We start from the raw sequence: 55,045 nt of genomic DNA, 5'->3' as shown, positions 1-55,045 counted from the left end.
GAGACCTGCGGGGGCCATCCCCTCCGGAAGGCACTGGTGTAGGTGTCCCCGGTCAGCACGATGCTGGCGTGGCCCAGCATCGCCTCCAACCCGTGCTCAGAGATCGAGGGCGACGACTGCTCGGTTCATGAGAGTGACGAGAGGCGATCCCGACACACGCCATCGCTCCTGCGAGTTCGAGGCTTGGGCGAACACGGTGGACAAGCGCATACTAATCACGACGTCACCTAAGGGTCGGACGATGGTGCAACTCAGATCCAACCCCCGGTAGGGCTCTTGTCAACATGCGCCCGCTGTCGCGTTCTGGCTTGGAGCTACGCGCAGGACTTCAGGAAAGGCGCTCAGCCACATGGGAACAACATCATGAGCAGTTCGAGCAAGGGCACAGGGCGTCAGCCCTGGGGCTGCCTACTCCTTGCCCTTGTCGCCGTGCTTCTACTCTTCGGAGTATTTCAGTGCTCAACGACCGACGACATCGATGACGGGCCATCACCAGAGCCCACGTCAAGGTCTGACGCGCCGTCACCAGAGCCCTCACCGAGCCCTACCGCAACGATCGATCCCGTTGCTCCACCCGACTTTCCGGAGGAAGAGGAGGAAGAAGCGAAGGAAGACGACACCGACGAGACGGGCGACCAGGATTCCGAGGTCCAGATGGGCATCCAGTTCGGGAGCGCCTGCTCTCCCATCGGCGCTCTCGGCATCGCTGAGGATGGGCGTCCCGCCAAGTGCTTCATGGGCCACGACGGTCAAGCTCGGTGGGGCTACGACTCGAACCGTGGCTGAGAGCTCATCTCATTTGGATTCTCGACAACCTGACCGCGTGTCGATGGTGGACGGCTCGTGCCGGACGAGCCATGGGAACTGTTCCAGTCTGATCTCCCAAGCAAATACTGAAATCCTGACAGCTCCTCCATTACGTTGGCGATATCTTTGCGCTGCCGAGGGTCATTGATGGCGGAAATCTCGAACAAGTGCTGGGTAGATAGAGGCACCAAGGCGCGGCCCTGCTGAGTGGCTTTTCGTGCCGCATCGAAGAGCTCTCGATAACCACGCGGGGTCTTGACGTCACCAGTATTTGCTCTGGCCATGCCAATGAAGTGGTTCATGTCGATGTAAATAATTGGAACGCGCGGCCGCATCACTCGCGCCCACACGAGGGTGTCTGCCATCGGAACCCTGTTCGCGTTCTTGTTTGCCAAGCTCTCTAATACCTTTCTGGACCTCGAAAATCCATCCACTAGCCAACCGATCTGGCACTGGTCACGATTAATTCACAGACGCTCGACGCCTGCACAGAGTAATCCTAGGTCAGCCACTCGTCCGGGGTTGCGGGACTGCGGTTGACCCCAGGACGGACCATCACGGCCCGGGCCTGCGATCAACGAGAACCTCGCAAGGTGCCATCGGATGCCACCAGCCACTGTTGTGTGCTCCGATTATCTTCTAATCCGATGTCCGCAGGTTCGAATCCTGCCGGGCGCACCACAAAACCCCAGATCAGAAGGAGTGCGCTGCCTCACCTCAGGCGAGAGGGCGCGCTGATGGGTCCAGTGGGCCCAAGCTGGGTCCAGGCCCCCAAGGCCCACTCCGTACCCGCGCACACCAACGAATCCCCCTGGAGTCCCGAAGCACCAGCCATACGGTCCGCTCAGCTGCCTCCCGCGCAACCTCCGGCAACATGCTGGCTTCGGTGCCCGCGGTCAGCACGACGCCAACCGGAATCAGAGCCGCCTGCACCAGCCTCGATGTGCACCTCGTGATCGAGATCGACGACTTCTCAGTTCATAGGGTGAACGGGAGGCGATCCCGGCACACAACCAGAGCTTCCAGCGCACTCAATTACGAGACGCTCCGGGTCCCTGACGGCCCCGTGTAGGCCTCTATGCTCGGCCCATGCCCCCCACCACAGCGCTCCAGCGGTTCACGCACTTCTTGGCCAAGGTCGTCAAGGAAACCGCCGCACGTGCCCCTGACTGGAAGTACGAGGCGTTCGAGGAACTCGCCCAGCCGTTCCTCGACAACCCGGAGACCCAGGAAATCATGACCAGCCTCAGCGTCACACGAGCCGACATGGTGGCGGAACTGCTGGACAAAGAAGAAGAGATCCTGACAGCAAGATCATCCCAGGCCCTCGTGCGACTGGACCCCCAAGGCTGGTTATGGAATCTGGGCAGCTCCCTCTCTGAGAACGTCGGAAACGTCGATGAGATATCCGGCAGGGAGTTCCTCTACGGGCTCGGAGTGATCACCTTGGTCGTCTTGTCTGTATCTCTCTCACCCTCTTTGATTCTCCTGTACCTACTGCTGGCCGCAGTCGGTCTGGCTACTCTCTTCGCCGCTTCGGGCACCGACTACCGGGGCATGCGATTCGTTGAGCCCTTCCTGGGAGATCTACGCGGGAACGTGGTTGTGCCCCTGCTACGTTCACACCTGAACGACCTGCTGCGGCGGGCTGGGTTGGATGAACCATTCCAAATCACCGACGCCTCCTCCCTGACCGACCTCTCCGAGCGGAAGCAGATCGTTGCCACCAGCGCGATGGGGGTGATCGATAGGACCAGCTCGTCAGTCGGTTCGGGCAGCATCGGCGTCTCGGGCCCTCGGGGAGCGGGAAAGACCACCCTGTTGAGGAATTTCTGCGAGAACAGGTTCGCCCAGGCCAGCCAACCCGACCTTCGCATCCTGATTCCTGCACCTGTGCACTACGAGGCACGGGACTTCGTGATCCACGTCTTCGGGCACTTGTGCGAATCGGTCATCGCCAACACGAAAAAGAAGCAACGAAGCAATCCGATAAAATTTCTGTTGATTCCACTCGAAAACGTTCTCTTCCTGCTTGGGTTACTCTTCCTTCTCTACGCCTTCTTCAGCAGCTTCTTGGCACCCGAAGAGGACCTCCCAACCGTGGATGAGGTTCTGTCCATGAGACACCTGTTCACTCCGAAAAACCTCCTGTTGTGGGGTGAACACCTGGCGATCTACTTCACTGTTCCGATTGTGATTGTGTTCGCCACAGCGCTCTTTTCCGGCATGCAGGCGATTCGTTTTCTACGGGAAAGGTTCCCTGGCACCGAAAGCGTGCAACGTATCGACCTCTGGGAGACCATTGTTCCGATGGCATTCGCCGCCATCGTGACCGTAGCCACCATTCTGGTGATCGCCCGGTGGGTGGGATCCCCCGAGGAACGGTTCGACTATTCGGTACTGTGGACGCCTTACACTCCTGGTGTGCTCCTGTTGGCCACTAGCCTTCTGGTCAGCTTCTGCGGGGCCAGACTGGCCGCCTGGCACAAGAGGAAACGCGCCGACCCTCCGAAGGATCTCGCCTCTCTGGCCCGGGAGCGATTGCGTCAACTGCGCTACCTGGAGACCACAACGATCGGGGTCACTGGTTCAGTCCAGGTGGCCCGCCCCGCCCAGCTGTCCGGAAGCCGCACCCGGGCCCTGGCCGAGCAACAGATGGGGCTTCCCCAGTTGGTGGCGGAGTACCGCAATTTCGCCACGATGACCGCCGAGTGGTGGAGTGAACTCCACAAAGGCCGAGGTCGGCTGGTGATCGGGATCGACGAGATCGACAAGATGTCCGCGCAGGAGGCGGAGCAGTTCATCAACCAGGTCAAAGCCCTGTTCGGCACCCCGAACTGCCTGACCCTGGTGTCTGTCTCCGACGATGCCCTGGCCAACTTCGAGCAGCGCTCGTTCTCAGTGCGCGACTCCTTCGACACCGCCTTCGACGACATCGTCCGGGTGGAGCCCCTGAGCTACGAGGACGTCCGCCAGCTCCTGATCCGACGAATCAGCGGCATCCCCGACTCCCTGGTCGCCCTCTGCTACGTGCTCTCCGGTGGACTTCCACGGGAGTGTCTGCGCGCAGCCAGGAGACTGGTCCAGCTACGGGCGGAACGCCAGAACGCAGAGGCAGAGAAAGCCACGAGTCCTATCAAGACCGTCGATTTCGCCGAGGAACTCGTCCGGCAGGAGGTTGAGGTCCTAAAGAACGCTCTGCTCGCCCAAGGGTTCCCCATGAAGGCTACGGAGGAAGGAGAGAACACCGGATCGGAGATTGACCGTGACATCCGGGGAATCTTCCGGGCCGACTGGCCGGAGATCACCGGGAAGAAGCTGCTGGAGATCGGCTCCCGCTTCTGGGAGGAGGATAACGCGTTGGCCGTCTACGCCACGCAGTTCCTGTTCCTCGGTGCTGTTCTGCTGCTCTACACCGATGCTGATCAGCATCAGACGGTTGGCGTGCTGCTTCGGGAACAGGAAGCGGCCGCGGTCACGCTCCTGACCACCCTAGCCAGAGCCCGAGCGGTGGGAGCTCAAAGCAGCAACGCACAGAGGTTACTAGTCGAGGAGTTCCTGAAGGACTGGGAGCAGGTGGTGTGACGGAGCTTTTGTGGTCAGCATGGGAGATCGGGCTGGGGTTATCCACAGGTTTGCCAAGCGGAAGGCGCAGCCCAGCACCAGCCGGGTCGTCTCGCTCCCGACACCCTTAGCCCGGGACTACCCAGAGCTACGCGGTGAAGCGTGTTGACGGCCAGGCGGACCGTGTCCGGCGATGCGGGTGGACGCGGCCTGGAGGTGCCGACGGCGGCGAGCTTGAGCAAATTCTAATCCGATGGCCGCAGGTTCGAATCCTGCCGGGGATGCCCGGAGACGAAACCCAAGAACGCGCGGGTCTGCTCCACCGTCCACACCGCCACCGCCGACCGCATCCCGCCATGGGTCCACTCGGCCACCGCCTGCTCGGTCCACACCACCGGCCGCGTACCCACCCCCGGCTCCAACCGCAGGCCTCGAGCGGGATTGGAGGGCAGCAACCGCTCACGCACCGCGGTGTTCAACGCCGCCCGCAACGTGGCGCGCACCCGCTGCACCGTCGCCGGGGAAAGTCGATCCCCCATCGATGTGGTACGGCCCGAAATCGCATCGAACGCCTCCTGCACCTGGGCAGGTGTCAACTCCTCCAACAACACCCCGCCCAGGTAAGGGTTGAGGTAGCGGTCGATGTGCTCGCCGTAGCCGACCCTGGTGCGCGGCCGCAACCGGGTCCGAGTGTCCAACCAGTGCTGGAGCCACTCCCCTACTGTCCACACCACCGGACCTGTCGCATCTGTCTCCACGCTCTGGGTCCTGCGCAGCGCCGTGCGGGCGGCCTCCCGGGAAGCGAATCCACCACGACGCATCCGGCATCGCCGGCCCGGAACATGCTCTAACTCGGCCGAGAAGTACCAGCTCCCATGCCCGCGAGAACGCAACCGCGGACAACTGCCCCCGACCTTCCTCGAGGTACCAGGCAAACGACACCCACACCGCTTGAACACCGAACCAGACCCGGACACGGCCACCACCTCCGAGCCCAGTCTCACCCCGGACAGCGGCACTCGGAAAAGACGAGTGACGGAAGACGATCCCGAGACACGCCGCAGCCTCTAAAGAACCCGGAACGAGACAGCGGCAGCTGCGGCAAGGAAGGAAGCAGCTGCAACGATGACTGCCCACCACGCGGGGTCACTCCAGGATGACGTTCACAGCGTTACTCCTTGAGGAACTGGGCCAGGTCGAGCGGCTCAAGCTCCCGATAGGAGAACGGTCTCGCCTCATCGACGTGGATGCGCTCGGGCCACTCGGTGGCCTCGAACCGGGCGTACAGGTCGAGGTCCCCGGACGCGACCACGCGGGGGCTGTCACCCGCGAACAGGGTGACCATGTGGACCTGCTGGCAGTCGCAGGGGCGACAGAACGCCAGGTCGGTTCCGGCGTTGGCGACGGCGTCGAGCGCCGCCGGGTACTCGACGGTGTGGCCCTGCTGGCAGACGACGAGGGAGGAAGGCTGGTCCATGTCGGGACGGTAGCAGGCCAGCGACCCGACATGGGCGGCTTTGCCCTACTGCTGTTTGACAGGCGGGACCGGGTCGACCGGCCCCGCGTAAAGCCCGTTGGGTCACCGACCCAAACGGTGCGCGCCCAGCCGGTCGCCGAACTGGGCCGACATAATGGTCTGCGCACAGACCACCCCTCTCTCGGAGGATTCCATGACGGCCCCATCCCCCACCCCACCCGCTTCCAAGTTCCCGGCCGGATGGGCGTTCGGCTGCGGGTGTGGAGGCATGGTCCTCGGCGCCCTGGCCATGTTCATCTTCGTGCTGGCCACGTACCCGATGCCCGAGGAAACCCCGACCACCGCACAGGCCGAGGTGGAAGAGCAACAGGTTGGGCGTGACGAGGTGTTCGAGTTCAACCAGTTCAGCGTCACTGTCGAAGACATCAAGATGGACGCCACACACTTCGACGGCGACATGATCACCTCGGCGGGCACCTACGTGGTCGTGACGGTGCGGGTCGAGAACACCTCCCAGGAACCTCAGGAGGCGGACCGGCGGTGGTTCCGCCTGGCGGACGCCGAGGGGGCCGTCTACGAGTACGACAGCAACCTGGCCATCCGGACGCGACAGGACGTGAACCCGGGCAACGCGCTGGTCGCCCCGAACCCCTACAGCGTTCCGGCCGATGCGGAGATCACCCATCTTGTCGTCGGGGACGAAGAAGACGGGGCAGTGGTCAGAGTCGAGCTGTAAGCCACCAGCGACCCAGCTCCGCGGCTAACGAGTGGGCATTGCTTCACAACGACGAGTGCAGCCGGCCACGGGCCGCTCTCCTTTGACCTGGCGGGGTCGGGTGGGCCGGCACCCGCCCCCGCCCCGCCAGATCAAGGAAGGCCCCTAGAATCCGCCGACCGACCGGGACCGACGTGTGTCCAACTCGTCGCATGAACGTTCTGCGGCAAGTGACGGGAGGCGATCCCGGCTCACACCACAGCCTCCGCCAAGCCCGGTACGAGGCAGCGCCGACCAAGCCCACCGGCAGGAACAAAAACACCGCGCAGGCATGAACTGGCCACCACATAAGCGTTATGGCATGATGCGGGGCATGTTCATCGACAGAAAGGCCCATGCCGCGTAGACGGCCGGGACGCATGCGCGCAGAGAACCACCCCCGAGCGCGCAGAGGACAAAGAAAAGCACCAGCGATCAAAGGCCTGTCGTCCAAGACGATGGCCGAGATCCGACGAGCCGAACACCGCCACCCGCAGCTGTGGCCAGGGATCATCAACGAGGCACTCCCCAGGTGGGAGAGGTACGCCCGCGACCCCGGGCACCCCCCGTGGAACGACCACCTCTATCCCCGCTCGTGGTACTGCTGCTGGGAATGCTGCGGCAGCCCACTGATGGCCAAGGACTTCCTCGACATACTGGTCCACGCCATGCGGGGCAGTTCAGCGCGTGAAATACGTGCCCGTCTCAGACACCTGGATGAACTCCACGGCCTCCCGTTCCCCTGACAGCACGAAGCCCAAGGAGTCCAGCGCTCCTTGGGCCCAGTCGGAATACCGCGAAGATCAAGGAGGTCTGCGCAGATCAGTGGCCTGGCATTTCGAGGCCCCGGCTGAGCAGCCGTCGTACCTGTCATGCCCCCACCTGGGATGACTCGCCCACTGGTCATCTGAGCGACCACGATGGATTGCTCACTCTCAGCCACACGACGAGAACCTCGCGAGGTGCCATCGGACGCCGCCAGGGGCCGGTGTGTGCTCCGATTATGCTCCGCAGTTCCGGACTGGCACGACAGCGGACGACACCTCTTGACACGAAACGATGGCGATGATCGGATGGATAGGGACGAAACGGCACCCTATGGCACGTAGAGACACGAAAGCGCCGGACTTCTAATCCGATGGCCGCAGGTTCGAATCCTGCCGGGTGCGCCACAAAATCCCAGGTCATAGCCTTGTCTAGTTAGAGCTCATCTCATTTGGGTTTTCGGTAGCCTGCCTCTGTGTCGATGGTGGAACGGCTGGTGCCGGACGAGCTGTGGGAACTGTTCCAGCGGGTGGTGCCCGAGGCGCCCACCCGCCCGCAAGGCGGCGGGCGGCGCAGACACGGCGACCGCCAGGTGCTGGCCGCGATCATCTTCGTGGCCACCAGCGGCTGCACCTGGGCACAGCTCCCGCCGGTGTTCGGCCCCTCCGGACCCACCGCGCACCGGCGCTTTGCCGAGTGGACCCAAGCGCGAGTCTGGGCCAAGCTCCACCGGCTCGTGTTGGACGAGCTCGGTTCCCGCGGTGAGCTGGACTGGTCGCGGTGCGCGATCGACTCGGTGAACATGCGGGCCCTCAAAGGGGGGACCTGACAGGTCCGAATCCTGTCGATCGGGGCAAGAAGGGGTCGAAGATCCACTTGATCACCGACCGGTCTGGCCTGCCCCTGTCCATGGCGATCTCGGGGGCCAACACCCACGACAGCCAGGCCCTGCAACCCCTGGTGGAGGGGATCCCACCGATCCGCTCCCGCCGCGGCCCCCGACGGCGCAAACCGGCCAAGCTGCACGGCGACAAGGGCTACGACTACACCCACCTGCGCCGATGGCTCCGCAAGCGGGGGATCGTCCACCGCCTGGCCCGCAAGGGCGTGGAGTCCTCACAGCGGCTGGGCAGGCACCGCTGGCAGGTGGAGCGCACCATGGCCTGGCTGGCCGGATGCCGTCGCCTGCACCGCCGCTACGAGCGCAAGGCCGACCACTTCCTGGCCTTCGCGGGCATCGCCTGCACACTCATTTGCTACCGCAGACTCACCAAATGAGATGAGCTCTTAGAACCTGAGGGGGTCGTCCTGCCGGTGGGTCCAGGGTGGGACCCAGGTGGGACCAGAACCAGGCCCCGGCGACCACCCCGTCCCCGTCTCCTCGTATGCCGACCGATCTTCCCGGCGTCCCGCAGCACCAGCCAGGCGGTTCGCTCCGCCGCCTCCCGCGCCACCTCCGGCAACACACTGGCGTAGGTGTCCGCGGTCAGCACGATGCTCGCGTGCCCCAGCATCGCCTGTACCACCTTCAGCTCCACACCCGCCGCCAACGCCAACGTCGCCGCCCCGTGGCGCAGATCGTGCAACCGCACCGGCGGCAAGGCGCTCTCGTCGTTCAGCTTCCGGAACAGGCGCGACAAACGCTCCGGGGCCATCGGGCCACCGCGCAGGGCGGTGAATACGTACCCTTGCGGATTCCAGTTGTGTCTCCGCTCGGCTGCTTCGTGCTGTTGACGCCACTGGTGGCGGCGCAACACCCCGACCGTGGCATGGTCCAGCGTCAGCATGCGGCGACTCGCCGCGCTCTTGGGCACCAACTCCACCAACCCGCCCCGGCCCGTCTGGAGCTGACGCGCGATGCGCACCGTGTCCCGAGCCAGGTCGAGGTCCTCCCACCTCAACCCCACCACCTCGCCCCGCCGCAACCCGGTCATCACCAGCAGGTGGAACAACGCATACAGCCGGTGCCCGGAGACGAAACCCAGGAACGCGCGGGTCTGCTCGACCGTCCACACCGCCACCGCCGGCCGCATACCGCTATGGGCTCACTCGGCCACCGCCTGCTCGGTCCACACCACCGGCCGCGCACCCACCCCGAACTCCAACCGCAGCCCTCGAGCGGGGTTGGAGGGCAGCAACCGCTCACGCACCGCGGTGTTCAACGCCGCCCCGCAAGAAGGCTGAGGAGATACGTAGAACGACCCCTGCAGCCGCAGTCCGGCGAACAACGTTGTCCGAGACATTTCCACCGTCGTGAACACGGATCCCTACAACGCCCCAATGCTCGTAAGTCGTGTCAGCAGTAAAGGCGGAGACCACGTCAGAATGGTGGAGCAGGACTGCGGCTGGCCCAGGACAGGACACCACCGCCGGTCCATGGACGAGGAGAACACCGAGGCGGCGAGCACACCGCAAATCGTGCGAGCGTATTCGACGTTCCCATGCAGTTTACTGAGAAATTCTCAGAGACCCGAAACGATGCATGGGCGACCCATGAGCCTAGCCACTAACCATAATTCCATCCTGCTGATACGCAAAAGCAAAGTCTTCAAATATATCAACGCATATATTTCTATGCCTAACATTACGAACAAGCCCATGCAGGAACTCCTTTTTTGTCAAAAAAATAAAATTCTGCGCAACCGGAGCAAAGCCAGTCGGCTCTCCGTCAGTGTCCAACTGGAAGTTAGAATTCTCCGCCGCCTCAGATAGGGAAGAAATTAAAACTCCAAGGAAATCGGCCTCCTGAATAAGTTCAGAGTTATCAATCAAGAACACCATATCCCTACCGCCATGCCAGCTCCCATGGACCCTAGAAAGACAGTCGGCCAAGGCATCCCAGTTACACCCAAAGTAGGAAGGAAAAATCAACCTACTTGAAAATTCGCGAAATACGTCCCCAGGCGACCGAAATTTTGCGGCATCCATCCGAAAGACCAAGCCACCTCGATCAGAAAATGATTTCACATTTCGCCCAAGGAAACCCTCTGCATCTGCAAGGAAAAAAACCCATGGCCCCTCCCTACTCATCAAGGGAAGATGGTCGCCTTTCCAATGCATCAATCCCTTCCCCCTAGAGATCACTAAAATGCCCCGTGTGAAAGAAAGTTCCGTAGTGATCAGGCGTATAGAATGCACTTCCTGAGGAGTTCTTAGGAGTCACAAGCCTTTCTGGCCCTCGGATGGCACTCCCACAAACGCTACATTGAGGAAGATCTTCTCTAGCATTGACATCCCACTCTCGATACTTTCCTCCGGGAAGCGAACCCGTACCGTTCCCAAACCCTCCATTGCCATGGTATCCATCAACCTTTCCGGTTCCTCCAGGTCGACTAGATACAGCTTCCAGCATGTTATGAGCGCTTTGCGGCGCGGGCCCTTCTACAACGCCTGGGCCATCAGGACTGCCTTTGCCTCCTCCATGAAGATGACACAAAGGCGCGCTGTTGTGGTTGAGGACATCCAGGTCCCCGGCGGTCACGTGGAACGTGTGAACGCCCTGGACGGTCAGGTTATGGACCGTCGCGGCCTGCGTCCAGGCTTGAACCGCGGAGACCTGTACCCAAGTGCCCGCAGATGTCTGCAGCCACGTCCCCGGGTCCAGGTCGATCGCGTCGACCCACGTCCCCAGATCGGGCACCCAGAACGGGTGCTCGTCGGTCGCGATGATCACGTCCCCGGCCGCGATCGGGCCGGGAACCCCCGCCTGCTCGGCCTGCTCATCTTCAGCTTCGGAACCGGCGTCCCCACCGATCGCCTCGCGCTCGGTGGTCGGATCCACCGTGATCTCCACCAGATGCTTACTGCCCGACCCGATGATGGTGGCCAGGACCGTCCGCGCAGTCTGCTCACCCGTCTCCGGGTCGGTCGCCAACACCTTCTCGCCGACCTCGACCTCCTCGATCGGTCTGGTCGACCCGTCAGCCATCACCACCCTGGTCCCCGGGGCGAAACTGTTACAGAGGTTGTCGACCTTGCGGTTGGACTTGATCAAGTCCCCGACACCGTCGACCAAGTCACCGCCGAGCTTGGCGATCTTTCGGCCCAACTCCGCGGCCTTGCCCCATCTCAGCCCGTACTTCACCGCGATCTTGCCCGCCAGGCCGCCCACGAACATCGTCGCGACGTTCAGCGCGGTCTCGCCGCACGCCCCCAGGTCACCTGTGGTGAAGCACTCCAGGCCGGCCGTGATCCCCAACTCGTCTGCGACCAGCTTCGCCAGGCCCGCCGCGGCGGCGATCAGCTTCTGCTTGGCCTCCTCCTTCTCACGCTGGGCGTCCAGATAGGCCTGCGACGGCCCCTGACGTCCCTGATACGTGGTGCCGCTACCCCCACCCCTGCTGGCACGCGTGCGCGGAGACGGTGAGTACACACTGGTGGTCCCACCGCCCTCGTTGAAGAAGATCTTCTGTTCGCGGTCGTAGTCGTACAGATAGCCGCCGCCCTTCGCCGTGGGGTTCACGACGGCGTAACCTCCCGAACCACAGATATCGATGCACAGCCACGACAACCCGTCCGGGTCGGTGAAGGTCACCGGGTTGTTGTTGGCATAGACATAACCATGCATCTGCTGGTGGTCGGTCACGTCCATGAGCGGGTCCACCGAGACGAACCGGCCCAACCCCGAGTCGTAGGCACGCGCACCCAACTGGGTCAGCCCGGTTGAAGCATCGACCGTGCCACCCACGAACCCGCGCTCGGAGGGCCACCCACCCGCGCTGCCCCGGTCAGTGCCGAACGCCGTCATGTGCCGACGGGTCTCCTCACCGGTACGGGCGTCGACCGCGAACTGCCCGGTCCCGTGACGGTCGGAGTGGATCCACGACAGGGTGCCGTCGTTGTTACGCACCGCCACGGTCTCCCCCGCGAAGGAGTAGAACCGGGTGGCCTCCTTGACCAGGTTCTCCTTGTCCAGGCGCAGTTCCATGCCCGGCAGGTACAGGGTCGAGGAGTCGGGGGCGTGGCGGATCAGGCGCTGGCCGTCGGCGTCGTAGACGTAGGAGGTTTCGGAGCCGTCCTCCTCGGTCACCCGGGCCAGGTTTCCCTCGGCGTCCCACTCCAGGTCCTGCTCCCGGGCCGCGGTGGTACGGCCGGTCATGTTCCCGGCCTCGTCGTAGGAGTACTCCTCCAACCGGTCACCGCCAGGACCGGTCTGCTCCACCCGGGTCAGCATCTGGGGACGCAGCCCGGCCGCGTCACCATGGGTGTAGGTACGGGTGACGTCCCCGGTGGGACCGTGCTGGACCTCGGTGGTGCGGTTGCCCAGGGTGTCGTAGGCGTAGGAGTGCCAGTACGGGGCCGCCCCGCCCAAGGCGTCGGCCGAGGGCTCGGCGGCACAGGCCTGTTCACCGGTGGCGCCGGGGGTCCACACGCCGGTCATGCGACGCATGTGGTCGTAGCTGAAGCACTGCACGTCCGCCTGGAGGTGGTCGGCGGTGGGCTCGTCGCGCAGGTTGAGGACGTTGCCAGCGTCGTCGTAGGCGTAGTACTGGTGCACCAGCGAGCCGGTGACACCGCGTTCGGGCACCAGGGTGGTCTCGGACATGCGCCCGGTGGCCTGGTCGAAGTGGCGGGTCAGGTAGGTGGCGTGGGTACTGGAGTCGCCGATGTCCATCGTGCGCTGGACCAGCTGCCCCAGCTTGTTGTACTTGCTCGCCTCGACGTAGCCGGTGAACCCCGCCATCGCGACGGGCATGCCGAAGTCGTTGTAGGAGTAGGCCACCGACTCGCTGCCCAGGCCTCCGGCCGCGGGCATCTTCTGGGACTGGACGGAACCGTCGGGGTTGTAGGCCGTGGTGAACCGGTACCGGCCCGAGAGTCCCGGTTCGCTGGAGGGGATGAGGACCTCGGTGGCCAGGGGCCGGTAGAACTGGTCGTAGTTCACCACCCGGGAGGTGTAGGCGCTGCCGTCCACGTGCCGGGTGGAGGAGGTCAGGTGGCCCTTGGCCAGGGTGTCGTAGACCCACTTGGCGCGCAGCGCCCCGTTCGTGGAGTCGTCGTGCAGGCCCACCTGGCGGCCGATGGAGTCATAGGAGTAGGCGAGGGTCTCACCGCGGGCGTCGGTGGTGGTGACCAGCTGGTCGAGCCGGTTGTAGGTCATCGTGGTGGTGCCCGCGACGGGGTCCGCGGTCTGGACGAGACGGCCGCGCAGGTCGTAGGTGTAGGTCCAGGTGTTGCCCTCGGGGTCGGTGACGGTGGCCAGCTCGTCGTTCTTGGCGTAGGTGTAGTTGATCGCGTCGTAGTCGCCCTCGGGGGTGTCACCGTGGTGGGTGCGCACCTCCGCCAGGCGGCCCTGCACATCGGTGATGGATGTGGTGGCCACGCCTCCGTCGGGAGGAGTGACCAGGGTGCGGTCGCCATGGTGTTCGGTGCTGGTGCGCCAGAGCTCCTCACCGAAGCCCACGTGCAGGAGGTCGGTAACGCGGCCGGCTCCGTCATAGACGGTCTCGGCTTGGCGGGGGATGTCACCGTCGTCGGCGACGACGAACAGGGTGTCGCTGGGGTCCTCGGTGTTGTAGTAGGCCTCGCGTTCCTTGACCACCTGGCCCCGGGTGTCGTGGAAGGTGTCGGTGATCAGCCGCCCTCCTTCCGACGTCGGGCTCGGGGCCTGGGTCTGGCGTGGGCGTAGGAAGGCGTCGAAGATCTCGTAGCCGGTGGTGTACTCGGTCGCGGTGCGCAGGGTGTGCGTGACGACGGATGTGGGCGCGTTCTGGCGGATGTGGTACTCGAACTTGGCCGTGGGGGTGTCGGCCCCGGGGTCGCGGTCGGGGAGCCAGACGCTGACCAGGCGGCCGAGGGGGTCGTAGGCCATGTGCATGGTGCGGCCGTTGGCGTCGGTCTCGGCCACGGGCATGCCGCGGGCCGGGTCGACGACCGTGGTGGTGGTGTGGCCGAGCGGGTTGGTCTCGGTGACCGACTCCGGAAGTCCCATGGAGGTCTGGGTGTAGTCGGTGGTGGTCACCCCGCCGTTGGCGTTGGTCTCGGCCACGGTGTTGCCGAAGGCGTCGAACTCCGCCTCCTGCACCATCTGGTAAACGGGGTCGTCGCCGGTGTAGGAGTCGAGCTTCTCGGTGCGGGTGGGCAGACCGCGGGTCGGGGCGTCGCCGTGTCCGCCGCCGTCGTAGAGGACGAGCTCGTCGGTGACGACGTCCTCGGGGCGGTCAGGGGTCTGTCCGCAGTCCACCGCGAGGGTCTCGGTCCGCGAGACGAGGTTGAGGATCCAGGCGTCGGTGTTGCTGACGTAGGTGGTGTGGACGCATTCCTCGTCACCGGCCATGTCCACGTCGCCGTGGTCGCGTGTCCGTGTGATGACGCCGTCGTCGTTGATGGTGTGGTCAATCCGGGCCTGGTTCCAGGTGCCGTCGGCCAGGCGGGTGAAGCTGTTCACCCGCTTGGTTCGGATCATGTGCGCGGTCTGGCTGCCCCAGGAGTGGGTGACCTCGGCGGTCTTCTTCAGCCAGGGGGTGCTGATCTCCCGGGAGAGGTCCTCGCCGCCCTCTCTGTTGCGGGTGATGGTTTCGAGGAGGGTGCCGTTGAGTTCCTTGTGGTCGGTGTGCTCGACCCCGCGCGAGTCGGTGACGGACACGTCCCTGGTTCCGCTGGGCTGTTTGTCGCCGTCCATGCCCTGGAAGTACAGGTACTCGGTTTCGCTCCGCTCTTCGCTGGCGTGTCCGGTGTGGACGATGACGCGGTCGTAGCCGCGCCAGTCGGCCCAGGTGCGGTACTTGTCCTTGACCATGCCGTCGGCCTCGGTGTACCGCCAGGCCGGGGTGCCCACGTAGTCGTAGCTCGTGGTGAGTGTGGGTTGGTCGGTGACCAGGTCGAGTTCGTTGACCTCGGTGACCACGTACTTGTGGAACCAGTCGGTCAGTTCCACCCCGCCCTCGGGCGTCCACTTCACCGGGTAGCAGCGCTTGGTGTTGTCGTGCGGCTGCGGAGTCTCGCCGTGCACGCACTCGGGTTCGGAGTAGGTGATGTCGAGCTGCCCACCGGTCTCGGTGAGGACCTCGGTGATCCGCCACCGCAGCATCGGAGCGATGTCGTCGGTGGGTGAGTCCACGCGGTTGGGCATCTGGGTGCCGCCGAAGGTGACCTTGGGCAGCGACTCGGTGCCGCCCACGTGACCGGTGTGCTCGATGGAGTCCAACCACAGGGTCGGGCCCGTCCCGTCCCCCGCCTCGGGGAATGAGTGTTCCAGGGTCCAGGAGTCGACCTTGGCGTACTCGCCGTCCTGGCGGATCTGGGTGGTGATCGCGTCGAGCTTCTTGGTGGACCAGAAGGTCGGAGAGTGGCGGCCCGCACAGGAGGAGCCGGACTTGCAGTCCTGGTCCAGGGGCACGTCGGGCCAGTGCTCGGCGTTGCCCGAGGTGCGCTTGTCGGGAGCACAATCGAAAGAGTCGGTGACCAGGCACCGCTCGGAGGTGGAGAACACCACGCGCGTCGGGGCGGTGGCGTACACGTCGCCGCTGCGGAGACCGTACTCGATGTGCTTGATGTTGGCCGCGCGTACGTAGGGAGTGGCGGTGTTGGTGAGGTTGCGGCCGTAGTGGTTGGTCTCGGCGTCGTAGTAGAACGTCATGACGTTGCCGTGCACGTCCACGACGTAGTCGAGGTTCCACTTGTAGGCCTGCTGGCACCAGGACTCGGAGAAGTCGGAGTCGTAGCAGGGCTGCCCGGACTCGGCGGCGTAGACGGGCATGGTCTGCGCGGACTCGGTCTCGGGATCGCCGCTGGACCAGCCGGGCAGGCGGTTGCGGCCGAAGAAGTACTGGGTGCCGTCGGGGGTGGTCACCTTCCAGTACTCGCCGCCGTGCGCCCCGTTGGTGGCGCCGGTGAGCCTCTCGACCTTGGTGCCGTCGTCGTTGGACAGGCGGTAGCTGCCGTCGTCGTGCTTGACGAGCGCGCCGGAGTGCCCGCTCATGGACAGAGTGACGTTGTCGGTGTTCCAACACAGGTCACCGGTCCTGTGTCCGGAGTCGGAACAGGCCACGTAGCGGCGTTCGATCGATCCCGGGGCGTAGGCGAAGCCGTCACCGATCCAGGAGGTCTGGTTGTTGGAGGTGGCCACGCGTCCGTCCACTCCGCCGGAGGAGTAGCTCAGACCCATGGCGGGGACGAGCGCACTCGGCGCGGGTGGGACGGACAGGTCGTAGGACCAGGAGAAGTCTCCGGCCTGGGTGTTGACGTTCCAGGTGGAGGACGGCGAGAGCTTGGTGGCCCTGTAGTCGCCGTTGCCGCCGGAGGGGGCGGAGGTGACGGCGAACAGGGAGCCCTGGGCGGGAGCGGCGCCCACGACGGCGGACAGGTTCTGGTCCTGGACGCTGTTGTCGAGGAGTTGGGGCGCGTCGAAGGCGACGGTGTCGTCGGCCTCGCAGGAGTCGTCCAGGACGCAGGGGGCGAGTTCGACGACGCTCAGGCGGGAGGCGTAGTCGCCGCCGAACGCGGCGGCGAACTCGGAGTAGTCCACCTCCATCCGGACCGGGGCGAGGGTGGGCGAGTCGTCAGTACGGGTGACGTGGACGAGCAGGCCGTTGACCCCGGCCTTCTCGGCGTCGGTCTGGTCCAAGACCTCGACCTGGGCGGACTCGACCGGCTCGGGGGCGGCGAAGGCGTCCACCTCCGGTGCGGAGTCCTCAGAGGTGACGGGTTCCCTGCGGGACTCGTTCCGGGTCGGGGACGGGCTGCTCTCCGGTGAGGGGTCCACCGACTCCGGCGACCTCCCCGGGGTCTGGACGGGAGACTCCTCCGGGGAGGGATCCGCGGTCTCCTCCCCCGCAGCCGGGTCCTCTTCCTCGGCTGCCTCGTCCCCGTTGGGTTCCGCCTGCCCGGAAGTTTCGGTCTCGTCCGGGACATCCTGCTCGGAAGCCCCGTCCTCGGTAGGCTTCTCCTGGTCTTCGGGTGCCCACTGCTGCCAGTGTTCGGGAACCTCCCACTCGCCGAACGCCTCTCCCGTCACCGGGGTGACCGTGACCGGTGCGTCCTCCTGAACGTTCAAGGTCCGGGGCCGGTCGCCGTCCAGGTTGAAGTCATTGGAGGAGGGTTCGGGCCATGCGGCCTCCTCCGGTTCGGTGAGGGCCGCCTTGGCGACCGCGTCCGCTCCGCCCGCAGCGGGGGACAGCAGGTCGTGTCCCTCCACCGAGGGGACGTCCTCCACCTCGGGGCGCGGATTGTAGGCGGTGGCGGAGGCCGGAAGCGTGTTCAGCAGCCCGGCCGCCAGGACGAGGGCGACCGAGTAGGTGATGCCGCGGCGGATCGGGCCGGGACGGACGGGGGTGTCACTGCGCGGGGTCACAGCAGTCCTCCTGTCCCTCCGCCTTGCGGGGCGGAGGGACGATCACGGGGTGGGGTGTGATGGGGGTCGGGGCGGGGTCAGCCCTGTGTGTTGGGGAACTCTCCGTCGCGGACCTGGCGAATGCCGAGGTCGTTGAGTACGCCCTGGTAGGCGTGGACGTCGTCGATATCGCCGGTCCAGTGGTAGGCGTTGGAACCGCCGTGCTGGGCGCTGCCGATCCGGAACGGGCCGTCGGCGTGCCAGGCGTGGTCCACCGCCACACGGGACTCCTCGAAGCCGTTGACGTAGAGCACCAGCTCACCGGTGGTGTGGTCGTAGACCCCGGTGAGGTGGACCCACTCCCCCAGCCGGGCGGCGGTGCTGGAGTAGGCGTAGGTCCATCCGTCCGAACCGGAGGTGGGAGCGTCGTCGTGGGGGGCCATCTTGAACACCCACGCTCCACGCGACCCCTGGTAGCCCAGGTGGAACCCACTCTGGAACTCGCCGGCCTGACTGGTGGCGGAGGTGTTGACGCCCTCGCCGGTCTCGTCCAGGCGCACCCAGGCCGAGACTCCGAAGCTGCGGTCGGTGCGCAGGGCGGGCCCGGGCGCCTCGACGTACTCGTCGGCACCGTTGAGCCGCACCCCGGGGGAGGCGGTGACTCCGTTCTCGGCGGTGTTCCACGCGGTGAGGGGATCACCGTGCAGGGTGGCGTCCAGACCGTGGTCGGTGGCGTCGGCCACCGCCGTACCGTCCCATTCGTCGAGCCTCCACCGGCCCTCGGCGGCGATCGGACGGTTGGCCAGGCGCCACACCTCGGAGGCGGTCTCGGACTCGGACACGGTCTCGTCCAGCACGAGCCGGTTCCACACCCTGATGTCGTCGATGGCGCCGGGCCAGTAGTAGTTGCCCGCGCCCTGGAACAGGGCACGGCCCACGGTGAGGGGTCCCTGGGCGTTCCACGGCCCGGGGTGTGTGTCCGTTCCCTGCTCGACGCCGTCGACGTACAGGGTGATCTCGCCGGTCTGCGCGTCGTGGGTGCCCAGCAGGTGGGTCCACACCCCGACCTCGGCGGTGGCGGAGGACGTGACCACGGCCCACTCACGCGAGCCGTCCCAGTACTCGTCCTCAGGGGACATCTTGAAGACCCACTGACCGGTGTTGCCCTGGTAGCCCAGGTGGAAGGCGCTCTGCTGCGTGCCCTCCTGTGCGACGGCGGTGTGGTGGGCGTAGGCGCGGTCCAGCTTCACCCACGCCGACACCGAGAAGGTGCCGGAGGTGTCCACGGCCGATCCGTCGGCGGTGATCTCGTCGTAGGGGCCCGGATCGCCGTCGGTGTAGCCGCTGGTGTGCACGGCGGTGCCCTCGAGGCGCGGGGTGGGGTCGGTGTCGGGATTGTCGGTCGCCCCGACCCGGCCGCGGACCCACTCCACACCGTCGGACAGGGTGGCGCCCTGGCCGGGGTTGGCGGTGTCGGCGGCGCGGTCGCCCTGTCCCTCGTCGAAGGTGTAGTGGGCGGCCGGATCACTGGGCGGGGCGACCAGGAAGGAGTAGGCGAGGACGCAGTCGGAGGAGTTGCCGAAGGCGTCCACGGTGCGCGCGTAGACCCAGTTGGGTCCCTCCAGGCGCGGGGTGAGGGTCACCGTCACCGACCCGCCCGGTTCACCGGGGGTGAGTTCGTGGACGCAGGAGTCGTCGTTGAGGGCGTAGAAGTAGCTCTCGGCCCCGTCGACGCCGTTGTTGGTGAAGGCGAACTCGCCCGGCTGCCCCGGGGAGCCGTGGAACTCGTCCCCGGCGGGGTAGTCGGTGGAGGTGACCGCGGGTCCCTGCTCGGGCCGGGCGGTGCTGATCATCAGGTAGCAGTAGGACGACCAGCCGGACCACGATGTGCCGTCGTTGGCGTTGGCCCGGTAGCCGATGAGGACGTCCTCGGGCAGGGCGGTGGCGCGCACGGACTGGTAGGAGCCCGAGGACCACACGGCCACGTTGGTGGAGGAGGTGTCCACGTCACCGAGCCGGGTGCCGTCCACCCACCAGGCGAAGCGGGTCTTGACCTTCTGGCGGTTGCTGGAGGTGGAGTCGCGGTCGCGGACGTAGGCGGTGAAGGTGGGCCGGGTCTCGTTGATCAGGCGCGGATTGTCCGGATCGGTGGAGCAGGTGCCGCCGTGGGAGTCCGAGAGCTTGGTGGGGACCTCGGGCGGGTTGTTGTAGTCCACCTGCAGAGTGGGGTTGGAGGCGAAGCGGCGCCAGTCGTGGTTGCTGGAGGACCTGGTCTCGTTGCCGCGCAGGCCCAGGGTGGTGGTGTTGTGTCCCGCGTCGCGGCTGTACACGTACCCGGAGGTGGCGTTGAACTCCACCGTCGGAGAGACGCCGCCGGAGCAGCCTGAGCGTCCGGCGTTGATGGTCCTGGTGTCCAGTCTGGTGTTCCAGAACGCCGAGGTGTTCTGCTTGTTCCAGGTGGTGGAGGAGGTGATGGCGTCGGTGCGCCACAGCTGGACCTTGGCGTTGGTGCACGCGTAAGCGTGGGTGACTTTGGCGCGGAGCGTGGCTCGGGTGATGTCGGCGTTGCGGGTGCGTGAGTCGATGTTGAACCGCCAGAACGCGCGCTTGGTGCTGCCCTCGCTGGGCTCGTAGCCGACTCCGGGGGTGTGGGAGGTGGCGTAGTTCCAGTACGACTGGCTCGGGTAGTTGGCGTTGACGTAGGTGCGCCCCACCCGGCTGACCGCTACCGAGGGGTCGATGTAGACCGGGTACTCGGTCTCGGCGTCGTCAAGCATGGCCGCGTCGGGGACCAGCCGGATGCTGTCGGGGGTCAGGTCCACGCCGAGGAGTTCGGTGCGTGCGCCCATGGGGGCCATCACCGTGGGGTCCTCACCGGTCTCCTCCACGCCGGCGGAGTCCCACATCGCCGGGGCCACCGCGGTGAAGACACTCTCCTGCCCCTGGTCTCCGAGGGCTTCGAGCATGCCGTTCTCGCCCAGGTGCATGGTCACACCGGTGGTGGACAGGGCCATCTCCAGCTCCGCGAGGTCCTGGTGCCGGGCCGCCTCGGGGGTGTGCACCACCAGCACCTGGCCGAACCCGTCCACCCCGGCGGTCAGGACCAGGTCCACGTCCGGCAGGACGTCGGCGTAGGTGGCCTGGGATCCCTCCAGGGTGGGAGTCGGCAGGTCCTCGTGCCAGCCGAGCCCGACGGAGTTGGAGCCGATCCCGACGCTGGCCAGGGCCTGGTCCCCGCCGCCGGAGAAGGCGATGTCCGCGCTGACCGCCCTGGGGCGGACCCTGTCGTCGGAGCCCACGGCCAGGTCGGTGTCGACCGGGGTCCAGCCGTCCTGGCTGCGCACGCGCACCGGGGAGGCGTTCTGCTCCAGGGTGAAGCTGCCGTCGGGGTTGGCCAGGTGGCGGCTGGTCTCGGTGGTGGCCGCGGTGATCTCGACGGGTTCGCCGGTCTCCTGGGCCAGGACCAGGGCCTCCTGCTCTCCGCGCAGGTCGGCGGTCGAGGTGGAAGGGCCGTTGTCGGGCTCCTCATCCGCGAAGGCGGGGGTGGACAGAGCGGGCATGAGGAGCAACGACGCCGTTACGGCAGCGCCGAGTGCTCGCGCATGGCGGGGCATGGCAGAGCTCTCTAACCCAGGCTGGGGGATCACCGTGTGGGTGCCGTGCCATCCGAGCACGGTCGGTGGTTGTCCTGGGACCGAACGGGAAACTAGCAGCCCAAAGGAAACATCAGACGAGTGTCGCAAGTCACATCACGCGACGCACGAGCACACGACATGCATCTTCAGTCACACAAGTAACCCAAGAGAGCATTGTGACCGAATTCGGACACTTATCGCATGTTTAGTTGGATAGCCCTTCTGAGCTGCTGTGACGGCTACGGACAGCAGACAGGGCGGTTTCCCACAGGTTGAAGCCGGACGTCCTCGCTTCGGGACGGAGAGAACCTCCATCGCGCAACAACACGGGAGAGCGTTCTGTGGCTCTGGGCTTCCTGTAGACGGGCGAGCGCTTCGACCGGCACCGAACGGACGCTCTGACCCCAGAGCCGCACCGCCCTTCAGGCACGCACAAGCCAGCGGCCGACATGGGCACACTCCACCCTGAGGGCTCGGAAACGGACACCTGGTTGCGGACCAGCACACATCGGTGCCGGCTCGAAGACCTCGCGAGGTGCCATCGGACGCCGCTTCCCATCCGATGGCCGCAGGTGCGAATCCTGCCAGGTGCGCCACAACATCCCAGCTAGGACGGACGGGATACACCACCTTGCCGCAGAGAAAGTGCGTGCTGGTGGGACCAGCCCTCCGCTCACGCCCCATGCCCGCGCACCGACGGGTCCTTCCGGAGGCTCGCCACACCAGACACGCGGTACGTTCAGCCGCCTACCGCGTCACCTCTGGCAGCACGATGCCGACCGGACCCAGCATCACCTTCGACATGCACCCCAGGATCGAGAGCGATGACTGTCCGGTTCCGGAAGTGACGGGAGGCGATCCCGGCACACGCCGCAGCCTCTACCAACCCCGGTACGGAACACCTGGCTGTGGCGGCCCGCACCACCGCGGCCGCTGAGATCGTCTGGGGCCAGCACGGCGCCGTCGTCAGGCCTGCGCGCCAGGGATGCACCGATCAGGATCTACTGGACCTGCTGAGCGGTCTGGGCCCCGGCGACCGTGCCGGTGTCGACTGCCCCTTCGGCTGGCCGGTCAACTTCGCCGAGGCCGTACACGCACATACCCACCAGCGCCCCTGGCCGGGGCGCGGCCGGGACCGCGCGGAGCACTATGCGGGGTTGCGGTTGCGCCGCACCGATCTGCGTGTGTGTCAGGTGGTCGTCCGTTGTCGGTGTCCTTCGACAAGTTGGGTGCTACCGCCGCTCGCTGGGCGTATCTCGCCGACGTCCTGGCGTGCAGTGGGCGGCCTGTTGACCGGGCCGGGGCCGGCACGGTCGTGGAGGTGTACCCGGCGGCTTCCCGCACCCAGTGGGAATTGGGACTCGAACGCAGTATGCAAGGACTCCTGAGATCGGCCCCGTGGTTGGTGTGCTCTGAGGAGTACCGGAGTGCCTATGACGCCAGCGAGCACGCTTTCGATGCCCTGGTCGCGGCGTTGACCGCGCGTGCCGCTGCCCTGGGGCTCACTGTCCGGCCTGAGGGCGAGGAAGTCGCCCTGGCCGAGCGGGAAGGGTGGATCCACCTTCCAGAGCGTGGAAGCCCGCCGCGCCTGGCCTGAGCGAGCACCACGAGCAGTCGGGCACAAACCAGATCGTCCACGGCCTTCAGCAAGTGTGTCTGGTGAAAGCACACCCCGAAGCGTCCGTGGGCGCTGTGCGCGACGGCTGGTCACCGGTCCAGAACCGGGATGCTCAACAGCCGGAAGTCGCCCCGGCGGCCCTCCAGTCGCGAGTAGCCCGACCAGGCGCACCTGTATGCGCCGCGCAGCCGGATGGGACCGGTGCGGCCCTTCATAGTGCCCCGTCCGGTGTTGGGCCCCCATGCCCGGACCCCCGCGAGCTGACTGCCCTCATAGACGCGGAAGGCGTCGGCGTTGGTGGTCCGGCCATGGCCGGGACGACTCCAGTAGCCCGGGTCATTGGACAGCACCAGCACACCACCGCTCCAGCCCGGCGCGTGACCGGTCAGCTGTTCCACGCGGCTGATGTCCTTGACCACGTCGTAGCCCCGGATGTCCTGGGCACCCTGGTTCGCCAGCTCGAAGCGCTCGCCCGCCACCGTGCCGCTCCAGGCAGCCTTGAGGTACTTCAGCTCCAGCACCAGGTTCCGGTCCTGCTCCGGGGCGGAGATCAACAGGTCCAGGTGACCCACGGCGGTCTTGACCTCCATCCGCACCCGGAGAGAAGGCTCGAACAGGTGCGCCGTCCAGGCCAAGGCGTGCTGGAAGTCCGCCTCAGAGTGGAACACCGGCCGCGTCCGCTTCAGCTCCTCGAGCCATGCCCCGACACGCAGCCCCCAGTAACCAGCCATGCCGGAGAACCTAGCGGGCGCCGAGCACACGGGGAAAGCCGTTCTTCACGTCAGGGCCGGCCACAGACAGAGAACCCCACCCGGGGGACACCCGAACCCGTCCAGTCACCCACCGCGGCCAGCACACACCCGTGCTCCACTGCCCCATCGGTCGTAGCTTCTATGGCCACCTGAGCGGGAGCGACCACCAAACCCGGGCGGGTGACGGGAGGCGATCCCGACATGCATCCCTCCCTCCACCAGACCCGGCACAGGGCAGAGTTCTTAGCGGCGAAAGTCTACTGTGTGGCCATGGCAGACACTGACTCCCCCGATGGCCGAGTCCCCCTGCTGGGCCAACTCGCCGGCGAGGGCTGGTTCATGAACATGGGCGAGATCGCAGTGACCAAATCGCTGACCTGGCTGGCGTCAGATCCAGAGCTCCGCACCGCGATACTCGCGCACCTGGGGATGCGGGCCAACATAGATCTCACCGGCGTGGACCAGCTCGTTCCCGAGTCGGTGCACGATGACAGGTCCCGACCCGACATCGAGATGCTCGATACGGACGGCCGCATCATCGCCCTTGTCGAGGCCAAGTTCGATGCGCATCTGACCGACGGGCAGGTGGCCGCCTACCTCGAGATCCTCAACCGGCGCTCCGGTCCCCACCGGGGTGCTTTGTTCGTGCTCGTCCCGTCAAGCAGAGTGGACGAAGCGCAGCGGACCCTCCAGCGGACGATCAGTACCCGGGCCGAGGCGGCGGCGCACGCTGTCATCACCTGGGACGAATGGCTCAACGTGTGGGCTGACGTCGCCGAGCAAACCAGTGATGCCGCACTCGCCAACGACCTGCGTCAGCTGAGGGCCATGTGCCAGACGCTGGGTGGAGGCGTCATACCGCCTCTCGCTGAAACCACCGCCGGCCGAGACTGGCAGGAGCGAGCGAGCGACCTCGTCAAGATCGTGAACGTCGTCACGGCGCGGTTTCTGGGGTCTCTGGGGCCCCGCGACCTGCCGATGCAAGGAAACCTGGTGTCGAAGCCATGGACATACCGGTATCTACCGGAAATCAGCCAGGAGACCTGGGTGCAGGTCGGGGTCTGGGGCAGATTCGCGGACGAAGGGCTGACCCCGTTCTGGCTGATGCTCCACAAGGACGACAAGGGATCCGGAGGATTCCAGACGGCCCTACAACGACTCCTGGCTTCAGAACTGTCCCGCAAGGTCCGACGCGACGATGGACACGCGTGGGTGCCTCTCGAAGTGCCCAGCGACGCCAGCGGACCGGAGTTGGTCGATGCCCTGGAGACCAAGGTGGGGGCCGTGCTGGGGATCCTGAGGCTCTAGCCGATCACGTGCCCGCTCGCCTGCGCCGAGCCCAGCACCGCCACTACAGGTAGCGGGCACCACCGGGCGGATTCCCCTCTGGCGGGGCGGACCCTACCGCCCGCGCGAAAGCGGAAGACCCCCACCAGCCCGCGCGTCGCACAGCACCACACCAGCCATCTGTTCAGGAGGTTTCCAGGTCGCTGGTGGTGCGCACCCCGGGTTTGCGCAGAGCGGCCAGGGACACATACCGCTGGCCCATCGTCCACGCCCACGGACGACCGGAGGCGGCCACCGTGTCGTTGGCCACCGGTGCCTCCAACACCACGGTCTCAGGGGCTTCCGGCTCGGAGAGCAGGAACACCATGTACTCCTGCCCCTCCTCACGGGCCCCGGTCTCCAAGGATGCGCGGACCAGGTCTCCGATCCGGGCGTCCCTGCCTCCGTTGCCCTCCCGCCGCAGCGCCTCCTCGTAGGTGAAGGGCACGTGGTCCTCACAGGTGAGGATGCGGGCCAGGTGCGGTTGGATGGCCTGCTGGGCGTAGAAGCCCATGTGGGTCAGCCCTTCCCGGAAGGACCGGCCGGGCTGGCAGATGTAGGCCGCAGATTCCAGGTACTCGGGGTAGGCCTGGCTGGCGGCCACGACCACCACTTCATCCGAGGTCACCAGACCGTCGTTGTCGAACAGCGCCTGCAGCTCCCGCAGCAGGAACCGGTCACGTTCAGAGGGTGCCAGGAAGGCGTCGTCCACCACCGCGGTGATGGCGTCGTACAGGGCGGCGAAGTTGAACCACACCATGCGCCTGTCGTCCACAGCGTCGAGCGCAGCGGGCCGTGTGGGGTCGGGGGTGAGCACGAACAGGTACCGGCCCGCCCCTTCTTTCAGGTTCGCCAAGTGGCAACGGAGCTGCTTTGCACCGACCGTGCCGCGGACGGTCTTGACCTCGAACAGATAGGTGAAGTCCGCGGAGATGCGAGCGTCGGGGACCGATCCCTTGCCGGCCTTGGGCTGGTTGGTGAAGGTGACCGTCTCCAGCGTGGCCTCGCCCGAGGCCTTGGCCAGGATCTCCTCGACCAGGGACAGACCGATCCGTTCGAAGACCGCCAGCATCGACGAGGTGACCCGGTTCTCGCCCTGACGGTAGGTGGAGAACAGCGGTGTGGACGACACGGGAACAGCCTCCAACACACATGGATTGACCTACCTGTCCGACCAGCAGACCAAGGTGGTCCCTGATATTCAAGGACCTCACGAGGTACCATCGGACGCCAAACGCCAGCGATGTGTGCTCCGTTTGTGCTCCGCAGTTTCAGACCGGGGCGACATCATGTGGCACGACACGGTACCGGACGGTACAGCGGGCCGAATGCAATGGCGCAAAACGGTACGTAGCGGCAGGTGACGACACATAACCAGGGCACTTTTAATCCGTGGGTTCAGGGTTCGAGCCCCTGGGGGCCTACCCGCAAAATCCCAGTTCAGAGGACCTGTGCAAGGCTTCTGTCCCGGGGTTTTCTCGCTTCCGGAACCGTCCGGTTGCTCCATGCGTGCTCTTCAGCCTCGTCCGTGCCTCCACCTCCTGTGAGGCTTTCCCGGGGCGGCCTGTCAGGCGGTGTGCGGCCTGGTGGGCCAGAGAGCTGCTCACGAACCCGCCGCGCATCAAGCAGGGGAAGAGGACACCGGCTACTCGGGCGCCGCCCCTACCAGAACCATCCCCCTCGTGGGCGTGCTGGCGGCGCGACACCGGCTGCTGGACGAGCCGGGCCGGCACCTGGTGCTGCTGCGGCGGCTGGCCGTGTGGGGCATCTCCGCGGGGCGGACCACCGGTGTTGTGGATCGGGACGCTGGGGCGACGGTCGATGAGCGGGTACCTGGCGCAGTCGCTGGTGCGGGGGCCGGTACTGGCTTCCTGGGGGGGGCTGGGTCTGGGCGCGCACCTGTCGGGCTGGTGGCGCACCGGTTGAGCGGGTGTGCGGCGGCCACGGCGTGGCCGGTGCGGCCGTGCTGGAGCGGTGGGGCCGACGGGGCCCGGCGGAAGTGCTGCTGCGCGAGCTGACCTATCGTCCGGCGCGTTCCCGGGACTGAGGGAGGCGCCGCCAGGGCCCACTTGCGGATGGCTGGGCACTCGGTGACACTCTTCTCCTCTGGCCGCTACCCCCAAGGACGGGCACACGAGATGATCACCAGCCGAGCACACCGGGGGCTCTGTGGGGCAGCCGCCCTGGGCCTGGCGCTCACCGGCTGCCATCCGGCTCCACCCGAGCCGTCCGGGCCCAGCACCTTCCCCCCGTGCACGGACTCCACGGGACGGCTGATCGCCGACGTGAACAACGACGACCGCCTCGACCGCGTCACCGGCACCGAGGGCACAGGCGCCGACCTGGCCGTCTCCTTCGGCGATGAATCCGGTTTCTCGGAACCGCGCACACCAAAGGACCTGCTCGGAAGCTCACCTGCCGACCTGCTCGGAGAACTGCCCACGGAAGACGAGCAGGTCGTGGCCGCGGTGGCCGACTTCGACGGCGACGGGTGGCTCGACCTGGTGGTCGCGGCGGCCACCCCCACCGACGTAGACGACGCGGGGGAGGACCCCAGGGTGGGCGAACTGCGTCTGGGCCCTTTCTCGGACCGGGGAATCGGACAGCGCACCGTGCAACCGCACCTGGGGTACACCTACGGTCTGCGCGTGGTCGACCTCAACGAGGACGAACACCCCGATCTCGCCTCGTACTACCACTACGGGGACGGCCATGACGCGATCGCCGGTCTGCTGGGCGGAGCCGAAAACGGGCTGAGCGGCAGGGACGGGCGCTTCCACGAGGACTTCACCGCCTCCCAACAGCGCGAGGCAGGAGGAATGGACAACCTTCTTCCCCCCGCGGCCTCGGACCGATTCCTCCCGGCCTGCGATGCGTGAACCGGACGCCCACGCAGGCCCTCGCCGGCTCACCACTGAGACCGGTGCACGAGGGGAGGGTCGGTCTCCGAAGGCTACCCACGGGCTCCACCGGGAAAGCGTCACCAACCGCGAGGTGGACATGGCCCCACCGGCGGCCCGGTGAGCGTCCGGAGCCTTCAGGAAACCAACGTTCTCCGCCACCTGCGGCAGGCGGTGGCGAAAGCCGTCCACGGCCTCCCCAAACCCCGTCGGGAACCAGGGGCTTTCAACAACCCTCCCGGGCCGTTTCCCGAACGCGAACTTTTAATCCGTGGGTTCAGGTCTTGATCCTCTGGGGCTGACTCGCATATGGCGGGAGGCGATCCCGGCACATGCCACAGCCTCGATCGAACTCGGTACGAAACACCCTGCACAGCCCACGTCCGCTGACGTTGCCGTCAACTACTGCCGTCACCACCACGCAGAAGCTCCGCCGACCTCGGGTATTCAATGAGGAGCTGGGAATTCCCCAAAAATAAACGAAAGGTGCCCCCACCTGTGAGGATTCGAGTGTCGAGCTCAGAACCACAGCAGGAGAAGGAGCACCTTTCTGGTGAGCGACGCCACCGCCTGGGACCACCGCCTGTCCGTCACTTCCACAGCGAAGAACCTCATCGGCCACGCCGGAACCGTGCTCCTGCGCCGTCTGGCCGACCGGACCGGCCTCACCCACCACCTGGCCACGACCCTGCCCACAGGCCAAGGCAACCGGTGGCGCGACCGCGCCAGCATCCTCATCGAGGCAGCCATCGCGATCGTCCTGGGAGCACGCAACCTCTCCGGCACCGAACGCCTGGGCGCACACCAGACCTGCTCATGGGCGCGCCCGCCTCCGACTCCACGCTCTGGCGCACCCTGGCCGCCATCGACGAGGCGGCGCTGGCCACGATCAACAAGGCCAGAGCCGAGGTCCGCCGCCACGTGTGGAACCTGCTCGCCCTGCGCCCCGGCGGTTTCCCCACCGTCGGAGTCGCCGGAAAGAAGCTCACCGGATGGATCGACATGGACGCCACCATCCCCGCCGCGGCCTCCAACAAACAGGGCGCCGCACCCACCTTCAAGAAGACCTTCGGGTTCCACCCGCTGGCCACCTGGTGCGCCAACACCTTCGAGTGCCTGGCCATGGAGCTACGGCCGGGCAACGCCGGGTCCAACACCGTGGACGATCACGTGCGGGTCCTCACCGATGCCCTGGCCCAGGTACCCGGATCGTCCAGGGCCAAGGTTCTGGTGCGTATCGACGGGGCTGGGGCCACCCACGCCCTGCTGGAGCACCTCCAAGGGCTCAACACCACCAGGCGCACCGTGCGCTACACCGTCGGATGGGCCATCACCAGCGCCGACGAGGAAGCGATCGCGGCCCTGCCCGAGACCATCTGGCACGCCGCGGTGCACCAGGACGGCACCGCCGACTCCCAATACCAGGTCGCCGAGCTGAGCGGGCCCAACACCCGCACGGGCTGGCCGCAGGGACTGCGGTTGATCGTGCGCCGGGTACACCCCAGCGGCCGGCACACCGAGAACCTCACCGCGCTGGAAAAGCGCACCGGGTGGAAGTACGCCATCACCGCGACCGACATAGGCCGCATGTGGGGGATCGGCGGCTCCCGCCAGGAACAGTGGCTGGACGCGGTGCACCGCCGGCACGCGGTGGTCGAGGACCGGGTGCGCTGCGACAAGGCGATGGAGCTTTCCCACCTGCCCTCGCAGTGCTGGGTGGTGAACCGTTCCTGGGTGCTGGCCCACAACCTGGCCCAGGATCTGGACGCCTGGTTGCGGCTGCTCACCCTGCACGAAGGCCAGGAACTCCAGGCGGCCGAGCCCAACACGATGCGCTACCGCCTCTACCACCTGCACGCGAGGCTGTCCCGCCACGCCCGCTACCGGGTGCTGGCCATCGAGCGCACCTGGCCCTGGGCGCAGGCGTTCACGACCTGTTGGCAGCGGCTGGGCGCACTGCCCGCGCTCAGATGAAGCGGCCCTGACCCGACGAGCAGAAGGAAGGAAGAGACGCCCAACACCTTCCGGGACGGTGGAACCCGGCGCGGCCCGCAGCGACACGCGAAGGCCCCGCACCCGTACCCGCACCGCTGGGACAAACCGGGGCGAACCCAAGGCCTACTCAACCATCTCCCACCACTGAAGAACCGAGGCCGGCACGGGAGCTTGGGTCGCCCCACGCATGCAGAGGTGAGGTGTCCTGATGACGAACGAGCTCTATTACACCTGGGACCGCGAGCGGATCAGTGGGCTACGTGGAGCTTTCCCACAGACCGGGCTTTCTCAACAGCTCAGTATCCAGCCCAGCGGGTGAGTACAGCGACGCGCGGTCATTCCCGAACCCAGCTCTCAATAATGTCGTTCGAGCCGTCAGCGCTTCTGGCATCGTTCCAGTGGTCCAACCACCGGAGTCGGATCTCAGCGGGTTCCCATGGGGTTGGGCGCTACACGCTCGGGGCCTCAATATGTCCCGCCGAGACGGTCTACACCTGGCGGCGCCAGAACCGTATCGACCAAGAGCTCATTTCATGCGGTGAGTTCGCGGTAGCGGACCACTGTACAAGCGATATCGGTGAAGGCCAGGAACAGTCAGCTGGTAGCGGCTGTGCGGGCGGCGGCATCCGGCGTGCCCGACCATCGTGCGCCCCGACCGGCACCCTGCTCAGGCCCGACGGGCGGCCCGGGGAACGATGTGGCCCCTGCGGTGGGCCACGCGCAGCAGATACACCGTGACCGCACCACAGAACAGTACGGCGACAACACTGCCCTCGGGGCCGAACGCTCCCCCACTGATCGCCGTGGGCCCGCTCGTCGCCCCGGTCAACAGCCCGGCGAACGCCTCCTCACTGCCGGAGACGGCGGTGCCGAAGATCCCGGCCTGCGCCGTGTTCCAGCCCAGGTGCAGGCCGATCGGCAGCCACAGGGAACGTGTGGCCGCGTAGGCGGCGCCGAGCATGAGACCGGCCTCCAAGGCGATGGCCAGCGCGCCCCACAGGGTCGCGTTCGGGTTCACCAGGTGCAGCCCGCCGAAGAGCACGGAGCTGATGGCGAGCGCGCCCCAAGTCCCAACAACCTCTTCCGCGATCCGGAAGAGGACTCCGCGGAACAGGAGCTCTTCCGCGACCGCGACCGCGCACATCAGTCCGCACACGGCCAGGAACGCCTCAAACGACCCCCAGCCGGTGACTCGGTAGCCTCCGAGGATGGCGATGGCGATGATGGTCACGGTGAACACACCGACCCCGGCCAATGTGCCCACTCCGAGGCCGCGGGCCGCCCCCTCGCGGGAGAGTTCCAGCGGCTTTCTCCCTTCGATCCGGAGAATCGCGAACCGGTATGCCCACAAGCCGAGGGCCGCCGCCGCGACGCCGAGAGGCAGGGCCCACACTGACGCGCCCACCGCGCCCGTCACGCCCGGGAGGAGCGCGGCCAGGGCGATGAACAGGAGCAGGAGGAGCGCAAAGCGCGAGGCCGTGCGCCGGGGCCTGCGGGGGGTGGACGCGGATACGACGTCGTGAGGCATGTTGGGACCATTTTCTAGGACACGGGGCGCGAAGGGCGCTCTGACCGGTTCCCAGACTAGGTAAGGGGCCCCGCCTGCCACATCACCCGCGCGAGCGCGATTCGGTAGCTCTCGAGGGGGACCCGGTACTCACCCCTGCCGCACCAGCCCCGAGCGGTAGGCGAAGACAACAGCCTGGACCCGGTCGCGCAATCGGAGTTTGGTGAGGATCCGCGACACGTGGGTCTTGACGGTCTCGTGCGCGATCGTCATCCGCTCGGCGATCTCCCCGTTGGACAGCCCCTCCGCTATGAGGAGCAGTACCTCGTGCTCGCGCTCGGTCAGCGGCCCGGGGCGCGCTGCGGGAGGGGTGGGATCGGCGGGGCGGATCCGCAGGGCGTACTCGCCGATGAGCCGCCGGGTCACGCTCGGTGCCAGCAAGGCCTCTCCCCGGGCGACCGTGCGCACTCCCGCGATCAGCTCGTGCAAGGGGGCATCCTTCAACAGGAACCCGCTCGCGCCGGCCCGCAGCGCATCGTAGACGTATTCGTCCAGATTGAAGGTCGTCACCATCAGAACGCGAATGGGGTGGGTGTCCAGCGGCTCCGCCAGGCGGGCGGTCACTTCGATGCCATTCAGGCGGGGCATGTGGATGTCCATCACCGCGACGTCGGGCCGCAGGTCCCGGATGATGCTCACAGCCTCGGCACCGTCGCCAGCTTGCCCCACCACGACCATGTCCGGCTGGGCGTCGAGCACCGCGGCGTACCCGGCGCGCACCAGTTCGTCGTCCTCGCAGACCACGACCCGGATGGGCGAACCGTTCATGTCCTCCCCCTGGGGATGCTGGTGTGCACCGTGAATCCCCCGTCGTCTGTGGGACCTGCGTGCAGCTCCCCGCCGACGACGCAGACCCTCTCCCGCAGGCCCCTCAAGCCGTGACCGCCACCGGGGCTGGACTGGGGCGAGCCGACCACCTCGGCCGCAGGCGCGCCGCCTCCGGTGGTGATCCGGGCGCCTACCGCCTCGTTCCCGTGGTCTATGCGGACGATGACGTGCCTGTCGGGCGCGTGCTTGAGCGCGTTCGTGACGGACTCCTGCACGACGCGGTACAGGGCTTCCTCCTCCTGGGGGCGCATCGGTCGGGGCTCGCCGTCCTCGACCAGTTCCACGCTCTGCCCAGCGTTGCGGGAGCGCTCGATGAGGCTGGCGAGTTCGCCGAGCGAGGGACCGGTTCGGTCCTCGCGTCCGTCCAGGACGCCGAGCAGGTGTCTGAGGTCGTCCAAGGCGCGCCGACCGGTCTCCCCGATACTGGTCAGGGTGGTTCCCACTCGGTCGGACCGCTCCAGCAGATAACCCGCCGTGTCAGCCTGCACCACCATCGAGGTGACGTGGTGGGTGACGACGTCGTGCAGGTCGCGGGCGAGACGGGCGCGTTCGGCGGCAGCGGCGTCCGCCTCCGCGCGGCGGCGGCGCTCCTCGGCGTCCAGGGCGCGGGCGCGCACCCACCCGCCGAGGGCGCAGAACGCGACCAGGACGAGGCCGAAGGAGAAATAGTCGGCCACGGTGGCACGGGAGCCCGCGAGGTGCAGGGAGTAGCAGACGAGCGCGTAGGCGGTGATCGCCCCCGCGACCACCGGAGCGGGACGGCGCGGCGGGTGTGTACCGACGGTGTACAGGGCCACGATCAGTGCAAGGGAGGCGAAAACGTTGGGGTAGCGCAGCAGTTGGAACGCCGTGAACGCGGCGGCGACCACGATCAGGCAGGTGAGGGGGAACCGACGCCGCAGGGCGAGAGGCGCAGCCTGGGCACCGACGAGGGCCAGGCCCAGGCCGTCCAAGGGCCGGCCGTCCGGCAGCTCCGCGAGGTCGACTCCCTGCTGAGCGATTCCTGGGACGAAGGACAGGGCCACGAGGGCCGCGGGGAGCAGGGCGTCGGTGGCTCCCGCTCTTCGCATGGGGCGGAGCATGCGCTCCGTCCACGCTGTTGTCTCGAACACCCGAGCAGACTATCCCGCGCCGCCGCGGTGGCGGACGGAGCGCGTCGCTCAGTGGTCGCGAACCGGTGCCGGGCGGCGGCCGCGCACTGTGGGCCCCGCTGCCCCGGTCCAGGCACCGCCCCCAGCCGGAGACGGACAGGCCCGGGGCCGGGGAGTGCCTCGTGCCGGATGTGATGAAGGCTCCGGTAAGTTCCGCGTTGTTCGGAGTCGGGTTCCTGGGCACCGAGACCACGTGACCTCCAAGAGGCAGCATGGGGCAGCGTGGACACCCGGCTGAGTTCCGGCACAGGGTTCTGCCCCTGGCCGGAGACCGTACTCGTGCTGTCGGAGCTACGGAGTAGCTTCTCCACGCAACCGATTCTCCTCTGTATGAAGGGTCCGAGCATGGAGTTCCACGTCCCAGGACGTCCCGAGGACCTGCCCTCGTTCGACGCCCTCTGGGCCCGAGCCGCCACGCTGGCCGTCCTGGAGGCGGGCGGCAGCGAGAACCAGCACAGCTACGCCGACGCGGTCGTGCACCACGACGACGGGGGCGGCAACGAGTGGCGGCTCGCTCGGATCGAGGGCGGACGCGGGGTGCTCGTCGGTGCCGACCACGAGTGCGACGATCACATGGACGTCGAGGGCTACGACCCCTACGCCGGCCCCGGTTGGCTGCCTTGGTCCTGGTTCACCGCGTTGGAGAACGACCGTGAACAGGGATTCGCTTACTGGTGGGACGGGGCCGCTTGGAGCCGCACCGACTACCCCGACCTCATCGACAACGACGGCCTGAACCTGCTGTTGCCCCACGTGTCCACCGCGGAGAAGGCGGTCAAGAAGGTTCTGGACTCTCTCGACCTGCGCTCTTCCACGGACGAGTGGGAAGAAGGGTCCCCCCTCGTGCACCGGGTGCTGGAACTGGCCAAGAGCGGCACCGCCACCGAGGAAGAGTGGCGCGAGGACCTGGACGCGGTCCTGACCTTCGCCGCGCATCAGGACTCGCAGTACGTGAGCCGTGGGAAGGACGAGTTCGACGTGGTTCTCGCTCTGGCGGTGGCACGGGCGACCGGCCTGGTCAAGGGCTCCACGGCCGAGGCCAAGCCCGCCGGAAACGGTCGTCCCGAAGGCTGGTTCCCGCGCCTGGGATAGATCCGAACCGAACGCTCCAGGCGCGCGCCCTGAAGCAAACGAACGGTCGCTCCGAGAACCTCGCGAGGTGCCATCAGACGCCGCCGACAGGCCGTGTGTGCTCCGATTATGCTCCTCAGTTCCGGACTGGGACGACACCGGGCGGCACCCCTTGACACGAAACGATGGCAGTGACCGGATGGATAGGGACGAAACAGTACCCTGTGGCACGTAGATGCACGAAAGCACCTTCTAATCCGATGGCCGCGGTTCGAATCCTGCCGGGTGCGCCACAAAATCCCAAGTCAAAAGGGATGTACGACCTCGTCTCAGAGGAGTCACCGCACTGATGGGACCAGGGCGGGACCGAGATGGGACCAGCTCCCTGCTCACCCCCGCCCCCGCCCGTGCCGCCGGGTCCTCCCGACGTCCCGCAGCACCAGCCAGGCCGTCCGCTCAGTCGCCTACCGCGCCACCTCCGGCGACACAATGCCGGCCTGACCCAACATCACCTTCAACAGCCGCCTTGCTGCGCGGGAGTACTGGGAGGCGATCCCGGCACACGCCGCAGCCTCCATCAGAGCCGATACGAGACATCCTGTCCGCACCGGACGGCATCCCGCTGTGGGGCCCGGTCCGAACCCGGCTCTACCCCCGACATCACCGCCGCCCGCATCCACGCCCTGCCAGTCCTGCACAAAGCAGCCGCCGACGGCCTGCCCACCCTGACGGGCAAGAGCTACCAGGGCACCGGGACCGGCGTGCACACCCCGGTCAAGCGCCCTATGAGCCAGGGCGAAGGGGCTCTCCACACAGGAACCCGGATGTACAGCGCGCTGTTGCGGCATGTTCGCGCGCTCGGCGAGCGCACTGCCACCGGGCTCAAGGAGCGCTGGAAGGTGTTGAAGCATGTCACGCTCTGCCCGAACCGGGTCGGAGGCATCGCCCGCGCGGCTCTTGTCGTCAACGTGAAGTGAAAATGATTTTCGTTGAAAAACCCGAGCGACTTCTACCTTACTACCGCGTTTCATGAAAGTGCAGGCTTTGACGTTCTGAGGGCAAACTAGTGATGGAAATCCATCCCCGCGGAGCCAGACTTTGGTCACCGGGTATCCACGTGAACCTCACTCGGACACTACTTTCCCTTGCGGGTGGGACTTGCGTAGCGTTCACTGCGATCTCCGGAACCGCTGGGGAACCGGAATTGATTGGAAGGAAGCAACCAATGAGGAGAGCCGCCTACCGCATCGCCGCCAAACTGCGCATCATCGACGGCGCCCGGCTGACCCGCCCCTACATCTACTACTAGGAATCCGAAGATTCCGCAGTTCTCCCGGCCCGTGCCACCCCCTCGGGGCACGGGCCCCGCCCGGAACGGACCCGATGACGGCCATGACCTCCGCGCCACCGGGGCCCCACGGTGGACGTGGCACCTCCAACGTCGCCGACTTCGCGCTCGACCCGCTCGCCTTCCTCTCCCGTGCGGCCCGCGAGTTCGGCGACGTCGTTTCCCTCACCCCCTCGAACGTGCTCCTGGTCCACCCCGACGACATCCGCCGGGTGCTGGTGGACTGCGGCGAGAACGTCGTCAAGATCAGTGCGGGTGTCCGGCGCGGGCCCACGGGCTTCCCCCTCGCCATGATGAACAGTGAGGGTCTGGACTGGGAGCGCAAACGCGCTCGGCTCCGTCCCGCCTTCCGCAGCGAGCGCTTGGAACACCTGGAACGCGTGGCGCGTGAGGGTGTCGCTCACACCGTCGACACCTGGCGTGACGGCCAGACCATCGACGTACACCGGGAGATGTCAGGGCTGGCCATGCGGATCGGGGCCACGCACATCGCCGGGCGCGAACTCGGCGAGCGGGGCGAGACACTGACCGCCGCCGTGGCGGCCATCATGCGGCTGACCTCGTCTCCGCGTCTTCCGACGTGGTTGCCGACCCGCGTCAACCGGGAACTCAGGCAGTCCCTGCGGACCCTGGACGAGACCCTCGCGGCGCTGATCCGCGACCACCGGCCCACGGGTTCCGACACGGCGTTGGACCGGCTGCTGTCCGACGACCCGCCCTTCGAGGAAGTCAGAGACGAGCTCGCCACTCTCCTGATGTCGGGGTACGAGACCACGGCCGACGCCCTGACATGGCTCTTCTTCGCGCTGGGGGGGCACGGTGAGGCCGACGGCCGGATGGCGGACGACGGCTACGCCCTCGCGGCGGCCAAGGAGGCGATGCGCCTGTACCCGCCCGCGTGGGTGATCAGCCGCGAGACCGTGCGCCCCTTCGAGGCCGGTGGCTACACGCTCCCCCCTGGCACGGTCCTGGGTCTGAGCCAGTGGGTCACCCACCGCGACGAGCGGTGGTTCCCGGCCCCTGAGGAGTTCCGGCCCGAGCGGTGGTTCGGGCGCGGCCCGACCCCCCGCCACGCCTACTTCCCCTTCGGAGCCGGCCCGAGGGGTTGTGTGGGCGCGTCGATGGCTCTGCGCGAGACAGAGGTCATCGCCAGGGAACTGCGCGCGCGGGTGCGACTGGACCTGGTCGACCCGCAGGCCGTCCGGCCGCACCCGGCACTGGCGCTTCAGCCTCGCGGGGTGCGGGCGGTCGTGCGCAGGGAACACCCTGTGTGAAAGCGCCGCCAGGTCAGGGCGGTCGCGCCCAGGAAACGGCCCCGCCTGACGGCTCCACCGGGTCAGGGCCGGATGGCGCTGACCACGAAGAAGGGAACGGCGGCGAAGAGCCTCCCCTCGCGAGCGCGCTCGCACTGGTCTTCGGCCCAGGAGGCGGCTTGTTCCGCTGTGACTGCATCGGCTTCCTCCGCCGCCTCCGCCAGTGCCATGAGCATGGGCAGGACCTCCTCGTCCGTGAACACGAGCACGCTCCCCTCCACTTCGATGCCGGTGAACCCCGCGTCGAGCAGCAGCGCCCGCTGGTGCCGGGGCGCGCGTGCGTCGGGCATCCGATCGGCGTAGGAGCGCAGGATGGAGCGGGTGACCCCGGAGTCGGCGGCGTCCACCATGTAGGCGTCCCAATCCTGTCCGACCAGGACGATACGGCCGCCGGGTGCCAGGACCCGGCGTGCCTCGGCCAGGGCACTCCCGGGGTCGTCCAGGGAGTGGTAGACCTTTTCTGCCCGGTAGCCCTGAGCTGAGGCGTCCGCAAGCGGGAGTTCGTAGGCGTCGCCCAGGCGGAGATCCGCCTCGGGGTGACGCGAACGCGCGGCGTCGAGCATCCGCTGGTCGAGATCGACCCCCACCACGTGCGGCCCTGCGGCGGCGGCCTCGGCCACGGCCCGCCCCCCACCGCAGCCAACGTCCACGACCATGTCCTCCGGTCCGCAGCGCAGCAGTTCTCGGACCCGCGCGCGAAGATCGCGGGCGAAGGGGGTGAGGTCGAAGCGGTCCAGTCGGGCGAGGAGGCGGTCCGTGTCGTAACGCTGGGGAGTCTGCATAGGGGCATCCTGCTCTCCCGCCCCCGTGGGTTCAACGTTTGGCGGAGAGCGGGTCCGGTCCGCTCAAGGCAAGGCGATGGGGCCGCCGTGCGTGAACGGCGGGAACGCCCCTCAGCCGGGCTTACGGCCCGGTTCCCCGCCTCGGGTTCTGCCCAACGCCGCACACGCGACCTCACAGGAAGCGAATCCACCCAGCCGCACCCGGTACCGACCACCAGGGCCGTGGCCAAGCTCAGGTGAGTAGCACCAGCTTCGATGACCACGCGAGCGCAGCCGCGGACGACAACTCCCGTACCTCACCGAGGCGCCGCTCACCCGACACCCGCACCGCTTTGAACACCGAACCAGACCCGAACATCACCACCACCTCCAACGCCGGTCTCACCCCAAGGAAACGGAGAAGGCGAGCGACGAGAAGCGCCCCCGACACACACCAGAGCGTCCATGACACCAGGGCAAGACCGGTCTGTACGAGGCCCTCCCCCGAACGGGTAAGGCCCTGGCCCACGGCAAACGCCTGGAGATCGTCGAGGTCCTGGCTCAGGGGGAGCGCCCCGTTCAGGAGCTCGCCGGCACGGTGGGCCTGAAGCCCATCACCGCTTCGGCCCACCTGCAAGTGTTGTGCCAGGCCGAGCTCGTGGCGGTCCGCAACGAGGGCACCAGGATCTTCTACCGGCTGGCCGGGGATGACGTGGCCGCCCTGACGGCCCTGCGGCCGGGTCGCGGACACCCACCGTGCCGAGGCCGAAGCGATCCGTCGCACCTACCTGGGCGAGGAGGGCACCCGTACGGTGAAGCGTGAGCAGTTGCTGGCCGCTGCCGTCACCGGCCGTGTCCTGGTGTTGGGTGTGCGACCGACCGAGGAATACGCCGCCGGGCACCCGGCCGACGCGGTCTCCATCCCTCTGGAGGAGTTGACCGAACACCTCGACGAGATCCCCTCGGATACCGAGATCGTGGCCTACTGCCGAGGACGCCATTGTGTGCTGTCCTGCAAGGCAGTACGCCTTCTAGAGGAGCACGGCCGCAACGCCCGGCTGATGGAGGACGGAGTGCTCGAGTGGCGTTCCGAGGGCCTCGTCTGATCCGATATCCGCAGGTTCGGATCCTGCCGAGCGCAATAAAAACCCAGGTCAAACTAGGCGCGGGACCTCGTCGCAGAGGAGCCACCGCACTGATGGGACCGGGATGGGACCAGCCCCGCCTTTACCCTTCGGGCCCGCCCCCGCTGGTGCGTCCTGCCAGAATCGCGCAACACCAGCCACTCCGTCCGCTCCACCGCCCACTGGGCCACCTCCGGCGACACGATGCCGGCCTGTCCCAACATCACCTTCGGCGGCTGCCCGGTTCACGAAAGTGACGGGAGGCGGTCCCGGCACACACCAGAATCTCCATCACACCCGGCACGAAACAACCTGTCGATTCCTCTGGTGGCCAGGCTGGGTTATGCGAGCATCCCCGAGACCTGCCGACGGGTGGGCTACGACTGCTTCATCCGCCCACTTGGCCTTCTCGGGCTTGCTTGACCAGCACGAACACCGGCCCCAACCGACAATGAAACAGCCGTGGGTGTGTTCCATGCTCTGGCCTGTTTGGCTGAGGGTGAATGTTGGATGCCCGAGACCATTTGAGCCTTCGCCGAGGTGCCTGAATAGTCACGTTTGCTCCAGCCAGGCCCGTAGTGAACGAGAACGTCTTGCCCGATATTTGCCGAATAATGACAAGCGCTATCCAGTCCGGTGGTGGATATTCGAGTGATTCCCTGTGAGAATAAAGTCTATTGGCATGCTCCGAGGCGAGAGTGAGAGTGAGAGTAGAATACTGTCGGGCACGTACAGCACCCTGCAAACGTGGATAATGCGATCGAAGTCGCCGATAATCTCGAACTCTCCCTGGAGAATACAGTGTCGACCAAGGAGCTGCCGGAGTTATCGACATCGGCACTGTCAAAGAGACCACGGGTGTAGCCGCGAAACCCGAGCCGTCCGCCACGAGGACGGTCGAAGGCGATCTGACGGTCACCCTGACGTTCGTCGCGAGTACGGCGAACCTGGGCGCCGGCACCCCAGTCATCGGAGTCGCCATCGTCAGCCTTCGACTCCTGTAGTTCATGGCTGACCGGAACGCCTGATCTCTTTTAGCGCAACTCAATTCGCACCATGGGGATTGGGAATGTGACCTGAAGCTAGTCTCCTTCGAAGTGCAAAGGAGATGCCCGAGAAGCCAGACCGATGAAATCACTTCATTTTTGACCGGATCGGAGTTTTTCCCGAGGCAGGAAGCGATTAGAAGAATCGCATCCTTGTTGCCAGCGCAACTTCGGTGACCCTCAATTTTCGTTTCATTGATTTACACGAAGGGCCATAGTCTTATGCCTCAGTCATTTTCTTCTCCGGAAGGTTCTTTCGAGGGACACTCGCTGCGGGACGCCTACGCGGAGTGGGCGCGCTCGTATGTCCCCGAACAGGGGATCACCCAGGCGGCGCCCGCGCCGCGTCAGCCCGAGGTCGATGCCTCCAAACTGCACGTGGGCATCATCGGAGCCGGCATGGCCGGGATGTATGCGGCCCTGCTGCTGCAGGCCGCGGGCGCACGGGTCACGCTTTTGGAGGCCGATCCGAAGCGGGTCGGCGGGAGAATCCTCACCCACCGCTTCACTCAGGACCCCGAGCAGTACTTCGAGGCCGGAGCCATGCGGTTGCCGCAGATGGCCGAGCAGCGCCCGGTCTTCGACCTCATCGACCGGCTCAACGACCTCGTGGAACCCAGCAGTGAGATCGAGCTGATCGACTACGTCATCTCCGATCCCAAGGGCAACCGCGTCCTGGTCAACGACTGCCGGGACGCGTCCGGGAACATCATGACCCTGGAGTACGCCAACGCCCACCCCGACCAGCTCGGGTTCGGCCTCCCGGAGCCGGTACGCACCGCAACGCAGATGATCCAGGACGTCATCCGCCCATTCACCGACCTGCTGAAACAGGACTTCAAGGCCGGGTTCAAAGCGATCCTGGCCTACGACAACCTCTCCTTCTACACCTACCTGACCACCATCGTGGGATGGAGTACCGAGCAGGTCGACTACGTCCAAGTCATGACCTCGCAGTCCAACCAGTTCCAGGCAAGCTTTCCCGAGATCGTCATCGAGAACATCGACTTCGCCGAGCCGCGGTGGAAGACGATCAAGAACGGCATGGACCGGCTGCCCAACGCCTGCGCCAAGCTGATCGGCCAGACCAACATCGTGCTGGGCGCCGACGTCCACGCCCTGCAGGAGGTCGGCTCGCAGGTCCAGGTGCACTACACCCGTCAGGGCCGTACCAAGGAGCGGAAGTTCGACAAGGTGATCGCCGCGGTGCCGCCGGCGGTGCTGCGGATGTGGGACACCCCGCAGTGGTCCCCGGCCAAGCAGCAGGCCATCCGCGAGATGAACTACCAGCCCCTCTACAAGATCGGGCTGCGGTTCAAGAGCCGTTTCTGGGAACAGGGAGAGCGGCCCACCCGAGGGGGCCAGTCCATCACCGACTTGCCCTCCCGTTGGGTGGTCTACCCCTCCAACGGCATCGGCGATGAGGGGCCCGGGGCGCTCCTGCACTACTCGTGGATGACCGACGCCTACGTGTGGCTGCCCCAGCCCTCCGAGCAGCGTGTCGCGCTGGCGCTGCGTGACCTTCAGCGACTCCATCCCGAAGTCGATGTCGAGACCGAGTTCATCGAGGCGTTCGATGTGGCCTGGGCCACCCAGTGGGCAGCCGGGGACGCCAAGTTCCTTCCCGGCCAGTTCCGCAAGGTCTTCAACGCCGGACGTGCCCCGGAGAACAACATCCACTTCGCTGGTGAGCACCTCAGTGTCCACCACACCTGGATCCTGGGCGCGTTGGACTCCGCACGCACCGCCTGCGAGCAGATCCTCGGCCGCGATCTCGCCTACCTCAGTCCGGACCACCTCGTCTCACCGACCGAATCCGCCTCCCAGGCGAAGCCGGACTACTCCTGGACACAAAACATCGCACCGATGTGCCTTCCGGTTCCGGAAAGGACCTAGGCCCGCCGAGAGCGGGCGTACTCCCGTACGGTCAGCGAAGGCACGCACCGCGCCGCTGCGGCCGGTGGCATCGTCGATCTCCACCGTCCCGGCACGGGCCATGGCATCACGAAGATGCCGAGGCGCCGCTTCGCCGGGGACTTCGCCGAGCGGGTGTGCGGCCGGGCGGCGCGGTACCGCCGCGTTGCCCGGCCGCACACCCGGCCCGCAACGACATCCGCCCGGATCTCGCCCGCACAAGGAACGTGAAGCCGTGGCCGCGGTCGCTGAGACCCTGGGCCCGCAGACGTCCCCGCCCCTACGCCGACACAGCCTGATCACCGGGGCACTCCACGATGTGGAAGGGCGTATCGTACCGTGCTGGGCCACGGCGATCGCGGTCGCGACCGGGTGTCTCAGCAGAACGTTTCTACCGGGCCCGAGGGGACGCTGCGTCCGCCGGGCCGGGCATCGACCAGTTCACCGTCTCGGACCACGACGCGGCCTCCCACCAGGACCGTCCGGGGCCGACCGGTCATCTCCATCCCCTCGTAGGGGGTGTAGTCGGTGGCCATGTGCAGGTCCTGTGAGCGCACCGTCCAGCGGGCGGCCGGGTCCCACAGGACGATGTCGGCGTCCGATCCCGGCGACAACACACCCTTGCGGGGGTAGAGCCCGTTGAGCCGCGCGGGATTGGCGGCGGCCAACTCCACGAAGCGGGTGACCGGCAGACCCCGCCCCTCCACGTAGGACGAGTACACCACCGGGAGGCGGGTCTCGACCCCCGGGAGCCCGTTGGGCATGGCGCGTACGTCGTGGCGGTACTCCTCCTTCTGTCCGGTGTCGTAGCAGCAGTGGTCGCTGCCCACCGTGGAGATCTCGCCGGTGAACAGGTGCCTGCTCAGGTTGTTGACGGCTTCTCGGGAGCGCAGCGGCGGACAGCAGACGAACCGCTCGGGGTGCTCGCCCGTGTAAACGCTCTCGTCCAGTACGAGGTGGTGGGCGACCGCCTCGCTGTAGGCGCTCTGACCTCGTCGCCGAGCCGCCGCCACCAGTTCGACGGCTTCGGCGGTCGATTGGTGGACGAAGTACACGGGTGCGCCGACCGACTCGGCGATCGCCAGGACCTCGGCGACCGAGGCCGTCTCGGCGAGTTCGGGGCGGGTGGCCGCCATGTGTTCGGCCCCTGCCTCGCCTCGTGCGCCGCACACCTGTTGGGCCTCGTCGATGATGTGGTCGGCCTCGCAGTGGATCACCACCATGCCGCCGGTGGCCCGCATGGCCTTCATCGTTCTCAGGACCGTGTGCTCGTCGGCCATGGTCTCGCCGCGATAGGTGGTGAACATCTTGATCGTGTTGACCCCGAGCGCGGCCATCTCGTGCAGTTGGTCGGCCGTGGTGTCGTCCCACTCCACGACGCATCCGTGCAGCGCGCTGTCGCACAGGCCTTCAGCTGCGGCGGCCCGGCGCTGTTCCACCGCGTCCAGTGGGCTCTGCCCGGGGCGGGGGATGGCGAAGTCCACGATGGTGGTGGTGCCGCCGAGGACCGCCGCGGTGGTGCACTGCGAATAGTCGTCCAAGGAGGTGAACTCGCCCGAGGTGAACCCGACGTGGCAGTGCGGGTCGACACCGCCCGGCATGACGAGGAGGCCGGTGGCGTCGATCTCCTCGGGGTGGGAACCGCTCGGCACGGGGACGCCGGGCGTGACGAGCGCCGCGATCCTGCCTTCGGCGACGAACACGTCGGCCTCGCCCTGCCAGCCGGCGTTGACGACCGTGCCTCCCCGTACCACCAGGTCGACGGTGCTCAAACCGACCCCTTCTCGGCCAGGTAGGCGCGCCAGCCACCCTGTTCGCTGATGTCGGACACCTCCGGCAGCGTCAGGGCGCGGGCGCGCATGCACATCGCCAACGAACCCGACCCGTCGGCCATCTCGATGACGCTCAGTTCCAGCTCTTCGGGTTCCGCGGGGAGTAGGCGCTCGCGCAACTGGGCGTACTCCACCTCGTACAGCTCACCGGGGACGGAGCGGCCGTTCTCCTCCACCGGGTGCAGGCCGGGAAACTCGTCGCGTACCGAATAGAAGCGATAGCGCGGCGCGGTCTTCGCCGGGCCCAGGAAACGGGCTCCCTCCAGGGCGTGGCTGATATCTCCGCCCGACATGGCCTGACCGTTGACGAACATGCGAACTGTGGTCATCGCTTCTCCTCATGGTGGTTCTGTGTGTGTACGGCGCCGCGTCCGGCGGCCCGGGCGCGCTCCGCGGCCGGGTCGGGGACGGGCACGGCGTCGAGCAGGGCACGGGTGTAGGGATGACGGGGCGAGGTGTAGACCTGTTCCCGGTCACCCTGTTCGACCACGCGGCCGGAGTTCATCACCGCGACACGTCCGCACAGATGGTGGACGACGGCGAGGTCGTGGGCGATGAAGAGCAGGGACAGGCCGAGTTTCTCCCGCAGGTCGCCGAACAGGTTGAGGACCTGGGCCTGCACGGAGACGTCCAGCGAAGCGACGGGCTCGTCGCAGATGAGCAGGTCGGGGCCGACCGCCAGGGCTCGGGCGATGGCGATGCGCTGGCGCTGTCCCCCGGAGAAGGAACGCGGGTAGCGGTCCAGGTGTTCGGATCCCATACCCACTGTTTCCAGGAGCTCGACGGTCCGGTCCCTGCGGCGTACCCGGTCGGGTTCGATGCCGTGGACGTACATACCCTCGCCGACCAGATCGGCCACGGTCATGCGCGGGTTGAGGGAGGAGTAGGGGTCCTGGAAGACCATCTGGATCCGGCGCCGGGTGGCGCGCAGAGCCCTTCCCCGGGCGCGTGTGACGTCCTGGCCCGCGATCAGGACCTGCCCGGAGTCGGGGTGCAGAAGACCGGCCACACAGCGCGCGGTCGTGGACTTGCCCGAGCCCGACTCACCGACGAGCCCCAGTGCCTCTCCTCTGCGCACGGTGAAGGACACGTCGTTCACCGCGCGTGTCCCCGACCGTCCGGAGAAAGTCTTGACCAGGTTGCGGGCCTCCAGGAGCGGAGTCTCCTCGGCGGTGTTCACAGCTCTTCTCCCTCGGGTGACACGGAGACGGGATCGGCCGTGGCCGCGGCCGTGCCCAGCCTCCTTCCGGGCTGGTCGCCGATGCGGGGAACCGCGTCGAGCAGGGCACGGGTGTAGGGATGACGGGGCGAGGCGTAGACCCGGTCCACGTCTCCTTCTTCCACCAGCTTTCCGTCGCGCATCACGGCGACCCGCTGAGCGAATCCGGCGACGATGCCGAGGTCGTGGGTGATGAGCAGGACCGCCATGTCCTTCTCCTGGGCCAGTTCGCCCAGGAGTTCGAGCACCTGGGCCTGGACCTGTACGTCCAGTGCCGTGGTGGGCTCGTCCGCGATGAGGACCTGGGGTTCGGCGATGACCGCGATGGCGATCACCACACGTTGGCGCATGCCTCCGGAGAACTGGTGGGGATAGTCGTCGAAGCGTCGCGCGGGGTCGGCGACACCGAGCCGCCCCAGAAGGTCGACGGCGCGCCGCCGAGCCTCGCGGCGCCCCATCCCTCGGATCCGCAGTGGCTGGGTGATCTGCCAGCCCACGGTCTTGACCGGGTTGAGCGAGGCGAGCGGGTCCTGGAAGACGAGCCCGGCACGTGCGCCGCGCACGCGGCGCACCTCCTTGGAATTCATCTCCAGAACGTCCTGGCCGTCGATGAGGACACGGCCGCTGGTCCTGGCCTCGGAGTCCAGGCGCAGAACCGATCGGGCGGTGACGGACTTGCCGGACCCGGACTCACCGACCAGTGCGACCCTCTCGCCTCGGGAGACCGAGAGGTCGACTCCCCGCACCACTTCCTTGAGGCCGTCCGGTGTCGGGTAGGACACGCACAGGTCCTGGATACGCAGCAGGGGCGTTCCTTGCGTGGGGTGCCCGCTCATCAGCGTCCTCCCGTTCTCAGGGTGGGGTCGGTGCGCACACGTAGCCAGTCACCGACCAGGTTGAAGGCGATCGCGGTCAGCGCGATGGCCAGCCCAGGAAAGAGCACCGTCCACCATGCGGTGATGGCCGTGTCGCGTGAGGCGGCGATCATCGCGCCCCATTCGGAGGCGGGAACCTGGGCTCCGACACCAACGAAGGAAAGACCGGAGATGACGAGCATGACGGCCGACACGTCAAGGGTGGTCTGGACGTAGAGCGCGCTCAGGGAGTTGGGCAGCACGTGGCGCAGGACCAGTCTTGTGCGTGACACTCCCAGGACGCGCGCGGATTCGACGAACTCGGCGTCGCGTGTTTCGCGGACCAGCGTTCGCACCAGCCGGGCGTAGCCCGGCCACCAGGTGGCCGCCAGGGCGATCACGGCGGACTGGAGGCTGGGTCCCATGGCCGCCGCCAGCCCCAGGGCCACCACGATCGCGGGCAGGGACAGCCCCACGTCACAGATCCGCATGAGGATCTCATCGACGATCCGACCTCCCAGAGCGGCTGCCGTACCGATCAGTGTGCCGATCACGGTGGCCACGGCGATCACGGCGACGGTGGCCAGGATCGTGGTCCGCCCGCCCGCGAGGACGCGGCTGAGGATGTCCCGGCCGTTGGCGTCGGTCCCCATCCAGTGCTCTGAGCCCGGTGGGGTGAGGGACTTGGCCAGGTCCACGGCGTAGGGGTCCATCGGAGCCAGGTAGGGACCCACCAGCGCGAGGAGGACCATCAGGCCGGCCACACCCAGGGCGGCCCTGTCGACGAAGGTGGTGTGCCCCTGCTTGTTCCCACCCTTGCGGGTCAGGAGGTTCCGCAGCCCCGCGGAACGTGTGGGTACTGGGGTCGTGGTGCTCATGTGCGCTCCCCGGCGAGGTCGGAGGCCTCCGCGGCGGACTCGTCCGCGCCTGCGCGTTCGCGGCGCTTCCCCTTGCGCAGGCGGGGGTTGAGCCACAGTTGGAGCAGGTCGACGACGAAGTTGGCGAGGATGAAGACGACGCCGATGACCAGGACGGCGCCGATGACGGCGTACAGGTCGTTCTGCAACACGGCGGTGACGGAGTAGGCGCCCACACCCACGCGGCCGAAGATGGACTCCACCAGCACGGTGGATCCCAGCATCCAGCCGAGCTGCATGCCGAGGATGGTGCTGGTAGGCACCAGGGCGTTACGCAGACCGTGGGAGATGACCACGCGCCATTCGGAGGCGCCGGTCGCCCGCGCCAGGGTGATGTAGTCGGCGTCCAGAGCTCCGATCATGGTCGAGCGGAGCGTGCGTGTGACCACCGCGATGTAGGCAGCCGCGAGTGTGATCGCGGGCAGGACCAGGTGGCTTATCGCTTCACCGAAGGTGGACGGGTCCCCGGCCAGCAGCGCGTCGACGGTGGTCATCCCCGTCACTGTGGGGACACTGCTGCCGAAACCCAGATGTCCGGTGAGCGGGAACAGGCCCCAGCGCGCGGACAGGAAGGCCTGGAGGATCAGGCCCAGCCAGAAGACCGGGACGGCGGCGCCGAGCAGCGCGACCAGGCGCGCGGAGAGATCGGCCCCTTTGCCCCTGCGGTAGGCGGAGACCACACCGAGCGGAAGCGCGACGGCGACGTTGATCAGCATCGCGGCCAGGACGAGTTCCACCGACGAGGGGAGGACCTGGGCGATGTCTTCGATGACGGGACGTTGGGTGAAGACCGAGGTCCCCAGGTCGCCTTGGGCGACACGGCTGACATAGGAGACGTACTGCTCGTGGACCGGTTGGTCGAGACCCAGGCGCTCGCGCGCGGCGTCGACCTGCTCCACGGTGGCGTTGCGGCCGGCCGCCGCACGTGCCGGATCGCCCGGCAGGACCTGGGTCATGAGAAACGTGACGGTGATGAGGCCAGCCAGGACCAGGATCATCATGCCCAGTCTCTGGGCGATGAACGAGAGCACCGTGCCTCCCCTTCCGGGTGGTGGTTCTGTGGGGGGAGGCGGCGTCGGACCTGCCGACGCCGCCCGTGGCTGGCGTCAGCCCTTGGTGATGCCGTAGACGTCCACGGTCTGGTGGTGAGCCGGGTCGTAGGCGTAGCCCGAGACCCCCTCGCCGATCACGGTGACGTACTGCGGGTTGGACAGGACCATGGCCGCGTAGTCCTCGGCGATGATGTTCTGTGCCTGGGTATAGGCCTCACACCTCTCGTCGGGGTCGGTACTGCGCTGACCCTCTTCGACGAGTTCGTCGACCTCCCCGTCGGAGTAGCCCCCGAAGTTGAGTCCTCCGCCGATGTTGGTCGAGTGGAAGCTCTGGTAGAGCACGGCGTCTGTGTCCGGGAAGGCGGGGAAGGTGTAGATCATGCCCAGGTCCGGAATGCTCTCCGGGTCCGAGGCGATCTCGATGTACTGCGGGTAGGTGATGGCCTGCAGGGTCAGGTCGATACCCACATCGGCGAGGTTGGACTGCAGGAGTGTGGCGGCCTGCTCCATCTCGGCCGTGGCCTCGAGGTAGGTCATGGTGAGCGACGTGCCTTCGAGCCCTTCCTCCTCGATGATCGTCCGCGCGTGGTCGGGGTCGTAGGAAGGCTGCAGGACACCGGGGTCGTGGCAGGCCATCCCGCTGGGAACGACTCCCTGGGCGAGCTCCCCGGCACCCATGAGGATGCTTTCCAGGTGCTGGTCGTAGTCGTAGGAGTGGGCGATGGCCTCACGCAGCGCCCTCTCCTCGGTCTCTCCCTTACCGGTCATGTCGAAGAGGGCGTAGAGCTGGACGTTGGTGTCGGCCCGGTCGACGGTGTAACCCTCGGTCTCCATGGTTTCCCAGTCCTGGGGGGAGATGTCCATGGCGATGTCGATCTCGCCCTGCCGTAGGGCGGTGGCCTGCGTGGAGGCCTCGGAGAGGTAGCGGAAGACGACGTTCTCCGTGTGCCCGTCGGTCCCGCCCCAGTAGTCGGCGAAGAGCTCGTAGGTGGCCTCCTGGTTGGGGGTGTACCCCGTGAGGCTGTAGGGACCGGAGCCGGCGTCGTTGGAGGACAGCCACTGCTGTCCGTCGTCCTCGCCCGCGTTCTCCTCCACCAGGTCGGCGTTGAGCAGGTACACGCGGCTCAGCGCCGACATGAAGGGTGCGTAGGGCTCGGAAAGGGTGATGGTGAGGCCGGTCTCGCCGACCGCTTCGGCCGACTCGTAGGAGGCGAAGAAGGAGGCGACGCCGATCTGTAGGCGCTTGACGCGGTCGAGGGTGTAGACCACGTCGTCGGCGGTGAGTGTGGAACCGTCGTGGAAGACCACGTCGTCGCGCAGTGTCATGTCGATGGTGGTGCCGTCCTCGGACACCGTCCACTCGGTGGCCACGAAAGGAACGAGTTCGTTCCCTTCGAAGCGCACCAGGGCGTCATAGGCCGGACGCGAGACCTCGTTGACGGTGGAGTTGTCGGCCTGGATCGGGTCGAAGGTCGCCGGAGCCTCGTTCTCGGCGATGACCAGGGAGTTCGCCCGGGCGTCGGAGGCTCCGTTCCCACCCCCCGTACCGCATGCGGCCAGAAGGAGGGAGGCCGCGAGTACGACCGCACCGGCGGTGACGGTGTACGCGGTGGAACTGTCCGAACGATGTGCCTGTCGTCGGCCGGGCCGACTGTGGGTGTGTCGCACTGGGGTTTACCTACCCTTCTCTTGTGGCGGTCCTTCCGGTCCGCCACGCGCCCCGACGGTGCGCGCTTCGAGGGCGCGGGTCTGTCCGTGGGGCTTGGGCAACGATCGCGGTACGACGACGGGACTTCCGCGTCCGTTCCGCTGTGGGTTCATCCGTGGGGAGGCGGAGGCCGCCTCTCCACTGATGACTCATGGCGCGGTCCGACCCGGGGGTTCAGTCCCCGGATTCCGACCTGGTGTGTGCCGACCGCTCGGGCGTGGACTGCCACGTTCCGTCCTTGGCGACCAGCAGTCCGTAGTGTTCGCGTGCGGCCTGGGTCGTGACGTAACTGTTGAGCACGTCGGCGGCCACCGCCTCGGGGGCGCGTTCGAAGGGGTGCCCGTATCCGCCGCCTCCGGCGGTGCGGTTGGCGAAGCGCTCGCCGCCCTCCATCCAGGCCCGGTACATGCCGACCCTCTTCTCCTGGTCCGTGCCGGGCCACAGGTCCATGTGGCTGGGCTCGGGCTCATGGCCCCCGTACAGGGCCCAGGGACGGGTCTTGCTCTTCTTCTTCATGGACAGGACCTCGCCGGGGGCCATGTAACGCACCACCCGCTCCACGCCCAGTCCGCCGCGGTGGCGTCCGGGCCCACCGGAGTCGGGGATGAGTTCCACCTTCTCGTGGAAGAGCGCGGCCTTGTGTTCGAGGACCTCGATGGGTGTGTTGCGCACGGTGGTCTGCGAGGGGTGCTGCTGGGCCGTGCCCCCGTCGTGGTCCCTGGTCGCGCCCCAACCGATGCCCTCGTTGTTGCTGACCACGTAGTCGCGACCGGTGCGGGGGTCGTTGCCCAGGGCCATGAATCCGGGTTCGTCGCCACCGCTGGAGGCCGGAAGCGTGTCGATGACCTGGGCCAGGGCCTTGTAGACCAGTTCGAAGGCGACGATGGCGCTCCACTGGGTGAAGGTCGCCGAAGGGTAGAGGGCGTGGAAGAAGTTGCCCGGGTCGGCGACGACCTTCAGGGGGCGGAAGTGGCCCGCGTTGGTCGCCTCGTCCCTGGTGGTCAGGCCCTTGAAGGCGGCCTTGGCGAGACCGAGGGTCGAACCGATGGGCAGGTTCACGGGGCCGGCCACGGTGCCGGACGAACCGTTGAAGTCGACCGTCATCTCGTCGCCGTCGATGGTGACCTCGACGGCGATGCGGATCAGGTCATCGGTGACGTAGTCGTCGTCGACGTAGTCGACCGCGCTCCACGTCCCGTCCGGGAGTGCCGCGACGGCACGGCGGGCGACACGTTCTCCGTGCTCGATGACCTGGTCGATGGCCTGTTCGACGATCTGGCCGCCGAACTTGTCCCACACCTGGCGCAGGCGCTCCTCGCCCGTACGCAGCGCGGCGAGTTGGGCGTGGAAGTCCCCGATGGTGGCATCGGGCAGCCTGGAGTTGAAGCGGATCAGCTCCAGGATGTCCCGGATCACCTCTCCCCCGGAGACGATCTTGGTTCCCGGGAAGATGAGGCCTTCCTGGTGCATGTCTGTGGAGTCGAGGACGTACCCGGCCTCCTTCGCACCCAGGTCCATCCAGTGCGCCCGCACGGCGAGATAGGCGGCGGGCCCCTCTTCTCCGTCCCGGAAGACGGGGGCGCACAGCATGGCGTCGTAGGAGTGGGCGCCGCTCCAGTAGGGGTAGTTCATGAGGTAGACGTCGCCGGGCTCCATGGCCCCGTCTCCCACGTACTCCACCAGCTTGACCAGGGCGTGGTCGTTGGCGCCCAGGAAGTGGGTGATACCGGCGGCCTCGGCCATGAGCTGGTGCTTGGAGTCGTAGAGGGAGATCCCGAAGTCCAGAACGTCGTAGATGACCGGGTTGAAGGCCGACCGAACGAGGGTACGACGCATCTGCTCGGCGACGGAGTGGACGTAGTTGCGGATGACCTCGACTGTCGCACCGTCCAACGGTGCTCTGGTGGCACTCACGAGTGCTCCTCCCGGGTGGTTTCCTCCGTGCCGCCTTGGGCGGCGTTGACCAGCAGGTGGCCGTAGGCGTCGATGGTGAGGACCTGGTCCCCGAACAGGACGGTGGTGGCGGTCCCCTCCTCGACGATGGCCGGGCCCGGGACGCGATGACCGGGCGCCAGGTCCTCCCGCCGGTAGACGGGGAACTCCGCCAGGGCCCCGACCGCCAGGTCGAAGGCCTTGCGCGAACCGACGGCCCCGGCCGGACCGTCGGCCGGCTCCTCACGTGCGAGGGCGGGCTTGGGCAGGCTCCCCACCGCTCGCACGCGCAGGGTCATGACCTCGCAGGGTTCGTCCATGGCGTGCCCGTAGCGGGAGCGGTGGAGCTCGTGGAACCGGTCCAGCACGGTGGTGGCGCCGTCGTGCGGTTCCAGGTCGATGCCGAGGGTGTGCTCCTGGCCCCGGTAGCGCACGTCCACCCTCCGCACCAGTCGGCCCTGCTCCCCGCTGACACCCTGCTCGGCCAGTACCGAACGCGCCTGTTCCTCCAGGTCGGCGAAGAGCGGTTCCAGCCCCGCCAGGCTCTCCCCGTCGAGAGAACGCAGGACCGTGCTGGAGAACTCGTACTCCAGGTCCGACATCAGCATGCCGAAGGCGGAGAAGGCCGCCGGTACGCGCGGCACGATCGTCGTGGCGATGCCCATCTCACGTGCCAGCATGGGACCGAGCATGGGACCGGCCCCGCCGAAGGCGAGCAGGGTGAACTCGCGCGGGTCCAGACCGCGCTCCACCGTGATCTCCCGTAGCGCGCCGACCGAACGGGCCATCATGACCCGGAAGACACTCGCGGCCGCTTCGGCCGTGTCCACTCCCAGGGGCTCGGCGAGCCGGTCGCGGACGGCGTCGGCCGCCGCGACGGGATCGACGTCCATCTTGCCGCCCAGGAACTCGCGGGCGTCGAGGTAACCCAGAGTCAGGGCCGCGTCGGTGACGGTGGGTTCCGTTCCGCCTTGGCCATAGGCGACCGGACCGGGCACGGCCCCCGCACTGTGCGGTCCCACCCGGAGCAGGCCGTCGTCGACCCAGGCGATGGAGCCGCCTCCGGCGCCGATGGTGCGCAGGTCGAAGATGGGGATGAGCAGCGGGAAGCTGTCGATGCTCGCCTCGTGGACCTCACCGGGTTCTCCGTCCACGATCACGCACGAGTCGATGCTCGTGCCGCCCACGTCGAAGGACAGCAGGTGTTCGATACCCAACTCCGAGGCGAGGTAGCCGGCTCCCACCACGCCTCCGGCCGGACCGGACAGAACCGTGGTCAGGGGAGCGGTTCGGGCCAGGTCGGCCGTCATCGCCCCGCCTCCCGAACGCATGATGTGCAGCGGGTCGGACAGTCCCCTCTCCCGAAGACGCGACTCCAGCACACTGATGTAGTCGTTGAGGACGGGGCGGATGTAGGCGTCCATGACGGCGGTACTGGTGCGCTCGTACTCCCGGTACTCACGGGTGATGTCCGTGGACAGCGACACCGACACGTGTGGGAATGCCTCCCTGAGGACGGCGCCCGCCCTCTGCTCGTGCTCGGGGTTGGCATAGGAGTGGAGGAAGCACACGGCGATGGAGCTCAGCCCGTGTTCCTCGACCAGAACCCTTCCCGCCTCGCGCACCGCGTCGTCGTCGAACTCCGCCACCACCTGCCCCTGGGCGTCGACACGGCCCGGGACCCCGAGGCGACGCCGCCTGGGCACGAGGACCGGTGGTGGAGCGTAGGAGAAGTTGTACATGTGCTCGGTCGGGATGGCCGCCCGGGCGACCTCGAACAGGTCGCGGAAACCCTCGTTGGTGATGATGCCGACGTCGGCCCCACGCCTTTGGAGGATGGCGTTCAACCCCAGGGTGGTCCCGTGCACGAAGGCGGACACGGACGCCAGGTCCCCGGCCAGCCCCTCGACGGCCTCCAGCACACCGGCGGCGGGCTCGGCGGGGGTGGTGGAGGCCTTGTTGAGGCTGATCGCCCCCGTGGTCCCGTCGTAGGCGAGTGCGTCGACGAAGGTGCCGCCGATGTCCACCGCCAGACGCAGCGGACGCTTGTTGGTGTCGGTCACTTCCTGCCTCCTGCGGTCGTTCGGGGAAGGTCGTTGCGCACGACCCCTCCCGCCTGGATGACCAGGGGGATGTCGTGGAGCGCGGCGATGTCGGAGGTGGGATCGGCGTCGACCGCGATGAGGTCGGCGGCGTATCCCTGTTCGACCCGGCCGATCCGGTCGTCGAGACCGACCAGGCGTGCGGCGTTGACGGTGGCGGCCTGGAGGGCCTCCGATGGGGAGAGTCCGGCGTCGGTGAGGAACTGCATCTCCCGTACCTGGGTGACCGTGCCGTCCATGGGTTCACCGGGCGGGTAGTCGGTACCGGTCACGATGGTGATGCCCGGGGACTCGGGATCGGCGGGGTCGGTGCGCCGTGCCTTGGCGGCCCGCCGGATGCTCTCCAGATGCTGCGGTCCCACACTCATGGCGAGTTCGATCTGCCACTCGGTGAAGTCGTGGGCCCGCATCCATTCCGGGCTCCGTGTCACCGTGAGGGTGGGGGTGAGGAAGGCGCGGCGTCGGGCCATCTCCGCCACGGTGGCGTCATCGAGGTCATAGCCGTGTTCGAAGCCGCGGACCCCGCATTCGAGGGCCTCCACGATGGCTCCGGACCCTCCGGCGTGGGCCACGACGTAGGTACCGTTCTCCTGGGCCGCGCGCACCGCGGCGCGCATCTCCTCCTTGGAGGTCTGAGAGCTGTTGAAGGTCTCCCCGAAGTGGGCGATTCCGCCCGTGATGAAGATCTTGATGTGGTCGGCGCCGGCGTCCAGTTCGGCGCGGGCGGCCTTGAGGAACTCGTCGTGGCCGTCGGCGAAGACGCTCAGCCCGCCCTTGCCGTGGCCCCCTGTGGTGGAGACCGCCTGGCCGCCGCCCACGATGCGCGGAGCGGGTGCCCAGCCCTTGGCGGCCGCGTCCCTCAGGAGGAGGTCGGCGCGGTTCTGTTCACCGAGGGTCCGCACGGTGGTGACACCGGCGTTGAGGGCGTCCTTGGCCCGCGCCGCGGCGCGCATGACGGTCGTCGCGGGATTCTCCCCGTAGTCGGCCGCGTCGAAGGGGTACAGGACCGACAGGTGGGTGTGCACCGAGATCAGACCGGGCATCAGGTAGCGCCTGCCCAGGCTGACGGTCTCGGCGCCGGCCGGAGGTGCCTCCGCGGTGATCCGCGCGATCCGGCCGTCACGGAGCTCGACGCTGCGGTCACGGGCGACGGAGCCGGTGAGGACGTCGACCACATGGGCCTCTGTCAGCCACAGTGACTGCTCTGTTCCTGCCTGGCCTGAACCGGAGCGAGGACGGTTGTGGTTCAGCACGGTGCTGTTCCCTTCTCGGTGTGTGCGGAGGTCGTGCGGTCGGTGCTCCCACAGGTGGCCGTCAGCCGGTCGGGGGCGAAGGAAGAAACGTCGATCCGGGTGGGCTCTCCCCGGACCATGCGGCTCAACGTCTCCCCCCACAGGGGGGCGAAGGTGAAGGCGTAGGTGCCTCCCGCCACGTAGAGGCCGG

39 protein-coding genes (1 of these 39 running past the window's edge) are annotated in these 55,045 nt (G+C 67.1%); 15 read left to right on the top strand and 24 right to left on the bottom strand.

What is annotated here, in order from left to right; all coding sequences use genetic code 11:
* Positions 1-363 precede the first annotated feature (363 nt).
* Entirely contained in the window at positions 364-786 is a 423-nt protein-coding gene (locus FYX01_RS21380) for a hypothetical protein (RefSeq protein WP_150244144.1), read from the top strand.
* Here the strand turns inward: FYX01_RS21380 and FYX01_RS21375 are convergent.
* Entirely contained in the window at positions 765-1,202 is a 438-nt protein-coding gene (locus FYX01_RS21375) for a hypothetical protein (RefSeq protein ID WP_150244142.1), read from the bottom strand. The two genes, FYX01_RS21380 and FYX01_RS21375, sit on opposite strands and share 22 nt — an antisense overlap.
* A gap of 694 nt (positions 1,203-1,896) precedes the next feature.
* On the opposite strand from FYX01_RS21375, the gene FYX01_RS21370 reads away from it, so the two are divergent.
* Complete coding sequence (locus FYX01_RS21370; protein WP_150244140.1) at positions 1,897-4,392, top strand: P-loop NTPase fold protein; 2,496 nt, start codon at positions 1,897-1,899, stop codon at positions 4,390-4,392.
* 224 nt (positions 4,393-4,616) lie between these two features.
* Here FYX01_RS21370 and FYX01_RS21365 read toward each other — a convergent pair whose 3' ends face one another.
* Both FYX01_RS21365 and FYX01_RS21360 read right to left on the bottom strand, forming a co-directional pair.
* Positions 4,617-5,192 (bottom strand): tyrosine-type recombinase/integrase, encoded by a 576-nt coding sequence (locus FYX01_RS21365; protein ID WP_150244138.1) that lies wholly within the window; start codon positions 5,190-5,192, stop codon positions 4,617-4,619.
* A 350-nt stretch (positions 5,193-5,542) separates the two neighbouring features.
* The gene (locus FYX01_RS21360) at positions 5,543-5,848 is read right to left on the bottom strand and encodes a hypothetical protein (RefSeq protein WP_150244135.1); all 306 of its coding nucleotides are present in this window, start codon (positions 5,846-5,848) and stop codon (positions 5,543-5,545) included.
* Between the two features lie 268 nt (positions 5,849-6,116).
* Between FYX01_RS21360 and FYX01_RS21355 the strand changes: the two genes are divergently transcribed.
* Both FYX01_RS21355 and FYX01_RS21345 read left to right on the top strand, forming a co-directional pair.
* The gene (locus tag FYX01_RS21355; RefSeq protein ID WP_190394429.1) at positions 6,117-6,584 is read left to right on the top strand and encodes a DUF4352 domain-containing protein; all 468 of its coding nucleotides are present in this window, start codon (positions 6,117-6,119) and stop codon (positions 6,582-6,584) included.
* Positions 6,585-7,848: 1,264 nt separating this feature from the next.
* Positions 7,849-8,645 (top strand): IS5 family transposase gene (locus FYX01_RS21345; protein ID WP_223830586.1). Its coding sequence is split into 2 segments (ribosomal slippage): positions 7,849-8,185 and positions 8,185-8,645, totalling 798 coding nucleotides; the frame shifts between segments, so codons are not numbered across the junction.
* Here the strand turns inward: FYX01_RS21345 and FYX01_RS21340 are convergent.
* The 4 genes from FYX01_RS21340 to FYX01_RS21325 all read right to left on the bottom strand — a co-directional run bounded on the left by FYX01_RS21340 (position 8,624) and on the right by FYX01_RS21325 (position 21,251).
* The gene (locus FYX01_RS21340; protein WP_223830583.1) at positions 8,624-9,388 is read right to left on the bottom strand and encodes a site-specific integrase; all 765 of its coding nucleotides are present in this window, start codon (positions 9,386-9,388) and stop codon (positions 8,624-8,626) included. The genes FYX01_RS21345 and FYX01_RS21340 overlap by 22 nt on opposite strands.
* A gap of 478 nt (positions 9,389-9,866) precedes the next feature.
* Positions 9,867-10,397 carry a barstar family protein gene (locus FYX01_RS21335; protein WP_190394428.1) on the bottom strand — a complete coding sequence of 177 codons (531 nt, stop codon included), beginning with the start codon at positions 10,395-10,397 and terminating at the stop codon, positions 9,867-9,869.
* A gap of 43 nt (positions 10,398-10,440) precedes the next feature.
* Complete coding sequence (locus FYX01_RS27105; RefSeq protein WP_150244127.1) at positions 10,441-17,658, bottom strand: RHS repeat-associated core domain-containing protein; 7,218 nt, start codon at positions 17,656-17,658, stop codon at positions 10,441-10,443.
* 77 nt (positions 17,659-17,735) lie between these two features.
* The gene (locus FYX01_RS21325; RefSeq protein ID WP_150244125.1) at positions 17,736-21,251 is read right to left on the bottom strand and encodes a LamG-like jellyroll fold domain-containing protein; all 3,516 of its coding nucleotides are present in this window, start codon (positions 21,249-21,251) and stop codon (positions 17,736-17,738) included.
* Positions 21,252-22,257: 1,006 nt separating this feature from the next.
* Here FYX01_RS21325 and FYX01_RS27300 point away from each other — a divergent pair.
* The gene (locus FYX01_RS27300; protein ID WP_223830581.1) at positions 22,258-22,869 is read left to right on the top strand and encodes a DUF429 domain-containing protein; all 612 of its coding nucleotides are present in this window, start codon (positions 22,258-22,260) and stop codon (positions 22,867-22,869) included.
* A 110-nt stretch (positions 22,870-22,979) separates the two neighbouring features.
* On the opposite strand, the gene FYX01_RS21315 is transcribed toward FYX01_RS27300, so the two are convergent.
* The gene (locus FYX01_RS21315) at positions 22,980-23,621 is read right to left on the bottom strand and encodes a hypothetical protein (RefSeq protein WP_150244123.1); all 642 of its coding nucleotides are present in this window, start codon (positions 23,619-23,621) and stop codon (positions 22,980-22,982) included.
* 291 nt (positions 23,622-23,912) lie between these two features.
* Here FYX01_RS21315 and FYX01_RS21310 point away from each other — a divergent pair, with 291 nt between their 5' ends.
* Positions 23,913-24,950: a PD-(D/E)XK nuclease family protein gene (locus FYX01_RS21310; protein ID WP_190394427.1), complete on the top strand. Its 1,038-nt coding sequence runs from the start codon at positions 23,913-23,915 to the stop codon at positions 24,948-24,950.
* A gap of 163 nt (positions 24,951-25,113) precedes the next feature.
* Here FYX01_RS21310 and FYX01_RS21305 read toward each other — a convergent pair whose 3' ends face one another.
* Positions 25,114-26,100 (bottom strand): hypothetical protein, encoded by a 987-nt coding sequence (locus FYX01_RS21305; protein WP_150244119.1) that lies wholly within the window; start codon positions 26,098-26,100, stop codon positions 25,114-25,116.
* 1,006 nt (positions 26,101-27,106) lie between these two features.
* On the opposite strand from FYX01_RS21305, the gene FYX01_RS21295 reads away from it, so the two are divergent.
* Both FYX01_RS21295 and FYX01_RS21290 read left to right on the top strand, forming a co-directional pair.
* The gene (locus FYX01_RS21295; protein WP_190394426.1) at positions 27,107-27,847 is read left to right on the top strand and encodes an FG-GAP repeat domain-containing protein; all 741 of its coding nucleotides are present in this window, start codon (positions 27,107-27,109) and stop codon (positions 27,845-27,847) included.
* A gap of 837 nt (positions 27,848-28,684) precedes the next feature.
* Entirely contained in the window at positions 28,685-29,842 is a 1,158-nt protein-coding gene (locus tag FYX01_RS21290) for a transposase (RefSeq protein ID WP_223830580.1), read from the top strand.
* 688 nt (positions 29,843-30,530) lie between these two features.
* Here the strand turns inward: FYX01_RS21290 and FYX01_RS21285 are convergent.
* The 3 genes from FYX01_RS21285 to FYX01_RS21275 form a co-directional block, all read right to left on the bottom strand.
* Positions 30,531-31,391, bottom strand: a complete 861-nt coding sequence (locus FYX01_RS21285) for a CPBP family intramembrane glutamic endopeptidase (RefSeq protein WP_150244115.1) — start codon at positions 31,389-31,391, stop codon at positions 30,531-30,533.
* A 129-nt stretch (positions 31,392-31,520) separates the two neighbouring features.
* Positions 31,521-32,198: a response regulator gene (locus tag FYX01_RS21280; RefSeq protein ID WP_150244113.1), complete on the bottom strand. Its 678-nt coding sequence runs from the start codon at positions 32,196-32,198 to the stop codon at positions 31,521-31,523.
* Positions 32,195-33,328 (bottom strand): sensor histidine kinase, encoded by a 1,134-nt coding sequence (locus tag FYX01_RS21275; protein ID WP_190394425.1) that lies wholly within the window; start codon positions 33,326-33,328, stop codon positions 32,195-32,197. The genes FYX01_RS21280 and FYX01_RS21275 overlap by 4 nt, the downstream gene beginning before the upstream one ends.
* Positions 33,329-33,754: 426 nt before the next feature.
* Here FYX01_RS21275 and FYX01_RS21270 point away from each other — a divergent pair, with 426 nt between their 5' ends.
* The 4 genes from FYX01_RS21270 (at position 33,755) to FYX01_RS21255 (ending at position 37,102) form a co-directional block, all read left to right on the top strand.
* Positions 33,755-34,501 (top strand): hypothetical protein, encoded by a 747-nt coding sequence (locus FYX01_RS21270; protein WP_150244162.1) that lies wholly within the window; start codon positions 33,755-33,757, stop codon positions 34,499-34,501.
* An 803-nt stretch (positions 34,502-35,304) separates the two neighbouring features.
* The gene (locus FYX01_RS26295) at positions 35,305-35,457 is read left to right on the top strand and encodes a hypothetical protein (RefSeq protein WP_190394424.1); all 153 of its coding nucleotides are present in this window, start codon (positions 35,305-35,307) and stop codon (positions 35,455-35,457) included.
* 227 nt (positions 35,458-35,684) lie between these two features.
* Positions 35,685-35,789: a cittilin family RiPP precursor gene (locus tag FYX01_RS26850; protein WP_223830579.1), complete on the top strand. Its 105-nt coding sequence runs from the start codon at positions 35,685-35,687 to the stop codon at positions 35,787-35,789.
* A gap of 74 nt (positions 35,790-35,863) precedes the next feature.
* On the top strand, positions 35,864-37,102 hold the full coding sequence (locus tag FYX01_RS21255) for a cytochrome P450 (protein WP_150244109.1): 1,239 nt from the start codon (positions 35,864-35,866) through the stop codon (positions 37,100-37,102).
* Positions 37,103-37,164: 62 nt separating this feature from the next.
* Here FYX01_RS21255 and FYX01_RS21250 read toward each other — a convergent pair whose 3' ends face one another.
* A complete protein-coding gene (locus FYX01_RS21250) occupies positions 37,165-37,923 on the bottom strand; it encodes a methyltransferase domain-containing protein (RefSeq protein ID WP_150244107.1) in 759 nt (252 codons plus the stop codon).
* Positions 37,924-38,389: 466 nt separating this feature from the next.
* On the opposite strand from FYX01_RS21250, the gene FYX01_RS26845 reads away from it, so the two are divergent.
* From FYX01_RS26845 to FYX01_RS21240, 3 genes are all read left to right on the top strand, one after another.
* On the top strand, positions 38,390-38,725 hold the full coding sequence (locus tag FYX01_RS26845; protein WP_223830584.1) for an ArsR/SmtB family transcription factor: 336 nt from the start codon (positions 38,390-38,392) through the stop codon (positions 38,723-38,725).
* Positions 38,715-39,008, top strand: a complete 294-nt coding sequence (locus FYX01_RS26840; protein WP_223830578.1) for a rhodanese-like domain-containing protein — start codon at positions 38,715-38,717, stop codon at positions 39,006-39,008. Before FYX01_RS26845 ends, FYX01_RS26840 begins: the two co-directional genes overlap by 11 nt.
* 1,286 nt (positions 39,009-40,294) lie before the next feature.
* Positions 40,295-41,968, top strand: coding sequence for a flavin monoamine oxidase family protein (locus FYX01_RS21240; protein ID WP_150244105.1), 1,674 nt, complete (start codon positions 40,295-40,297; stop codon positions 41,966-41,968).
* A gap of 395 nt (positions 41,969-42,363) precedes the next feature.
* Here the strand turns inward: FYX01_RS21240 and hydA are convergent, their stop codons facing one another.
* The 11 genes from hydA to FYX01_RS21185 all read right to left on the bottom strand — a co-directional run.
* Entirely contained in the window at positions 42,364-43,758 is a 1,395-nt protein-coding gene (gene hydA, locus FYX01_RS21235; RefSeq protein WP_190394423.1) for a dihydropyrimidinase, read from the bottom strand.
* Positions 43,755-44,147, bottom strand: coding sequence for an allophanate hydrolase-related protein (locus FYX01_RS21230; protein ID WP_150244103.1), 393 nt, complete (start codon positions 44,145-44,147; stop codon positions 43,755-43,757). The genes hydA and FYX01_RS21230 overlap by 4 nt, the downstream gene beginning before the upstream one ends.
* Entirely contained in the window at positions 44,144-44,998 is an 855-nt protein-coding gene (locus FYX01_RS21225) for an ABC transporter ATP-binding protein (RefSeq protein ID WP_150244101.1), read from the bottom strand. Before FYX01_RS21225 ends, FYX01_RS21230 begins: the two co-directional genes overlap by 4 nt.
* Positions 44,995-45,873, bottom strand: coding sequence for an ABC transporter ATP-binding protein (locus FYX01_RS21220; RefSeq protein WP_150244099.1), 879 nt, complete (start codon positions 45,871-45,873; stop codon positions 44,995-44,997). Before FYX01_RS21220 ends, FYX01_RS21225 begins: the two co-directional genes overlap by 4 nt.
* On the bottom strand, positions 45,873-46,769 hold the full coding sequence (locus FYX01_RS21215; RefSeq protein WP_150244097.1) for an ABC transporter permease: 897 nt from the start codon (positions 46,767-46,769) through the stop codon (positions 45,873-45,875). The genes FYX01_RS21220 and FYX01_RS21215 overlap by 1 nt, the downstream gene beginning before the upstream one ends.
* Positions 46,766-47,839, bottom strand: a complete 1,074-nt coding sequence (locus FYX01_RS21210) for an ABC transporter permease (protein WP_150244096.1) — start codon at positions 47,837-47,839, stop codon at positions 46,766-46,768. Before FYX01_RS21210 ends, FYX01_RS21215 begins: the two co-directional genes overlap by 4 nt.
* A gap of 75 nt (positions 47,840-47,914) precedes the next feature.
* Positions 47,915-49,528: an ABC transporter substrate-binding protein gene (locus tag FYX01_RS21205; RefSeq protein WP_150244094.1), complete on the bottom strand. Its 1,614-nt coding sequence runs from the start codon at positions 49,526-49,528 to the stop codon at positions 47,915-47,917.
* 214 nt (positions 49,529-49,742) lie between these two features.
* Positions 49,743-51,482 carry a hydantoinase B/oxoprolinase family protein gene (locus FYX01_RS21200; RefSeq protein ID WP_190394422.1) on the bottom strand — a complete coding sequence of 580 codons (1,740 nt, stop codon included), beginning with the start codon at positions 51,480-51,482 and terminating at the stop codon, positions 49,743-49,745.
* Positions 51,479-53,563: a hydantoinase/oxoprolinase family protein gene (locus FYX01_RS21195; RefSeq protein WP_150244092.1), complete on the bottom strand. Its 2,085-nt coding sequence runs from the start codon at positions 53,561-53,563 to the stop codon at positions 51,479-51,481. Before FYX01_RS21195 ends, FYX01_RS21200 begins: the two co-directional genes overlap by 4 nt.
* Positions 53,560-54,855, bottom strand: coding sequence for a metal-dependent hydrolase family protein (locus FYX01_RS21190; RefSeq protein WP_150244089.1), 1,296 nt, complete (start codon positions 54,853-54,855; stop codon positions 53,560-53,562). Before FYX01_RS21190 ends, FYX01_RS21195 begins: the two co-directional genes overlap by 4 nt.
* Positions 54,849-55,045, bottom strand: partial view of an NAD(P)/FAD-dependent oxidoreductase gene (locus FYX01_RS21185; protein WP_150244087.1) — the end only. 1,000 nt of this gene lie beyond the right edge of the window; 197 of the gene's 1,197 nt are visible here — the last part of the coding sequence; its start codon lies off the right edge, out of view; the stop codon is at positions 54,849-54,851. Before FYX01_RS21185 ends, FYX01_RS21190 begins: the two co-directional genes overlap by 7 nt.

Source organism: Nocardiopsis quinghaiensis (genome assembly GCF_008638365.1).
Lineage (GTDB): Bacteria > Actinomycetota > Actinomycetes > Streptosporangiales > Streptosporangiaceae > Nocardiopsis > Nocardiopsis quinghaiensis.
Note: the sequence above shows the minus strand (reverse complement) of the source record. Positions and strands in the feature narration are given on the sequence as shown.

Bases quoted from the DNA above. Each gene is read 5' to 3' on its own strand.
- FYX01_RS27300 (WP_223830581.1), top strand. From the start codon at position 22,258: ATGCACCGATCAGGATCTACTGGACCTGCTGAGCGGTCTGGGCCCCGG.
- FYX01_RS21230 (WP_150244103.1), bottom strand. From the start codon at position 44,147: ATGACCACAGTTCGCATGTTCGTCAACGGTCAGGCCATGTCGGGCGGA.
- FYX01_RS21285 (WP_150244115.1), bottom strand. From the start codon at position 31,391: ATGCCTCACGACGTCGTATCCGCGTCCACCCCCCGCAGGCCCCGGCGC.
- FYX01_RS21365 (WP_150244138.1), bottom strand. From the start codon at position 5,192: ATGCGTCGTGGTGGATTCGCTTCCCGGGAGGCCGCCCGCACGGCGCTG.
- FYX01_RS21335 (WP_190394428.1), bottom strand. From the start codon at position 10,397: ATGAGTAGGGAGGGGCCATGGGTTTTTTTCCTTGCAGATGCAGAGGGT.
- FYX01_RS21310 (WP_190394427.1), top strand. From the start codon at position 23,913: ATGGCAGACACTGACTCCCCCGATGGCCGAGTCCCCCTGCTGGGCCAA.
- FYX01_RS21280 (WP_150244113.1), bottom strand. From the start codon at position 32,198: ATGAACGGTTCGCCCATCCGGGTCGTGGTCTGCGAGGACGACGAACTG.
- FYX01_RS21255 (WP_150244109.1), top strand. From the start codon at position 35,864: ATGACGGCCATGACCTCCGCGCCACCGGGGCCCCACGGTGGACGTGGC.
- FYX01_RS21315 (WP_150244123.1), bottom strand. From the start codon at position 23,621: ATGGCTGGTTACTGGGGGCTGCGTGTCGGGGCATGGCTCGAGGAGCTG.
- FYX01_RS21355 (WP_190394429.1), top strand. From the start codon at position 6,117: ATGGTCCTCGGCGCCCTGGCCATGTTCATCTTCGTGCTGGCCACGTAC.
- FYX01_RS21250 (WP_150244107.1), bottom strand. From the start codon at position 37,923: ATGCAGACTCCCCAGCGTTACGACACGGACCGCCTCCTCGCCCGACTG.
- FYX01_RS21370 (WP_150244140.1), top strand. From the start codon at position 1,897: ATGCCCCCCACCACAGCGCTCCAGCGGTTCACGCACTTCTTGGCCAAG.
- FYX01_RS21275 (WP_190394425.1), bottom strand. From the start codon at position 33,328: ATGCGAAGAGCGGGAGCCACCGACGCCCTGCTCCCCGCGGCCCTCGTG.
- FYX01_RS21270 (WP_150244162.1), top strand. From the start codon at position 33,755: ATGGAGTTCCACGTCCCAGGACGTCCCGAGGACCTGCCCTCGTTCGAC.
- FYX01_RS21220 (WP_150244099.1), bottom strand. From the start codon at position 45,873: ATGAGCGGGCACCCCACGCAAGGAACGCCCCTGCTGCGTATCCAGGAC.
- FYX01_RS21325 (WP_150244125.1), bottom strand. From the start codon at position 21,251: ATGCCCCGCCATGCGCGAGCACTCGGCGCTGCCGTAACGGCGTCGTTG.
- FYX01_RS21360 (WP_150244135.1), bottom strand. From the start codon at position 5,848: ATGGACCAGCCTTCCTCCCTCGTCGTCTGCCAGCAGGGCCACACCGTC.
- FYX01_RS21215 (WP_150244097.1), bottom strand. From the start codon at position 46,769: ATGAGCACCACGACCCCAGTACCCACACGTTCCGCGGGGCTGCGGAAC.
- FYX01_RS21295 (WP_190394426.1), top strand. From the start codon at position 27,107: ATGATCACCAGCCGAGCACACCGGGGGCTCTGTGGGGCAGCCGCCCTG.
- FYX01_RS26295 (WP_190394424.1), top strand. From the start codon at position 35,305: ATGTACAGCGCGCTGTTGCGGCATGTTCGCGCGCTCGGCGAGCGCACT.
- FYX01_RS21290 (WP_223830580.1), top strand. From the start codon at position 28,685: ATGGGCGCGCCCGCCTCCGACTCCACGCTCTGGCGCACCCTGGCCGCC.
- FYX01_RS21380 (WP_150244144.1), top strand. From the start codon at position 364: ATGAGCAGTTCGAGCAAGGGCACAGGGCGTCAGCCCTGGGGCTGCCTA.
- FYX01_RS21240 (WP_150244105.1), top strand. From the start codon at position 40,295: ATGCCTCAGTCATTTTCTTCTCCGGAAGGTTCTTTCGAGGGACACTCG.